55 protein-coding genes and 1 tRNA gene (1 of these 56 running past the window's edge) are annotated in these 55,798 nt (G+C 63.7%); 23 read left to right on the forward strand and 33 right to left on the reverse strand.

Annotation, left to right across the window (positions count from 1 at the left end; translation table 11 throughout):
* From FJW07_RS07825 to FJW07_RS07860, 8 genes are all read right to left on the reverse strand, one after another.
* Window positions 1-750, reverse strand: the 5' portion of a protein-coding gene (locus FJW07_RS07825; protein ID WP_140855577.1) for a tetratricopeptide repeat protein. Its footprint begins 948 nt before the window's first position; 750 of the gene's 1,698 nt are visible here — the first part of the coding sequence; the start codon lies at window positions 748-750; the stop codon falls past the left edge of the window.
* Window positions 751-882: 132 nt separating this feature from the next.
* Window positions 883-2,523, reverse strand: coding sequence for an ABC transporter substrate-binding protein (locus FJW07_RS07830; RefSeq protein ID WP_140855579.1), 1,641 nt, complete (start codon window positions 2,521-2,523; stop codon window positions 883-885).
* A 262-nt stretch (window positions 2,524-2,785) separates the two neighbouring features.
* Window positions 2,786-3,829, reverse strand: coding sequence for an alpha/beta hydrolase (locus FJW07_RS07835; RefSeq protein ID WP_140855581.1), 1,044 nt, complete (start codon window positions 3,827-3,829; stop codon window positions 2,786-2,788).
* 5 nt (window positions 3,830-3,834) lie between these two features.
* Complete coding sequence (locus FJW07_RS07840; protein ID WP_140855583.1) at window positions 3,835-4,512, reverse strand: isochorismatase family protein; 678 nt, start codon at window positions 4,510-4,512, stop codon at window positions 3,835-3,837.
* Window positions 4,513-4,520: 8 nt separating this feature from the next.
* Entirely contained in the window at window positions 4,521-4,784 is a 264-nt protein-coding gene (locus FJW07_RS07845; protein WP_140855584.1) for a hypothetical protein, read from the reverse strand.
* Entirely contained in the window at window positions 4,781-6,085 is a 1,305-nt protein-coding gene (locus tag FJW07_RS07850) for a Xaa-Pro peptidase family protein (RefSeq protein WP_140855585.1), read from the reverse strand. Before FJW07_RS07850 ends, FJW07_RS07845 begins: the two co-directional genes overlap by 4 nt.
* A gap of 122 nt (window positions 6,086-6,207) precedes the next feature.
* A complete protein-coding gene (locus FJW07_RS07855; protein WP_140855587.1) occupies window positions 6,208-7,185 on the reverse strand; it encodes a GlxA family transcriptional regulator in 978 nt (325 codons plus the stop codon).
* Complete coding sequence (locus tag FJW07_RS07860) at window positions 7,182-7,610, reverse strand: NUDIX domain-containing protein (protein ID WP_140855589.1); 429 nt, start codon at window positions 7,608-7,610, stop codon at window positions 7,182-7,184. Before FJW07_RS07860 ends, FJW07_RS07855 begins: the two co-directional genes overlap by 4 nt.
* A 90-nt stretch (window positions 7,611-7,700) precedes the next feature.
* On the opposite strand from FJW07_RS07860, the gene FJW07_RS07865 reads away from it, so the two are divergent.
* Entirely contained in the window at window positions 7,701-8,222 is a 522-nt protein-coding gene (locus tag FJW07_RS07865; RefSeq protein WP_140659758.1) for a GAF domain-containing protein, read from the forward strand.
* 25 nt (window positions 8,223-8,247) lie between these two features.
* Here FJW07_RS07865 and FJW07_RS07870 read toward each other — a convergent pair whose 3' ends face one another.
* Window positions 8,248-9,309 (reverse strand): YeiH family protein, encoded by a 1,062-nt coding sequence (locus tag FJW07_RS07870; protein ID WP_246680704.1) that lies wholly within the window; start codon window positions 9,307-9,309, stop codon window positions 8,248-8,250.
* Window positions 9,310-9,655: 346 nt separating this feature from the next.
* Between FJW07_RS07870 and FJW07_RS07875 the strand changes: the two genes are divergently transcribed.
* The 3 genes from FJW07_RS07875 (at window position 9,656) to FJW07_RS07885 (ending at window position 12,127) form a co-directional block, all read left to right on the forward strand.
* Complete coding sequence (locus FJW07_RS07875) at window positions 9,656-10,120, forward strand: GNAT family N-acetyltransferase (RefSeq protein ID WP_140855593.1); 465 nt, start codon at window positions 9,656-9,658, stop codon at window positions 10,118-10,120.
* A 29-nt stretch (window positions 10,121-10,149) separates the two neighbouring features.
* Window positions 10,150-10,533: an ACT domain-containing protein gene (locus FJW07_RS07880; protein WP_140855761.1), complete on the forward strand. Its 384-nt coding sequence runs from the start codon at window positions 10,150-10,152 to the stop codon at window positions 10,531-10,533.
* Between the two features lie 160 nt (window positions 10,534-10,693).
* Window positions 10,694-12,127, forward strand: coding sequence for an aldehyde dehydrogenase family protein (locus tag FJW07_RS07885; RefSeq protein ID WP_140855595.1), 1,434 nt, complete (start codon window positions 10,694-10,696; stop codon window positions 12,125-12,127).
* Between the two features lie 86 nt (window positions 12,128-12,213).
* Here FJW07_RS07885 and FJW07_RS07890 read toward each other — a convergent pair whose 3' ends face one another.
* Window positions 12,214-12,996, reverse strand: coding sequence for an aspartate/glutamate racemase family protein (locus FJW07_RS07890; RefSeq protein ID WP_140855597.1), 783 nt, complete (start codon window positions 12,994-12,996; stop codon window positions 12,214-12,216).
* 88 nt (window positions 12,997-13,084) lie between these two features.
* Between FJW07_RS07890 and FJW07_RS07895 the strand changes: the two genes are divergently transcribed.
* Window positions 13,085-14,017, forward strand: coding sequence for a LysR family transcriptional regulator (locus FJW07_RS07895; protein WP_181182593.1), 933 nt, complete (start codon window positions 13,085-13,087; stop codon window positions 14,015-14,017).
* A 51-nt stretch (window positions 14,018-14,068) separates the two neighbouring features.
* Here FJW07_RS07895 and FJW07_RS07900 read toward each other — a convergent pair whose 3' ends face one another.
* Together FJW07_RS07900 and FJW07_RS07905 are read right to left on the reverse strand one after the other, a co-directional pair.
* Window positions 14,069-14,512 (reverse strand): hypothetical protein, encoded by a 444-nt coding sequence (locus tag FJW07_RS07900; RefSeq protein ID WP_246680705.1) that lies wholly within the window; start codon window positions 14,510-14,512, stop codon window positions 14,069-14,071.
* A gap of 489 nt (window positions 14,513-15,001) precedes the next feature.
* A complete protein-coding gene (locus FJW07_RS07905) occupies window positions 15,002-15,181 on the reverse strand; it encodes a hypothetical protein (protein ID WP_140641327.1) in 180 nt (59 codons plus the stop codon).
* 307 nt (window positions 15,182-15,488) lie between these two features.
* Between FJW07_RS07905 and FJW07_RS31670 the strand changes: the two genes are divergently transcribed.
* Window positions 15,489-15,662: a hypothetical protein gene (locus tag FJW07_RS31670; RefSeq protein WP_181175269.1), complete on the forward strand. Its 174-nt coding sequence runs from the start codon at window positions 15,489-15,491 to the stop codon at window positions 15,660-15,662.
* Window positions 15,663-15,788: 126 nt separating this feature from the next.
* Here the strand turns inward: FJW07_RS31670 and FJW07_RS07910 are convergent, their stop codons facing one another.
* The 3 genes from FJW07_RS07910 to FJW07_RS07920 all read right to left on the reverse strand — a co-directional run bounded on the left by FJW07_RS07910 (window position 15,789) and on the right by FJW07_RS07920 (window position 17,413).
* A complete protein-coding gene (locus tag FJW07_RS07910) occupies window positions 15,789-16,022 on the reverse strand; it encodes a hypothetical protein (protein ID WP_127306973.1) in 234 nt (77 codons plus the stop codon).
* 188 nt (window positions 16,023-16,210) lie between these two features.
* A tRNA-Gln gene (locus FJW07_RS07915) sits at window positions 16,211-16,284 on the reverse strand.
* Between the two features lie 202 nt (window positions 16,285-16,486).
* Entirely contained in the window at window positions 16,487-17,413 is a 927-nt protein-coding gene (locus tag FJW07_RS07920) for a YbhN family protein (RefSeq protein ID WP_140855603.1), read from the reverse strand.
* Window positions 17,414-17,675: 262 nt separating this feature from the next.
* Between FJW07_RS07920 and FJW07_RS07925 the strand changes: the two genes are divergently transcribed.
* Both FJW07_RS07925 and FJW07_RS07935 read left to right on the forward strand, forming a co-directional pair.
* Entirely contained in the window at window positions 17,676-19,043 is a 1,368-nt protein-coding gene (locus tag FJW07_RS07925; protein ID WP_140784660.1) for a Ppx/GppA phosphatase family protein, read from the forward strand.
* A gap of 337 nt (window positions 19,044-19,380) precedes the next feature.
* Complete coding sequence (locus FJW07_RS07935; protein ID WP_140855605.1) at window positions 19,381-20,094, forward strand: RlmE family RNA methyltransferase; 714 nt, start codon at window positions 19,381-19,383, stop codon at window positions 20,092-20,094.
* 160 nt (window positions 20,095-20,254) lie between these two features.
* Here FJW07_RS07935 and FJW07_RS07940 read toward each other — a convergent pair whose 3' ends face one another.
* Complete coding sequence (locus FJW07_RS07940; RefSeq protein ID WP_140855607.1) at window positions 20,255-21,676, reverse strand: MFS transporter; 1,422 nt, start codon at window positions 21,674-21,676, stop codon at window positions 20,255-20,257.
* Between the two features lie 207 nt (window positions 21,677-21,883).
* On the opposite strand from FJW07_RS07940, the gene FJW07_RS07945 reads away from it, so the two are divergent.
* The 4 genes from FJW07_RS07945 (at window position 21,884) to FJW07_RS07960 (ending at window position 24,819) form a co-directional block, all read left to right on the forward strand.
* On the forward strand, window positions 21,884-22,120 hold the full coding sequence (locus FJW07_RS07945; protein WP_140855609.1) for a type II toxin-antitoxin system prevent-host-death family antitoxin: 237 nt from the start codon (window positions 21,884-21,886) through the stop codon (window positions 22,118-22,120).
* A gap of 164 nt (window positions 22,121-22,284) precedes the next feature.
* Window positions 22,285-23,787, forward strand: coding sequence for an IMP dehydrogenase (gene guaB, locus FJW07_RS07950; protein ID WP_140659747.1), 1,503 nt, complete (start codon window positions 22,285-22,287; stop codon window positions 23,785-23,787).
* Window positions 23,711-24,379 (forward strand): hypothetical protein, encoded by a 669-nt coding sequence (locus FJW07_RS07955; RefSeq protein ID WP_348640178.1) that lies wholly within the window; start codon window positions 23,711-23,713, stop codon window positions 24,377-24,379. Before guaB ends, FJW07_RS07955 begins: the two co-directional genes overlap by 77 nt.
* 20 nt (window positions 24,380-24,399) lie before the next feature.
* The gene (locus tag FJW07_RS07960; RefSeq protein WP_140855610.1) at window positions 24,400-24,819 is read left to right on the forward strand and encodes an MAPEG family protein; all 420 of its coding nucleotides are present in this window, start codon (window positions 24,400-24,402) and stop codon (window positions 24,817-24,819) included.
* 6 nt (window positions 24,820-24,825) lie between these two features.
* Here FJW07_RS07960 and rnd read toward each other — a convergent pair whose 3' ends face one another.
* Both rnd and FJW07_RS07970 read right to left on the reverse strand, forming a co-directional pair.
* Window positions 24,826-25,977 (reverse strand): ribonuclease D, encoded by a 1,152-nt coding sequence (rnd, locus tag FJW07_RS07965; RefSeq protein ID WP_140855612.1) that lies wholly within the window; start codon window positions 25,975-25,977, stop codon window positions 24,826-24,828.
* 319 nt (window positions 25,978-26,296) lie between these two features.
* Window positions 26,297-27,523 (reverse strand): MFS transporter, encoded by a 1,227-nt coding sequence (locus FJW07_RS07970; protein WP_140855614.1) that lies wholly within the window; start codon window positions 27,521-27,523, stop codon window positions 26,297-26,299.
* Window positions 27,524-27,642: 119 nt separating this feature from the next.
* On the opposite strand from FJW07_RS07970, the gene FJW07_RS07975 reads away from it, so the two are divergent.
* A complete protein-coding gene (locus tag FJW07_RS07975) occupies window positions 27,643-28,401 on the forward strand; it encodes a DeoR/GlpR family DNA-binding transcription regulator (RefSeq protein ID WP_140855616.1) in 759 nt (252 codons plus the stop codon).
* 114 nt (window positions 28,402-28,515) lie between these two features.
* Complete coding sequence (gene aspS, locus FJW07_RS07980; protein ID WP_140855618.1) at window positions 28,516-30,309, forward strand: aspartate--tRNA ligase; 1,794 nt, start codon at window positions 28,516-28,518, stop codon at window positions 30,307-30,309.
* A 235-nt stretch (window positions 30,310-30,544) separates the two neighbouring features.
* On the opposite strand, the gene FJW07_RS07985 is transcribed toward aspS, so the two are convergent.
* Window positions 30,545-31,735: a hypothetical protein gene (locus tag FJW07_RS07985; protein ID WP_140855620.1), complete on the reverse strand. Its 1,191-nt coding sequence runs from the start codon at window positions 31,733-31,735 to the stop codon at window positions 30,545-30,547.
* Between the two features lie 415 nt (window positions 31,736-32,150).
* Here FJW07_RS07985 and parC point away from each other — a divergent pair, with 415 nt between their 5' ends.
* Complete coding sequence (gene parC / locus FJW07_RS07990) at window positions 32,151-34,406, forward strand: DNA topoisomerase IV subunit A (protein WP_140855622.1); 2,256 nt, start codon at window positions 32,151-32,153, stop codon at window positions 34,404-34,406.
* Between the two features lie 122 nt (window positions 34,407-34,528).
* Complete coding sequence (locus tag FJW07_RS07995) at window positions 34,529-35,728, forward strand: AI-2E family transporter (protein ID WP_140855624.1); 1,200 nt, start codon at window positions 34,529-34,531, stop codon at window positions 35,726-35,728.
* Here FJW07_RS07995 and FJW07_RS08000 read toward each other — a convergent pair.
* From FJW07_RS08000 to FJW07_RS08015, 4 genes are all read right to left on the reverse strand, one after another.
* Window positions 35,716-36,612, reverse strand: coding sequence for a DMT family transporter (locus FJW07_RS08000; protein ID WP_140659120.1), 897 nt, complete (start codon window positions 36,610-36,612; stop codon window positions 35,716-35,718). The genes FJW07_RS07995 and FJW07_RS08000 overlap by 13 nt on opposite strands.
* Before the next feature lie 123 nt (window positions 36,613-36,735).
* A complete protein-coding gene (locus FJW07_RS08005; RefSeq protein WP_140659119.1) occupies window positions 36,736-37,500 on the reverse strand; it encodes an arginyltransferase in 765 nt (254 codons plus the stop codon).
* Window positions 37,501-37,649: 149 nt separating this feature from the next.
* A complete protein-coding gene (locus tag FJW07_RS08010) occupies window positions 37,650-38,120 on the reverse strand; it encodes an RDD family protein (RefSeq protein ID WP_140855626.1) in 471 nt (156 codons plus the stop codon).
* A gap of 73 nt (window positions 38,121-38,193) precedes the next feature.
* On the reverse strand, window positions 38,194-38,922 hold the full coding sequence (locus tag FJW07_RS08015; RefSeq protein ID WP_246680710.1) for an isoprenylcysteine carboxylmethyltransferase family protein: 729 nt from the start codon (window positions 38,920-38,922) through the stop codon (window positions 38,194-38,196).
* A 173-nt stretch (window positions 38,923-39,095) separates the two neighbouring features.
* Between FJW07_RS08015 and sthA the strand changes: the two genes are divergently transcribed.
* A complete protein-coding gene (gene sthA / locus FJW07_RS08020; RefSeq protein WP_140541258.1) occupies window positions 39,096-40,484 on the forward strand; it encodes a Si-specific NAD(P)(+) transhydrogenase in 1,389 nt (462 codons plus the stop codon).
* 21 nt (window positions 40,485-40,505) lie between these two features.
* Here sthA and FJW07_RS08025 read toward each other — a convergent pair whose 3' ends face one another.
* The 5 genes from FJW07_RS08025 to FJW07_RS08045 all read right to left on the reverse strand — a co-directional run bounded on the left by FJW07_RS08025 (window position 40,506) and on the right by FJW07_RS08045 (window position 45,671).
* Window positions 40,506-41,612, reverse strand: coding sequence for a hypothetical protein (locus FJW07_RS08025; RefSeq protein WP_140855628.1), 1,107 nt, complete (start codon window positions 41,610-41,612; stop codon window positions 40,506-40,508).
* Window positions 41,612-42,229, reverse strand: a complete 618-nt coding sequence (locus FJW07_RS08030; protein WP_140641363.1) for a 5-bromo-4-chloroindolyl phosphate hydrolysis family protein — start codon at window positions 42,227-42,229, stop codon at window positions 41,612-41,614. The genes FJW07_RS08025 and FJW07_RS08030 overlap by 1 nt, the downstream gene beginning before the upstream one ends.
* 8 nt (window positions 42,230-42,237) lie before the next feature.
* Window positions 42,238-43,809, reverse strand: coding sequence for a substrate-binding domain-containing protein (locus tag FJW07_RS08035; RefSeq protein WP_140855630.1), 1,572 nt, complete (start codon window positions 43,807-43,809; stop codon window positions 42,238-42,240).
* Window positions 43,810-43,819: 10 nt separating this feature from the next.
* A complete protein-coding gene (locus tag FJW07_RS08040; RefSeq protein ID WP_140855632.1) occupies window positions 43,820-44,899 on the reverse strand; it encodes a toxic anion resistance protein in 1,080 nt (359 codons plus the stop codon).
* Between the two features lie 106 nt (window positions 44,900-45,005).
* Window positions 45,006-45,671, reverse strand: coding sequence for an alpha/beta hydrolase (locus FJW07_RS08045; protein ID WP_246680706.1), 666 nt, complete (start codon window positions 45,669-45,671; stop codon window positions 45,006-45,008).
* Between the two features lie 203 nt (window positions 45,672-45,874).
* Here FJW07_RS08045 and opgC point away from each other — a divergent pair, with 203 nt between their 5' ends.
* Entirely contained in the window at window positions 45,875-47,071 is a 1,197-nt protein-coding gene (gene opgC / locus FJW07_RS08050) for an OpgC domain-containing protein (RefSeq protein WP_140855634.1), read from the forward strand.
* Between the two features lie 56 nt (window positions 47,072-47,127).
* Here the strand turns inward: opgC and FJW07_RS08055 are convergent, their stop codons facing one another.
* Entirely contained in the window at window positions 47,128-48,210 is a 1,083-nt protein-coding gene (locus FJW07_RS08055; RefSeq protein WP_140855636.1) for a LacI family DNA-binding transcriptional regulator, read from the reverse strand.
* A 176-nt stretch (window positions 48,211-48,386) separates the two neighbouring features.
* On the opposite strand from FJW07_RS08055, the gene FJW07_RS31675 reads away from it, so the two are divergent.
* Together FJW07_RS31675 and FJW07_RS31680 are read left to right on the forward strand one after the other, a co-directional pair.
* Entirely contained in the window at window positions 48,387-48,530 is a 144-nt protein-coding gene (locus FJW07_RS31675; RefSeq protein ID WP_181167102.1) for a hypothetical protein, read from the forward strand.
* 59 nt (window positions 48,531-48,589) lie between these two features.
* Window positions 48,590-48,727: a hypothetical protein gene (locus tag FJW07_RS31680; RefSeq protein WP_181182594.1), complete on the forward strand. Its 138-nt coding sequence runs from the start codon at window positions 48,590-48,592 to the stop codon at window positions 48,725-48,727.
* 14 nt (window positions 48,728-48,741) lie between these two features.
* On the opposite strand, the gene FJW07_RS08060 is transcribed toward FJW07_RS31680, so the two are convergent.
* Both FJW07_RS08060 and FJW07_RS08065 read right to left on the reverse strand, forming a co-directional pair.
* The gene (locus FJW07_RS08060; RefSeq protein ID WP_140855638.1) at window positions 48,742-49,116 is read right to left on the reverse strand and encodes a DUF423 domain-containing protein; all 375 of its coding nucleotides are present in this window, start codon (window positions 49,114-49,116) and stop codon (window positions 48,742-48,744) included.
* 37 nt (window positions 49,117-49,153) lie between these two features.
* Window positions 49,154-50,401 carry an MFS transporter gene (locus FJW07_RS08065; protein WP_140641375.1) on the reverse strand — a complete coding sequence of 416 codons (1,248 nt, stop codon included), beginning with the start codon at window positions 50,399-50,401 and terminating at the stop codon, window positions 49,154-49,156.
* A gap of 130 nt (window positions 50,402-50,531) precedes the next feature.
* On the opposite strand from FJW07_RS08065, the gene FJW07_RS08070 reads away from it, so the two are divergent.
* Window positions 50,532-51,197 carry a GntR family transcriptional regulator gene (locus FJW07_RS08070; RefSeq protein ID WP_140785264.1) on the forward strand — a complete coding sequence of 222 codons (666 nt, stop codon included), beginning with the start codon at window positions 50,532-50,534 and terminating at the stop codon, window positions 51,195-51,197.
* Window positions 51,198-51,312: 115 nt separating this feature from the next.
* Window positions 51,313-52,284, forward strand: coding sequence for a glycosyl transferase family 90 (locus tag FJW07_RS08075; protein WP_140707463.1), 972 nt, complete (start codon window positions 51,313-51,315; stop codon window positions 52,282-52,284).
* 16 nt (window positions 52,285-52,300) lie between these two features.
* Here FJW07_RS08075 and FJW07_RS08080 read toward each other — a convergent pair whose 3' ends face one another.
* Window positions 52,301-53,344: an aldo/keto reductase gene (locus FJW07_RS08080; protein WP_140855639.1), complete on the reverse strand. Its 1,044-nt coding sequence runs from the start codon at window positions 53,342-53,344 to the stop codon at window positions 52,301-52,303.
* Between the two features lie 255 nt (window positions 53,345-53,599).
* Here FJW07_RS08080 and ppk2 point away from each other — a divergent pair, with 255 nt between their 5' ends.
* Window positions 53,600-54,520: a polyphosphate kinase 2 gene (gene ppk2 / locus FJW07_RS08085; RefSeq protein ID WP_140659106.1), complete on the forward strand. Its 921-nt coding sequence runs from the start codon at window positions 53,600-53,602 to the stop codon at window positions 54,518-54,520.
* Window positions 54,521-54,764: 244 nt separating this feature from the next.
* On the opposite strand, the gene FJW07_RS08090 is transcribed toward ppk2, so the two are convergent.
* On the reverse strand, window positions 54,765-55,412 hold the full coding sequence (locus FJW07_RS08090) for a dihydrofolate reductase family protein (protein ID WP_140855641.1): 648 nt from the start codon (window positions 55,410-55,412) through the stop codon (window positions 54,765-54,767).
* Window positions 55,413-55,798 lie beyond the last annotated feature (386 nt).

Below are 55,798 nucleotides of genomic sequence, written 5' to 3' on the forward strand. Positions count from 1 at the left end.
GAGCACGTAAATGTGCCCAGGCATATGGTTCATGTGGCCGGCATCGGGGCACATCGTGCCCAGCCGCTCCGCCGAGCGCGTGCCACGCTCTGGCTGCGTCGACATTTCGAGCAGATGGATGTGAAGATGCAGCGCCGCCGGATGCGGCGCGGCACCTGCCTCGTCCGAGAGCCGGATCGAACGTTCGCAGATCTCCAGCGCTTCGAGCACGTCGGAATTCGGTGCCGGCGCGCCGGTCTTGAGGTTCCACAGGCGCCGCACCGTGCGCATCATCAGCGCCTCGACCGTCAGCGCCATCACGTCATGATCGTCTGGAAAGTCGCGATAGACCTTTCGCATGGCAGTAGCAAAGGCGTCGTCCCATTTTTCGAACTCGGCCGCGCTCACGCCATGCGGCTGCTGGAAGCGGGCGGCCAGCGCCTCGATCAGCCGCTGCTCGACGGGGCTTGCTTGGGCCGCGCTGGCTTGTGCAAGCCGCGCATGCTCGAAGCAGCGCCTGGCGACATGGTCGGCCTCGGCCTTGCCATGTTCCTTCCAGGTCAAATTGTAGAAAGGCCCGGCGGCATAGGCGATGCCCCAATGCACGAAGGCGCAGCCGGGATCGGTCTCCAGCGCCCTCTCGAAGCATTTGATGCCTTCCTCATGGTTGAAGCCGTAGCACCAGTTCAGCCCGATATCGAACCAGCGTTGCGTTTCCGCCGAGGATGTAGAGATGGGGCGGCGATAGGTGCCGAGATCGAAGTGGTCCATGCCTTGCTGCTTCTCGCATTCCCCCGGCGGACAGCCGGTCGGCGCACTCTGTGCCGAAATGCGTTGGCTTGGCAAACAGCAAACGGCCGGCGCGGCCTTGAACGCCGCGCCGGCCGCTCGGTCCTGGGAGGATCAGGACTCCAGCCAGACTTTTTCGAAATGCTGCTCGAGCGCCTGGTGCTGTTCGCAACCCTGCACGCCCTTGCGGTAAGTGCGGTAGACCGAGCGCCAATAGGGCTGGATGATGATGCCGGAATCGCGCAGATTGGTCTCGATCTTGGCCATGATCTCCTTGCGCGCCGCCGCGTCGGGCGTCGCAAGCGCCCTGTCGAGCAGTTCGTCGAACTCCTTGTTCGCATAGGCGCTTTCATTCCAGGCCGCGCCGGACTTGTAGGCTAAAGCCAGCACCTGGACGCCGAGCGGCCGGCCGAGCCATTCGGTGCAGGAATAGGGGAATTTGCTCCAGTCGTTCCAGAAAGTCGCGGCCGGCAATACCGTGCGCTTGACCTTGAGGCCCGCCTCGCGGATTTGCGCCGCGATCGCATCGGCGGTACTCTTTTGCCATTCGATGTCGACCGAGATCAGCTCATATTCGTGGTCGGCCTTGCCGGCTTCGGAAATCAGCTTCTTGGCCTGATCGACATCGCGCACCGCAGGGCCGATATCGGCGAATTCCGGATGCATGGGGCCGACATGGTGGTTGTCGGCGGGTTTTCCGCGACCGTCGATGCCGAGCTTCAGCACGGCCGCATTGTCGACGGCAAGCTGGGCGGCGCGGCGCACCTTGACGTCGTCATAGGGCGCGTTGGAGACATTGAAGCGCGCGACGATGGTCGAGCCGGTGGCGATCTCGGAGTTCTGCAGGCCCATCTGGTCGGTCTGCGACACGGCGTCCGAAGCGGTCTCGTGATCGGTGTCGATCTCGCCGGATTCGAAGGCCGACAGCATGGCGTTGGGGTCCGAGCCGTAGTCGACCCATTTGATGCCGTCGAGATAGAATTCGCCCTTCCACCAGGGTTTGTCCTTGCGCTTCACCTCCGCGCCCGTCTCGGCGTCCCAGCTCACCAGTTCGCATGGGCCGGTGGTGATGGCCAAAGCCTTCTTCGGGTCGGCATCGCCCTCATAGGAGCGGTGCATGATCAGCGCCGGATAATCGGCCATGCCGGCGATCAGCGAGATGTCGGGCTTCGGCAGGTTGATCTTGACGGTATGGTCGTCGATCTTCTGGATGCCGCCGTCGACCGGCTTCTTGGTGTCGGCGTTGACCAGCGCGCCCATGCGCGCGGCAACCGAATTGCCGGCGACCGAGGCGTCGCACCAGCGGTTGAGGTTGTGGATCACATCGTCGGCGTTGAAAGTGTCGCCGTTCGACCAGGTGATGCCCTTGCGCACGTGAAGCGTGATCGTCTTGGCGTCATCGCTGGTTTCCCAGCTTTCCAGCAGCCAGGGCTCGAAAGAAAAGTCGGTGTTCCAGCGCACCAGATATTCGTTGCACTGACGCGCGACATTCGACATCTCGACGCCGTCGAAGGTGCGCGGGTCTTTAAAACCTTTGACGTTCATCGCCACACGCAGCACGCCGCCCTTTTTCGGCTCGGCGGCGCGGGCAGGCGAGGGAGCGATCCCGCCCAGCGCCATCGCGCCGGCGGCGCTGACGCCAAAGCCGGCCATCAGCGCCAGGTATTCGCGCCGGCTGATCGCGCCCTTCCCGAAATCGTCGGCGATCGGCCTGGCGCGCGGGTGCAGTTTTCTGTCGGTCAGCATGAACTTCATCGTCGTTCCCTCTGTTGTTGAGCGCCCCGGGGACGCCATGCGCGGGGGCGGATGCGACCGCCGGAGCGCCATTGCCTGCGAAGGATGATAGGTCCGCTTTCCGTAGGGAAATGTTTGGTTTTCCGCAGTTCTTGTGCGCTGTTCCGCAGGGGACAGCTGATCTCCCCCCTTGTGGGGGAGATGTCCGGTAGGACAGAGGGGGGCGCTGTCCCGCCATACGTCTCAGCGGATTGGAGATGTCTTCTCAGGCAGATGTCGGACGTTAGGAAACCGAAGGGTCGCGATCCTTCGCGCCCCCCTCTGGCCTGCCGGCCATCTCCCCCACGAGTGGGGAGATTAGCGCTCCGCCACCGGCACCCAGCCTTGCAATGTCGCTGATAATCCTTCGAAACGCCGCCGCCGCGCGCGGCACCGTCGGGCGCGCCCGCAGAAAGCTGTGCACCAGCCGCGGCTCCTCGCGCCACATCGCCTGCCCACCGGCGGCGAGGATGCGGTCGCGATAGGCCTCGCCGTCCGACGACAGCGGATCGCATTCGGCGGTGACGATCACCGTCGCCGGCAGACCGGAGAAATCACGAACCATGAGTGGAGAAAGGGTCGGGTCCTCAGGCGATTGCCCAGGCGCCGAGCGGACGCGGCGGTAGAACTCGATGTCGGCGAGCGTCAGCAGCGGCGCCTCGGCGTGCTCGACATAGGAACGCCCGCTCCCGTCGCCGCCCAGGCCGGGATAGATCAACATCTGGCCGATGGCATGCCGCGCATGATGTCGCGTCGCTTGCGCCACCGCGGCGGCGAGGTTGCCGCCGGCGCTCTCGCCACAAAGCAAGATCGGCAGCGTGCTGGTCGCGGCGACCCATTCGAACACAGCAAGAGCATCGTCGAAGGAAGCTGGATGAAGATGCTCCGGCGCCAGCCGATAGTCGGCCGAGACCACCTCGAAACCGGTGCCGGCGCAGATTTCGGCACAGATGTCGTCATGGCTGGCGAGATCGCCGAGCACGAAGCCGCCGCCATGATAATAGACGACGATCGCCGCTGCCGCCTTGCCCGCCATGCGGTAGCGCCGGACTGGGATGGCATGCGCCGCCGTGGCGACAAGACCGTCGCTGGTCGTCACGCCTTCGGGATGTCCTTGATGGAAAGCCACGCACATTTTGTCGTACACGGCGCGCTGCTCGGCGATCGGCGCGGCCACGATCTCCGGCGGGTACCAGCTGTCGACCTTGTCGATATAGTCCCACAGCTCAGGGTCGAGCCGATCGGCATATTTGCCGCGCCTCGCCGAATTGCTTGGGTTGCTGGCCACTGTCGTCAGAGCTCGGCGTAGAGCCGCGCCGCGTTCTCGAAGGTGAAGCGCAGCGGCACCGAACCCTCGACCTGCCAGACATTGACCGTGTCGCCTGCCATCAGCCGGCAGGCGTCGAGCGTGTTGGCGACGGCGCCGCCATAGAGCCGGTTGGCGAGGTTGAGGACGCCGGTCTGATGCATGGCCGCACTTGCGCTGCCGCAGGCGTCCTTGACCAGCAGCACGCGAAAGCCTCGCGCCACCGCGTCCTTCACCGTGGCGTCGATGCAGGCCTCGGTCCAGACGCCGGCGATCACCAGCCATTCGATGCCGGCTGCCTTGAGCTTGTCCCCGAAATCGTTCTTGCCAAAGGCGCTGGCTTCCTGCTTGACCAGAGTGGCTTCGCCGTTTTGCGGCGCCACCTCATGGCAGATCGCCGTCAGCGGATCGTCCTTGTCGGAGAAGGCCGACTTGCCGCTTTCGTCCACCGGGTGGAAAGGCCGCGCCTCGGCAAGATCCACGATATAGGCCCAGTGGTGGAGCGGCACGAAATTGCGCCGCGCCGCCTCTTGCAGGCGCTGCACATTGGCGAGGATATCGGCAAACCCCTCGACCAGATAGCGTCTGTCCTTGCGATGCTCCTCCTGGAGATCGATGAACACCGCGGCCACCGTGCCGCGTCGAATGGAAATGGGCGTTTTCATGCGTATGCTCAAACTTCATCATTCCAGGGCGAAGCAGCCGCGCAGCGGCGTCGCGAAGACCCTGGAATCCATGCCGTTACCTTGATCGTCAATTGCTGCCTAACAGAATTCCGCACCGCGGCGAAGCGGAGACGGAACGGCATGGCTTCCAGGGTCTGCGCCACGTCGTTTCGCTCCTTGCTTCGCCCTGGAATGACGACGGCACAGGTGTTGCGGCCAATCGCCAAGGCTTGCGATGCCGGACCGGCGCTCATCGTGCTTGCCTGCATCAAAGCTGCGGCTCCAGAAACTCATCCTCATAAGGAAAGCGCGAGAGCAGTTCGGTGCCGGTCTCGGTGATCAGGATCTCGTCCTCGAGCTTGACGCCTTCGCGGCCGCCTTTCTCGCCGATATAGCTTTCCACGCTCACCACCATGCCAGGCACGATGATGCCGTCGCGGCCATAGGTCTCGTAGTCCATCGAGTGCGCGATGAAAGGCGTTTCGCCATGCATGCCGACGCCGTGCATGACCGAGGTGTAGCGCTGGTCGACGAAGCGATCGGGGATTTTCCACGCCTTCTCGGCAATCTCGCGGAACGCCATGCCGGGCTTCACGATTGCGATATTGTGCTGCACCTGGTCGTGCGCCATGCGGTAGAGCGATTTCTGATAGGGCGTCGGCTTGCCCGGGCCGCAGCGGAAGGTGCGCGAGAAGTCGGAATAATAGCCGTAGCAGCCGATCGTGTCGGTATCGAGCGCCAACAACTCGCCCGGCCTGATCTTGCGGCCGCTCGCCTCGTTGAACCATGGATTGGTGCGCTGTCCCGAGGTGAGCAACCGGGTCTCGATGAACTCGCCGCCTTGCCGGATCACCTCGCCATACATGATGGCGAACAGCTCGTTCTCCGAAACGCCGGGCTTGATCGCCTCGCGCACTGCCGCCACCGCGGCCTCGGCGCCGGCCATCGAGGCCAGCAGGCACTTCACTTCCTCTGGCGTCTTCACCGCGCGCACCGCCAGGATCTCGCCCTGGCAGTCCTTGACCTCGCAGCCGCGCCTTTCCAGGGCCAGCGCCTGGAGATGGCTGCAGCGGTCGAGGCCGAGCTTCATCGATTCGCCGCCATGCTTCTTCAACAGCTCGGTGATCTCGTCGGCGAACGGTCCGGCGGTCTCGTCATCGCGACCCGAGACCGACGACCAGACCAGCTTGGAAGGCCGCGCCTCGTCGATCGTGTCGAGCACCATGGAGACGTGGTAGCTCTGCGGATATTCGAACAGCACGATCGGCCCTTCGGTCGGGATGAAGAAGTACCGCGTCGAGTTGCGCAGGAAATAGCCGAACATGTTGCGCGAGCCGGTGGCATAGCGCTGGTTGTAAGGGTCGAACAGCACGATGCCGCCATAGCCCGCCTCGCGCATCCAGCCGCGCAGCTTGGCGAGCCGTCCCTTGCGTAGCGCGTCGGCATCGATGAAGGACGGCTCGGTGTCGGAGAGCCACATGCCGCCGGCCGGATCGGCCGCGGCCGGATGGCGCATGCGGTCCTTGAAGTCCACATCCTCGGTGCTGTCGGGGTCGAAAACGACGATGCTCATGCGGGGTCTCCTGATGCGGAGAACATGAGCTATGCGTCACGCAAAGTGTGTGCGGATTCCCGCAGATGTCGTGCCGAATGCCGCACCAACGACGAAGGAAACGTAGAGCCGCACCATTCCAACTAATGCCGCCGCATCGCCTTCGGCGCGTGTCCATGCTCCTCGCGAAACGCCCTCGCAAAGCTCGACATCGACGCAAACCCGCACGCCAGCGCGACATCGCGCACCATCAGCGTCGAATGCGCCAACAGGTCGGCCGCGCGCTTCAGCCGCAGCCGCCGGTAGTATCCGTTGGGCGACACATCCAGTTCGGCGCGGAAATTGCGCTCGAGCTTGTCGGACGACACGCCGAGCCTTGCCGCCAGCTCCGCCATGCCGAGCCGCTCTTCCACAGCGTCCTCCATGATGGCGATGGCCGATAGCACCAGCTCGTTCTGGACGCCGGTGCGCAGCCTGAGCGGCATCAGCTTGCGGTCGACGCTGGAGCGCAAGGGCGAGTGCACGAACCATTCGGCGACGCCCGCCGCAATCTCGGCGCCACAGTCGCGCGTGATGATCTCCAGCATCATGTCGAGGCTGCCGACGCCGCCGGCCGAGGTGAAGCGCTTGCGGTCGATGACGAAGAGATCGCGCCGAAGCTCGATATCCGGAAAAGCCTCGCTGAAGGCGGCCTGGCTGGTCCAGTGCAAGGTGCAGGCATGGCCGTCGAGCAGGCCGGCGCGGGCGAGGAAGAAGGCGGCGTCGGCAACAGCGCCGATATGCGCGCCGCCGCGCAGGCTTTTGCGGATCCAGCTCATCGCCTCGTCGGCCACGACATGGTCGGCATCGCCGCCCGAGCAGACGACGATGCGGTCGACCTTCGGCGCGTCGGAGGCGCAGAAGCCCGGCTGGATGACGACGCCGTTGGAGGCCTCGACCGTGCCCCAGTCTGCGCCGACGATCACCCAGCGGTAGCATTCGCGCCTGGCAAGCACGTTGGCCGCGCGCAGCGGCTCGATGACGGAAGAAAACGCCATCATTGGAAAGCCGGGAAAGACCAGCACCGCGAAGGTCAAAGGCGCTCCGCCCGCCGCCTGTTTTGGCTGGTTGCGTGAACTCATGGCTGACGGCCGTAGCGCGGCAGCACGATATGGGCTGTGAGCGGCGCGAGTTCCATGCCGCTCGCCAGCTCCGGGTTCAGCCAGATCATCTCCTCGATCTCTGCCGCCGGGACTGGCTCGCCGGTGAAGGAGAGTTCGAACAGCTCGGCCTCGACGCGGGCGTCAGGCTCATTGGCGGCGGGCGCCGAGAAGGAACCGAGATGGAAGGCCTCGGCCGGATCGACGGCAACGCCCAGCTCCTCGCGCAATTCGCGCGCAAGGGCGGCGGCCGGCAACTCGCCCGGCTCGATCTTGCCGCCGGCCTGCATGAAGGCGCTGGTACCGCGCTTGCGCACCAGAAGCAGCCTGCCGCCGTCGTCGCGGATGACAGCGGCGGCGATGCGGATCGTCCTGGCCCTCGCTGATCTGGAATGACTGGAGGTCACGATAGGCTGTTTCCCGACGGCGGTTTTGGTGGCACAGAGAGGTGAACTGTAGCCGGCCGCGCGGCCGGCTTGCAACGGAGAGATCAAACGATGTTCGCGGCAACGGCAATCGACACAAGCAACAAGCCGGCCTTCTACAAGGAGTTGGCCACGCAATTGAAAGCGCTGCTGGAAGGCGAGGGCGATTCCGTCGCCAATGCCGCCAACACGGCGGCGCTGATCTATCAGATGGTGCCCGGTCTCAACTGGGCCGGCTTCTATTTCCTCGCCTCCGAGGACGAGCTGGTGCTCGGGCCCTTCCAGGGCAAACCCGCTTGCGTTCGCATCGCCGTCGGCAAGGGCGTCTGCGGCAAGGCCATCGAGCTCGACATGTCGATGCTGGTCAAGGACGTCAACGAATTTCCCGGCCACATCGCCTGCGATGCCGATTCGCGTTCCGAGCTGGTGGTGCTTTTGCGCGACGCTGAAGGCGCGTTCGGCGTGCTCGACCTCGACAGCCCGCTGCCCGGCCGCTTCGACAAGGAAGACCAGGCCGGCATCGAGAAACTCGCCGCGATCTATGTCGCGGCATGTGAGTTCGAGGACAATGACGAAGACGAAGACGAAGACTGAGAGGTGAGGCCGGCCCCGGCCTGCCTCAGGCGAACCTCACCAGCACCAGGCTGAAGCCCGCGATGAAGATGAACGCCGAGAAGGCCAGCATCAGTGGCCGCAGGCCGCGCGAGCGCAGCTCGGAAATATCGGCCTGAAGGCCCATGGCGGCGAGCCCCATGGTCAGCATGATCTGCGCGGCTAAAGCGATCACCGAGTGGAACTGGGCCGGGATCGCGACCAGGCTGTTCAACGCCACGATCGCGACGAAAGCGGCCACGAACCAGGGCATCGGCGGCTTTGCGCCGGATGCGTCGGTGCTGCCGCGGCGCGCCATCAGGCCGAGCGCGATCACCATCGGCGCCAGCATGGCGACCCGCGTCAGCTTGGCGACGGTCGCGGTCTCGCCGGAGAGCGTGCCGTTCTGGAAGCCGGCGCCGATCACCTGCGCCACCTCGTGGATCGAGGCTCCCGCCCACAGACCGAATGCGTGCTGATCGAGCCCAAGAACCGGCGCCAGCAGCGGAAAGCCGAGCATGGCGACGGTTCCGAACAGCGTGATCGCGGCAACGGCGTAGGTGACGTCCTCGTCGCGCGCATCGGTGACGATGTTGGTGGCGACGATCGCCGAGGCGCCGCAGATCGAGGTGCCGGCGGCGATGAGTTGCGCGAGCTTCCGGTCGACGCCGATCAGCCGGCCGAGCGTGATGGTGAAGAGGAAGGTGGCGCCGAGCGTGGCGGCGACGATGCCGACGCCGCCAAGGCCGATGCCCGCTACCTGGCCGAGCGTGAGCTGGAAACCCAGCAGCACGATGGCGAAGCGCAGCAGGCGCTTTTGCGAAAAGGCGATGCCGGCCTTGGCATGGGCGGGAAGGCCGAGCACGTTGGAATAGACCATGCCGGCGACGACCGCCAGGATCATCGGGCTGAATAAGGTGAGGCCGGAGAAACCGCGCGCAGAGTAGGCGACACTGGTGATCATCGCCACCAGCACCAGTCCCGGCACGACGCCGATTGAGATCGAGGTTGGGGCAGGGCGCTTGCGCTCGGCGTTGGCCGAGTTCAGGCGATTTGGAAGATCGTTCGCGGTGGCGGGGAGGAAGGACAATTCAATTCTCCAGGCGCTTCGCAGCCGGAATGCCATTCCAGAACCAATCTTTCCAACGAATTATTCGGGTTATAATGATCGATTTTTACGAACGATGCGGGAGAGGTTCGCCGGATCGGGCGAGGTGCCTGCCGTGTCGACGCTGCCGGCTTGACAGCGTCTCGGCTCCCGGTCCAATTTCCGGTCATGATCGCCTTTTTCGCAAATCCGCAGCGACGCCGCCGTTCGAAGGAGCGGCAAGCTGATTGCGTGAAGACAAAGGCCGGCTAGCAAGTCACCCGGTTCGTCCGTCCCAGCCCCGCCCATCGCAACGATCGGCGGGTTTTTTGCATTTTGGAGTGTCTGAATGAGCGTCGTCTCTTCCCTGGAGTTTCGGCCGGCCGAGCCGGCGGACGCCGCGGCAGTCAAGGCCGTCGTGCGCGAAGCCTACGCCAAATGGGTGCCGGTGATCGGCCGCGAGCCCTTGCCGATGCGCGCCGATTACGACAAGGCCATCCGCGAGCATCGGTTCGAGCTCGCCATCGAGAACGGCCGCATCATCGGCCTGATCGAAACCATTGCGCGTGACGATCATATCTGGATCGAGAATGTCGCCGTGGCTCCCGAGGCGCAGGGCAGGAGCATCGGGCGCAAGCTGCTCGACAGCGCCGAGCGCAAAGCCGTTGAAGCAGGCCTTCGCGAGCTTCGCCTGCTGACCAACAGTGCCTTCGTGACAAATGTGTCGCTGTACAAAAGGCTCGGCTATGCCATCGATCGTGAGGAGCCGTTCATGGACGGCACGACGGTCTATATGAGCAAGAGCCTTCCATGACCACGGCAACCAGAGACGGAATTCGACGAATGCCTGCCCGGATCAGATTGAAGCAACTTCCCGGTCTTTATGCGATTGCACGGCTTGAAGCTGGAGAAACTATTCCTGACTGGGCAGACGGACCAGGCTTCGTCAGCATCAGCAGGACGGATGACGAACTGTCGATCGCCTGTTTGCAGGAGCGTGTCCCGGCTGCCGTCAGGCAGGACAACAACTGGGTCGCCTTCAAATTCGAAGGCCCATTTGCCTTCGGCGAAACCGGCATCGTGCTGTCGGTAATCAGACCGCTGTCGGAAAATGCTCTGGGCATCTTCGTCGTCTCTACCTTCGACGGCGACCACCTGTTGGTGAAGGCCTCGGACGGGGCCGCGGCGATCCGGTTGCTGGGCGAAGCAGGACACACACTGTTCTAACTCTGTGACGGCGGCATTCGCTCTGGCGCAACGCCTGACGCGCTGGCTCAAACACTTCAAGCTTGCGTTTGACAGAGCACATGTCGCATCGTTATTTCTGGCGATATACGACGACCACCTCACCACAATCGACCAAAAGCGGCCCGCAGGGAGCGAAACCATGTCACACGATCTGCAATTCTATATCGACGGCGCCTGGGTCGATCCCGTGGTGCCGAACACTCTCGACGTCATCGACCCCTCGAACGAAGACACTTTCGCCCAGATTTCACTCGGCTCCAGGGCCGATGTCGACAAGGCGGTGGCCGCCGCCAAGCGCGCTTTCGCCACTTTCGGCTTCACCTCGGTCGAGGAACGGCTCGATATCCTCCACCGCGTCATCGAAGTCTACAAGAAGCGCAGCAAGGACCTTGCCCTCGCCGTTTCGCGCGAGATGGGCGCGCCGCGTCAGATGGCGCTGGACAGCCAGGTCGGGGTCGGCCAGGCGCATCTGGAAAAGATGGCCGAGGTGCTGAAGAGCTTCCAGTTCCGCCACGTCAAGGGCTCGGCGCTCATCGTCAAGGAGCCGATCGGCGTCGTCGGCCTGATCACACCGTGGAACTGGCCGCTGAACCAGATCACCTGCAAGGTCGGTCCCGCGCTTGCCGCCGGCTGCACAATGGTGCTCAAGCCGTCGGAGATCGCGCCGCTCGACGCCATCATCTTCGCCGAGATCATCGACGAGGCCGGCGTGCCGAAGGGCGTCTTCAACCTCGTCAACGGTGACGGTCCGGGCGTCGGCCAGGCGTTGGCCAGCCATCCGGATGTCGACATGATGTCCTTCACCGGTTCGACCCGCGCCGGCATCCTGGTCGCCAAGGCGGCGGCCGACACGGTCAAGCGCGTGCATCAGGAACTCGGCGGCAAGTCGGCCAACATCCTGTTCCCCGATGTCGATCTGGAGCGGGCCGTCACCAAGGGCGTCGCCGGCTGCTTCGGCAACAGCGGCCAGTCCTGCAACGCGCCGACCCGCATGTTTGTGCCGCGCGACCGCCACGACGAGGCGGCCGGCTATGCGAAGAAGGCGGCGGAGAAATTCACCGTCGGTCCGGCCGACGCTCCCGCGTCCAAACTCGGCCCGGTGGTCAGCCAGATACAGTTCGACAAGATTCAAGCTTTGATCCAGAGCGGCATCGACGAGGGCGCCACGCTGGTGGCCGGCGGCCCCGGCCGCCCGGCCGAGCTCAACCGCGGCTACTATGTCCGCCCGACCGTCTTCGCCAATGTCACGCACGACATGCGCATCGCCAGCGAGGAAATCTTCGGGCCGGTTCTGTCGATCATGCCTTACGACACGGTGGAGCAGGCGGTCGAGCAGGCCAACGACACCGTCTACGGCCTTGCCTCCTACATCCAGGCCAAGGACATCGAGAAGGCGCGCGACGTGGCTGCCCGCATGCGCTCCGGCAATGTCTACATCAACTACCCGACCTGGGATGCGGGCCTGCCTTTCGGCGGCTACAAGCAGTCCGGCAATGGCCGCGAATATGCCGAATACGGCCTGGAGGATTTCCTCGAGATCAAGGGCATCGCCGGTTACGAGGCGGCGGAGTAGGCATCACGGGTCGAACCAGGCCTCCGAAGAAGCTTATGAAGGGCGCGGCCTCGGCCGCGCCTTTTCATTCGGGCTGACCGCGCAGGTCAGACGTGGCCGTAGAAATCCCGGTGCACGGCGACGGAATAGGCATAGTCCAGCAAGGTCGACCAGCTGAACATGGGCATGTCGATTTCGCGCTGTATCGCCCGGCCAAAGGGCTGAAACCCGGTGCATTCCAGGACCATGGCTCCCATGTCCGAATGGGCGGCGGCGAAATCCTTCGCGACCTTGACGATGTCGCGCTCGGCCAGGTTATAATCCGCGGTAGGGATTTCGGGCCGGATGTCCTTTGTCCAGAGATTGTCGAATTGTGGGGTCTTGCCGTCATCCTTGGCGCCGTGGACGATATAGTTCGTTCCGAGCGTCACGCCGACCGAAGTCAGGTGCCGGTCACTGAGCCGGTCGCCCTCGGCGACGAGAATGCCGACGACCCTTTCGGGACCGATGATCATCTGGGCGAGGGGTACCTGCAGCAGGCTCGACGCGAAAACCGGCACATCGACGCTGGCCGCGATCTCCTTCTGGAACCAGGCGAAGTAGCCGCATTCGGCGGCGATCGCGCGACATCCCATGCGTTCCAGCTTCCGCGCGGCCCTGACAATCGGCTCGAGCAGGGCTTTCTTGTCGTCGCCGCGGACGAGGTGCTGGATGTCGACGCCTTCGGCGATTTCATACTGGATCGGAAAGGGATAGGCGCTGGCGTTGCGCACGTCGCCGGGGAACCCGGGATAGACCTCGTCCAGGATGATGATGCCCAGGCCCATTCCGTAGCAGGAATGATTTTTGCGGGCGTGAATTCGTTGAACCCCTGAATCGCGAGCCGTCATCCAAGTCTCCGCACATCGTTGCGGCGAAGCTAGTTGCTTATGAATGCCCCAGGAAATAGCGTTTCGTTATGATCATCCAAAGACGCTTATGAAGGTGCCCGTCATGCTTTCCCGACGCGGTGAGATATCCGTGCGCCGTGTGCGCAGCCTGCTGACGGTGCTGGAACTGAACTCGTTCACCCAGGCCGCGGAAGAGCTGGGCCTTACCCAGCCGGCCATCTCGCAGCACGTCACGCAGCTGGAAAAGCAATTGGGCTTCACGCTCCTGGTCCGCGACCGCGAAGGGCTTCGGCTCAGCCCCGCCGGCAGTTCGCTGCTGCCCGGGCTGCGGCGGCTTGTTGCGGGCAACGAGGCGATCGTCGATCAGCTCGCTTCGCTCAGCCTGGGCACCGAGCAGATCCTGCGGGTTGCAAGTGTGGCGTCCTTCGCCGCGATGTTCATTGGCCCCGCCTTCCATGCGCTGCGGCCCCGGTTCCCGAACCATGTGCTCGATATCGTGGAGATCGACAGCGAGGAAACGTTTCAGCTCGTGAGGTCGAACGAGATCGATTTCGGCATCAGCAGCGTGTTCGTTCCGTCGCCCGGTCTGCTGTTCGAGCTGCTCTGCCAGGACGGCGCCTGCGTGGTCCTGTCGACATCGCATCCTCTCGCCGCCAGATCCGAGCTTGCCGATGAAGAGGTGCTTGCCGAACCTTTCATCCGCTTTCCCTCGGGAACGACATCGGGCAATTGGCTGGCCATGATGTCGGAGCGGTCCGGCCTGCAGCCGAGAACCGTCGTCGAGGTGCGCCAGCTGATGACCGGCTGCCAGCTCGCGCAGCAGAACATCGGCCTGACCGTCGTCCCCGAGATCGCCGCCAGATCGTGCCCGCTGCCCGGCCTGGCCGTTGTTCCCTTGCGGGATGGCCTGCCGCCGAGAAAGCTGGGCGTGGTCACCAGCGAGTTTCACCAGCCGTCGCAATTCGAGAATGCGGTTCTCGCGGAGCTGCGTGAAATGACCTGGCCGCTTCGAAGCATTTAGGCCGGAAAATACCCCTCCGGTAGCGAGAGGTAACTGAAATCACCGGCTAGCTTACGGATTCGCCCGCCGCGCGAAATGCTCATGCGTCACACGCCAGGGATCGCCATCGGCGGCTCTTTCCTCCCCGATCCAATGAAAGCTGTCGGCCGTGATCTCGGTGAAGCGCCATCTCGCTTGCAGGCCCCGCCAGTCTTCCCCGATCTGGACGATGTCCTTGCCCTCGGCCCGTCCGATCTGGCGCGAATAATCCTGGTTGAGCGGATCGCTCCAGATGATGTGCCAGCCGCCGATCCCGGGATCGAAGACGCGCAGGGTCGTTCCATACATGGTGGACGGGGCAGGGCGCCTGGGCCTGATCCAGAGGTCCTGAATGGCGCGGCCTTCGAGCACCCAGCCGAAATGGCATTCGCCAGTCGATTTCTGGATGGCGCCGTCATCGAGGTGATGGATCGTGTCCATGTCCCAGCTCCCGACCAGCCATCCGTAGAGACTCATCTCCTTCCGCCGCTCGGTTGGAGGACCTTCGGACGCAAGGGCAGTGAAAAACGAGGACATTGGCGTGATCTTTCTCCAACGGAACGGCAGGGCAGCAGCCATGCGCTGACAACCCTCGCAGCGTTGCCGGTTCCGGGCTTGGGAAAATTGCTGTAATGCGGCGATGGATCAAACTGCCGGCAAGGCGACTGGCGTCCACGCACCATGCTTTGAATGCGAGACGTCAGCGGGACGCTGGTGGGAAATATGCCCCCTCTATTCCCCGTCAATCCGGCACCATCTCGCGATCCGGGCAAGCTCATTTGCTGCTGCTCCGCATCCATGTGGAGGCGTTGCCCATCGGATAGCCGCGCAGGTCGTGCCCAGATATCGATGCCGACCGGTAGGTTGGCCTTGCTGACTGAGGGCGGCGAGCGGCCCGGCAGCACTTCGAACAGAAAGAGCCCCGCCGGCGAGATGCCTGCGGGGCTCTTTCAGCGGACGTGTCGATTACCGACGATCGCTTCCGCGGCCATCATGGTGGCTGCCATGCGCACCGTTCAGGCACTGGGTCCAGTAATCGTCGTGATTGCTGCAGGAGTTGATAGTCGCCTGCTGAGCATAAGCCGAGCCAACGAGCCCAGAAGCAGCAACAATTGCAAGAACTGCATTACGAAGGAACTTGGTCATTTCATTTTCCTTTGTTTTTAAATCCGGTCGCGCCGGTCGATGACGGTTTTGCCGCGCATTCGTTTCGGTCCGATGGCGCCTGGGCGCGTATTTGTTTCGAAAAGGAAACTGCGCGATGGCGGCAGATCGATTCGGCCGGGGGCCTTGAACTCATTTGCACGCAAATGTTTCAGGGCGAACTGTTCCTGTTACGGGCCTCCTGTTTCCGTGCAATGCGACGGAAACATTCATCGATCATTTAGCTCGCCATAACGAAGGCAGCAGGGATCGACCCCCTCCCTGCCACGGCGGACCAGGGATGAGATCTATGTCGATACTGAAGACGTTGAACCGCATGGGCGCGGCCCTGAAATATGCGCAGGATGCCCGCAACCCGACGCGGATGCGGAACGGGCTGCCGTCCGACAATCAGTCGGATGTTTGCTGGCCGGTAATGCCGACAACCAAACATTTGTCGTCGAACATTTGGGGCGCGATCTGAAATAGCGATCGCTCCCAAGCCGGATCATTGATGTGCAGATGGCACGATCACGTTGCAAGCTTCGGGTAACGGGCCGCAACCGCGCCTCTCGGCACCTCCCGAGCTCGTCGCGAGTGTGTTTGCGGCTTACCCACGTCCCGCCTCGATGATACCGACCATTGCCCGGGTAAATTCGACCATGCTGTTTGCCGTCATGGCTGCATTGTCGGGAGACTGCCCGATATGCTCGGCCGCTCCGCAGCATGACCGGCGGATGCTGTCGTAGTATGGATCTCTCTCATCGTCCGGCATCGTCGCCAAATTCAGCGCGCGACGATGGATCATGCGCAACAGCTGCGCCAATGCCGTTTCGACACTCATGCGTTTGCTCCGCATCGGTCGGGCGTCTCGGCATACTGGGTGCCGGATCGTCGATCGGGGACCTCCCGATTCGAACAGGCTGCGCTTCAGCCGTTAACATATCGTTTATTGCTAATATAACCGCAGATCGGGCGGAGCTCAGCCCATGGCGAAGCCCACTGTGATGTTTGGCAATTCGCGGAAACTTGTGGCTGGGGAACCTGGATTCGAACCAGGACTAACGGAGTCAGAGTCCGTGGGTCTACCGTTAACCTATTCCCCAGCAGGCGCGATTGGTATCGCGCGAAGCGGGCGGCTCATGCGCCGCGAGCGCTGCCTTGTAGCCGCCATCGAAAAATAGTCAAGCCCGCAGCAGAGATCAACCGCAGGCTTTTTGAGCCTTTGTCCGATGCATGTCGTTCGCCCAAAACCGCTCCGCGCTTTTGGGCGACATGCATTGGCTCCGCCGCTAGGCGCCGAAGGCTTCAGTTCTTCTCGCGGCTATATTGCGAATGCTCGAAATAGAGCACCACACTAAGGCCGATCAGCAGCGGAATGATGAGATAGAACAGGCGGAACACCAGAAGGGCGGCGAGCACGCCGACTGGGTCCATGTCCGAAAGGCCGGTGAGGAAGACGAACTCGAACACGCCGAGCGCGCCCGGCGCGTGCGACAACAGCCCGATCGAGAACGACACCATGAACACGCCGAGCACGACGAAATAGCCGGGATTGCCAACCTCGGGCAGGGCAAAATAGATGATCGCGGCGGCCCCAAGCAGTTCGACCGGCCCGATCAGCAATTGCCGCGCCACGATCGGCAGTGCCGGATAGTGCAGCTGGAAGCTGCCTATCTTCAGCGGTCTGAGCCGCAACCAGCTGCCGAAGGCGTAGGCGCCGACAAGGATGAGCATGGCGAGCCCCGCGGCGAAGGTCGCGCCGTGATGCGGCGCGCCCGTGAAACGATCGATGATCTGGGGTTCGAGCAACAGCACGAGGCCGCCGAGGAAAACGCTGGACAGGATGAAGGTGAACCAGCAGATCGCCACCAGCACGCCGACCTCCTGGCCGGTCAGCCCTCTCGTGGCGTAGGCGCGGTAGCGGATGACCGCGCCGGAAAACACCGAGCCGCCGATATTGTGCGACACCGCGTAAGTGGTGAAGGAGCACAGCGTGACGAACAGCCACGATACCTTCTTGCCGATATGCAGCAGCGCGATGTGGTCGTAGCCGGCGAGCGCGGCATAGGCGACGATCGAGCTCAGCGCCGCGAGCAGCCAGCCGCGCGGCGGGATGGCGGAGATGCCGATCCAGACATCGTTGAGCGAAATGCCGCGCAGTTCGTGAATGAGCAGCCACAGCGAGAATGCGACGGCCGCGATGCCTATGACCGGCCAGAAATAGCGCCTCACGTCGTCATCATGCGTTGCAGCTCATTGATAGATGTGCCCAAAACCCTTTCGAACCCTCATTTGAGACATGCCCGATTGAAGCCGGCTATTCAACCGGCAAGACATTGCCCCAACGTGACGCTGGCAAAATGCGACGTTAGCGAAATTCGGCCATGCGCTCTTGGTGATTGCGAACGGCGCTGCTACTCTGCCCTCAACTTGAAACAAATCGAGGTGCCTGCTGCGTCCGTTCCCGGTTCGCGCGGCGCCGGAAGGAACTGAAGTGGAAGACCACGATACCGGCGCGGGCGCGTCGGCAGTGGGCATGTCCGGGGCATCGCCGACGCAGTCGGCGGGCCCGCACACGGCGCGATTCAGCCGCCACGCGGGTGCGCACCAAAGACACGCCGACCCCAGACATGCCAACCAGAGGCAGACTGGCGCAAGTCAGGCCGACCAGCAGGGCGATCAGCCGAAAGGCAAGACGCGCAAGCGCCGCAAGCGCAGGCGTGGCCGCAAGGTGTTCGCGCGCGACGACAGCGGCGCCCTGCCGCATGCCGCGCCTGCCAGCCCGGCGGCAAACCAACCTCGGACCGCGCCGCCACAGGTTGAGCCAAGGCTGTCGGTCCCGCCACGTCCGCCGCAGCAGGAATTGCCGGTTTTCGCCGCGCTCGACCTCGGCACCAACAATTGCCGGCTGCTGGTCGCGGTGCCCGGCCGTCACGGCCAATTCCGCGTCATCGACGCTTTCTCGCGCATCGTCAGACTGGGCGAGGGGCTCACCGCCAGCGGCCGGCTAAGCCAGGCCGCGATGGACCGCGCCGTCGAGGCGCTGAAGATCTGCGGCGAGAAACTGCGCAACCGCAAGATCAGGAAAGCCAGGCTGATCGCCACCGAAGCCTGCCGTTCGGCCGCCAACGGCGTCGAATTCCTGGACCGCGTCGAGCGCGAGGCCGGGCTGAAGCTCGAAATCATCGACCGCCAGACCGAGGCCCGCCTTGCCGTCTCCGGTTGCGGCTCGCTGGTCGAGCGCGACACGCAGGGCGTGGTGCTGTTCGATATTGGCGGCGGCTCGTCAGAAATCGCCCTGATCGACCTGACTGGGCGGCGCTCTCCGCGGCTCGCCAATCACATCGTGTCGTGGACCTCGCTGCCTGTCGGCGTGGTGTCGCTCGCCGAGCGCTTCGGCGGACGCACGGTGACGCGCGAGACCTTTGCCGCCATGGTCGACGACGTGGCTACGCGGCTGAAGGTCTTCGACGGCCGCGACCGGCTCGCGCATGTGCTGGCCAGCCCGAACTTCCATCTGCTCGGCACCTCCGGCACGGTGACGACGCTGGCCGGCGTGCATCTCGATCTCGAGCGCTACGACCGCCGCCGTGTCGATGGCCTCTGGATGGATCGCGACAGCGTCGATCGTATGATCGAGCGGCTGATCGGCTGGGATTTCCAGCAGCGCTGCGCCAATCCCTGCATCGGCGCCGACCGCGCCGACCTGGTGCTCGCCGGCTGCGCCATACTGGAAGCGATCCGCGGTGTCTGGCCGTCCGAGCGGCTGCGCGTCGCCGACCGCGGCCTGCGCGAGGGAATCCTGAGCGAACTGATGGCCGATGACGGCGTCTGGCGTGGCGATGGTGGGCGCCGCGCATGATCCCAAAAGGTGGCCGCGTTGTTTTGATCAGCAGTCGACCCCCACTCCGTCGAGCTTCGCTCGACACCTCTCCCCCGATCGACGGGGGAGAGGAAAGGCGCGAGGTCGCCAGCCTTGGCTCCCTTCCTCTCCCTCCGAAGGGGGAAGAGGTGGCGCTGCGAAGCGGCGACGGAGTGGGGGAAGCCTTCCGTGAAACGCGAAGCCGTCGCAAAACCGGCACGATGAAGCGAGCGAGAAAAAGCCGACCAGAAATCCTGATGCCGAATCTCAGGACCGGGCCAGCGAAAAGTGGCGATCGGTTTTCTCACAGGATCATGCTCGGGCAAGAAATCAGGCAATGACCAAGAAACCCGAAAAGCCAGGATCTGCCGGCATTCGCGTCCTCAAGACCAGGATCAAGAAGAAGAGCGGCTTGAAGGAGTCTTCGCGCCGCTGGCTCGAGCGCCACATGAACGATCCTTATGTGCAGCGCTCCAAGGCCGATGGCTACCGCTCCCGCGCCGCCTACAAGCTGATCGAGATCGACGACAAGCATCGTCTGCTGAGGCCCGGCATGAAAGTGATCGACCTCGGCGCCGCGCCCGGCGGCTGGTGCCAGGTGGCGGCGGCGCGGACGAAGTCCACGGCGGACAATCCGCATGTCGTCGGCATCGACTATCTCGAAATGGACGCGGTCCCGGGCGCCGTCATCCTGCGGATGGATTTCCTCGATCCCGACGCGCCGCAAAAACTTGCCGAGGCGCTGGGCAGCCAGCCGGATGTGGTGCTGTCCGATATGGCGGCACCCACGACCGGGCACCGCCGCACCGATCATCTGCGAACCATGCATCTGTGCGAAGTCGCGGCCGATTTCGCCCTGCACGTGCTCAAGCCCGGCGGGCATTTCCTCGCCAAGACATTTCAAGGCGGCGCCGAGAACGAGCTTTTGTCACTGCTAAAGCAAAATTTCCGCTCGGTCCATCACGTCAAGCCACCGGCCTCGCGGGACGAGTCGGTGGAGCTTTACCTGCTGGCGAAGGAGTTCAAAGGTCCTGGAACTTCGTCATTCTAGGGCGGAGCGAAGTGTAGACCCTGGAATCCCATGCCGTGATGTTTCGGTGCCGCTGCAGTGCGGAACTTGGAGCGGCTCCGGCGAATGGCGGCTACGAATTCTGGACCGCGGTGTTTCTCGGCCAAGCTAACGGCATGGATTCCAGGGGCGGCGCCGTGAGCTACTTCCCCGCTGTCCCCACCGTTTCCAACGTCTTTGGCGTGGTCAGGTGGCCGTGGCCCGAGACGGCGTTGCCGGCGTCCGGCGCCAGCCGCATGAAGGTGATCGATGCCGCCGCCGAAACGGCCGCCACGATGAAGAAGGCGATGTGGAAGTCGCTGAGCGTCAGCGGCCCGCCGTGGATGGACGTCGATACTTCGAGGATGCCGCCGGCCAGCGCAACGCCGAGCGCGATCGACAATTGCTGGAAAACCGCCGTGATCGGCGTCGCCTTGCTGGTGTCGGCGGGCGCGATCTCGGCATAGGAGAGCGCATTGACGCCGGTGAAGAACATCGAGCGGATGAAGCCCCCGACCAGAAGTATCGCCAGCATCAGCGCATAAGGCGTCTGCGGCGTGAACAAGCCGTAGATCGCGATCGAGGCGGCCGCGACAAGCGAGCCCCAGATCAGCACCCGACGGAAGCCGGCGAGGCGGAAAAGCAGTGCCGTGACGAACTTCATGCCGATGGCGCCGATCGCCGAGACGAAAGTGATCATGCCCGACTGGAAGGGCGTGAGCCCGAAGCCGATCTGGAACATCAGCGGCAAGAGGAACGGCACCGCGCCGATGCCGATGCGAAACAGCGAGCCGCCGAGCACGGAGGATCGGAACACCTGGTTGCGGAACAGCTCCAGCGCCAAGAGCGGGTTCCTGGCGCGCCGGGCATGGAGGAGATAGAGCACGCCTGAGACCACGCCGACGGCGACAGTGATGAAGCCCCCCATCGGCGGCAGCGCCGGCAGGCTGACGACGGAAAGGCCGAACACGACGCCGGAAGCGGCAAGCCCCGAGAGCACGAAGCCGGGGAAATCGAGCGGCGGCGTCTGGGCAGGCTCCGTTTCCGGCAGATAACGCGTGGCGAGCCACATGCCGATCAGGCCGATCGGCACATTGATGAGAAAGATCCAGTGCCAGGTGAAATAGGTGGTGATGAAACCGCCGATCGGTGGGCCGACCAGCGGGCCGACCAGCGCTGGCACGGTCAGCCAGGACATTGCCGCGACGAGCTCGTTCTTCGGCGTGGCGCGCACCAGCACCAGCCGGCCGACCGGCGTCATCATCGCGCCGCCCATGCCTTGCAGGAAGCGCGACACAACGAAAGCCGGCAGCGAATTGGCGAAGGCGCAGGCGACCGAGCCGGCGATGAAGACGCCGATCGCGGCGCGAAACACGTTCTTGGCGCCGAACCGGTCCGCCATCCAGCCGCTGATCGGAATGAAGATCGCCAGCGACACCAGATAGGCGGTCAGCGCCAGCTTCAGCGCGATCGGGCTAGTGTGGATGTCGACGGCGATCGCCGGCAGCGACGTCGCGATCACGGTCGAATCCATGTTCTCCATGAAAAGTGCGACCGCCAGGATGAGCGGAATGATGCGGTTCAAGGGAAACGCCCTGATTTGTCTTCGCGATTCTAGGCCCGGCTTGGGGGCGAACCGGTGCGACCGGGCGGTTATCACGCCTCGGCCCGGATGTCGCATTAAATTGCTGTCACTTTTGCGGGATCGCAACCACTGGTAGGGCAAATTTTTCGGCGGAATGTCGTTCTACCGGGCGTATTGTCATACTACCGATCTGCATGGAGTGCTGACATGGACGACATCGTCTCCATAGCTGACGTCGAACGCAAACTCTCCTTCATCCTGCGTGGAGGCAGTGAAGGACAGAGCTATGTCGTGGTCAGCAATGGGCGGCCTGTGGCGCGGATCGTTCCCGCCGACACGCAGGAACTATTGCCCTACTCGCGCGCAGCGTTGTTGTCGCGGCTCGAGCAACAGCCGGTCGTCGCAGTCGAAAACTGGACACGCGACGATACTTACGAACGCTAGCGATGAAGGCTTTGGTTCGAAACGGGTGCCGTCACCTCGCGCAACGATTGGCTTTTCAACCGCTACAGGACGTGTTACCAGCCAGCGCCAATCCTGAAAGGGAAGATGAGAGTCGGCGCTGGCCAATCGGCCCAGCGCCTTTTCCGCATTCAAAAGGACTGGCCATGGCAAAAATCATCGAAACGTCCACCGGCGCGCTGGCGCTGACCTTCGACGACGTGCTCTTGCAGCCCGGCCATTCCGAAGTCATGCCGGGCGAGACCGACATCCGCACCCGCATTGCCGGCGACATCGATCTCAACGTGCCGATCCTGTCGGCGGCGATGGACACCGTCACCGAGGCGCGGCTGGCGATCGCCATGGCGCAGGCCGGTGGCATCGGCGTCATCCACCGCAATTTCTCGCCGGCCGAGCAGGCCGAGCAGGTCAGGCAGGTGAAGAAATTCGAGTCCGGCATGGTGGTGAACCCGGTCACCATCGGCCCGGACGCCACGCTGGCCGACGCGCTGGCGCTGATGCGCACCTATTCGATTTCGGGCATTCCAGTGGTCGAGAATGGCGGCACCGGCGGCCACACGGTCGGCCGGCTCGTCGGCATCCTCACCAACCGCGACGTGCGCTTCGCTTCCGATCCGGCGCAGAAGGTCTACGAGCTGATGACGCGTGAGAACCTGATCACGGTCAAGGAGAATGTCGACCAGGACGAAGCCAAGCGTCTCCTCCACAAACACCGCATCGAGAAGCTGGTGGTGGTCGACAGGAATGGCAATTGCGTGGGCCTGATCACCGTCAAGGACATCGAGAAGTCGCAACTCAACCCGCATGCCACCAAGGATGCCCAAGGGCGCCTGCGCGCGGCGGCCGCCACAAGTGTCGGCGACGACGGTTTCGAGCGCGCCGAGCGCCTGATCGACGCCGGCGTCGACTTGCTCGTCATCGACACCGCGCACGGCCATTCGCAGCGCGTGCTGGACGCGGTGGCGCGGGCGAAGAAGCTCTCCAATTCCGTGCGCATCCTGGCTGGCAATGTCGCCACCGCCGACGGCACGCAGGCGCTGATCGACGCCGGCGCCGACGCCGTCAAGGTCGGCATCGGCCCGGGCTCGATCTGCACAACCAGAATCGTGGCCGGCGTCGGCGTGCCGCAGCTTTCGGCAATCATGTCGGCGGTGGAGACCGCGCATAAGTCTGGCGTGAGCGTCATTGCCGACGGCGGCATCAAATATTCGGGCGATCTGGCCAAGGCGCTTGCCGCGGGCGCTAGCGCAGCAATGATCGGCTCGCTGCTTGCCGGCACCGACGAGAGCCCGGGCGAGGTCTATCTGCACCAGGGCCGCTCCTTCAAGGCTTACCGCGGCATGGGCTCGGTCGGCGCCATGGCGCGCGGCTCGGCCGATCGCTACTTCCAGGCCGAGGTCCGCGATACGCTGAAACTGGTTCCGGAAGGCATTGAAGGGCAGGTTCCCTACAAAGGACCTGTGGCTGGCGTGCTGCACCAGCTTGCAGGCGGCCTGAAAGCCGCTATGGGTTATGTGGGTGGACGTGACCTTGCAGATTTCCGCGAGCGCGCCACTTTTGTGCGCATATCCAATGCCGGACTTCGTGAAAGCCACGCCCATGACGTCACGATCACCCGCGAAAGCCCCAATTACCCGGGCGGACTTTGATCGAGAGGCCGATCGGCCCGACCGCCAGGGGCTGCGGCGTGGCTTGAGCGTGGCGGTGCTGCGGCTGTCGCGGCACGCGGCGGCGCTGTCCATTGCCTCGATCGCGCTTTTCCTCGTCATGACGGCGCTGGAGTTTCTTTATTTCCAGCGCTTGAGCGGCGGCTTGGCCGCGCTCGATATGCGCGTCGCCGGCTTCACGCCCGACGAAGGCATGGCGTGGCTCACAGCACTCGGCCGTCGCGGCGGCGAGATCATCATCGTCTGGCACTATTTGACCTTCGACCTTTTGTTCCCGGCGCTGCTGTCGCTGACGCTGGTCAGCCTCATCCTTGCCTTCGGGCGGCGGCTCAGCACCTTCCGTGCCATGCCGGCGCAGCTGCAGGCCCTGTTCGCGCTCGTGCTGGTGCTGCCCTATACGGTCGCCGACTATGCTCAGAATTTTGCCCTGGCGCGGCTGCTCTCCGATTTCCAGCTGGCCAACCCCGATTCGCTGGCCTTCGCCTCTTTGCTGACCGTCACCAAATTCGCGCTGCTGGCCATTCCATTCTTTGTCGTCGCATTCTTCGCGCTGGCCGGGCAGCGGCGGCGCTGACGGGAGGAGAGGGCAGACAAATGCACCAGACCGCCATCTTCTGGCCGATGCTGGCGCATGTGCTCCTGGTCTACATCGTCTATCTGGTGATGCTGAAGCGGCGCTATCTCGCCGTGAAGTCCGGCGAAGCGAAGGTCGGCCAATACAAGGTCCGCTCCACCGAACCGGCCTCGAGCGTCACAGTCGCCAACAATCTGATCAACCAGTTCGAGCTGCCGGTTCTCTTCCACGTGCTCTGCCTGGCGCTGTTCGTCACCAATGGCGTGAACTACCTGACGCTGGCGTTGATGTGGCTGTTCATAGTCACGCGCTATGTGCACGCCTGGGTGCATCTCGACAGAAACTATGTGCTGCACCGCAGCCGCGCCTTCTTCCTTGGCGCGGGTATACTTCTTATCGCCTGGTTCTGGTTCGCGCTGCGCCTGCTCGCGGTGGTGTGACGCTAGCTAAAGGTCGAACACCGCGATCCGGCGCTTGTCGAACTTGATGCCGATCTCGCCGCGCACCAGCCTCAGCGCCTGCTCGCCGAAAACGGCGCGCCGCCAGCCCTGCAGCGCCGCCACGTCGGCTTCGTCGCCCTCGGCGGCTATGCGGTCGATATCGTCGCTGGAGGCAAGCACCTTGGTGGCGACGCCTTCCTTCTCCGCGACGATCCTGAGCAACACCTTGAGCAGCTCCGACGCCGCGCTCGATCCTTCCTGCGGCTGGACGCTTTTCGGCAGTTTCGGCATCGCATCCTTGGGCAGGGCAAGGGCGGTATTGACCGCGCCAAGCAGCGCGGCTGCCGTCGCGGAGCGCTCCCAGCCTTTCGGCGTGGTGCGCAGCTTGCCGAGCGCCGCCGCGTCGCGCGGCGCCTGCTGCGCGATCTCGTAGATCGCATCATCCTTGAGCACGCGGCCGCGCGGCACGTCGCGCTCGCGCGCCTCCCGCTCGCGCCAGGCGGCCACCGCCTGCACGATCGCCAGCTCCTGCGGCTTGCGCAGCCGCATCTTCAGCCGCTTCCAGGCATCCTCGGGATGCGGATCGTAGGTCTCGCGCGAGGTGAGGACATCCATCTCCTCGTTCAGCCAATGGGCGCGGTCCTCGCGCTTCAGCTCGGCGCTGAGATGCTGGTAGACCTTGATCAGGTGGGTGACATCGGCGAGCGCGTATTCGAGCTGCTTGTCGGAGAGCGGCCGGTGCCGCCAGTCGGTGAAGCGCGAGGATTTGTCGAGCCGGGCTCCGGTGACCTTCTGGACAAGCTGGTCATAGGAAACGCTGTCGCCGAAGCCGCAGACCATCGCCGCCACCTGCGTGTCGAACACCGGATGCGGCACCAGATCGCCGAGATGGACGATGATTTCGATGTCCTGCCGCGCCGCGTGGAAGACCTTCAGCACCGCTTCGTTGGCCATGAGCCGGAAAAACGGTTTCAGGTCGATGCCGGGCGACAACGGATCGATAAGCGCCTCAATCCCAGGCGCGGCGATCTGGATCAGGCAGAGGATCGGCCAGAAGGTCGTCTCGCGGATGAATTCGGTATCGACGGTAACGAATTCCGACTTTTCGAACGCCGCGACAACGCTCTCGAGTTCTTCTTGTGTGGTGATGACCTGCATCAAATCGCTTTTGGCACAATATTAGGCCTCTTTCAATTTCAGCCGCGCGCCCTTTCGTCAAGCCGCCGCAGCGTAGCGGTGGCCCGATCGCCGGATTCTCCCATGCGAAATCGCGCCGCGTTCCGGCGCGCCAACCCGCGATGTCCCTCAAGCCGTCGCGGTCCGCTCCACGGCGCTTTCAGAATCGGCAGCGTGCCGCCCCAGTGGAGGCTGGCATGCGGGCGACATCCAGCCCTGCATCATGTCGGTTCGGTCACGCTGCGCCAGACGTCGGACAATGGTGCCGCGATCGTGATCGACTTGACGATGGGCGAGCGGTTCATGCCTCGTAGGCCCGCGCCGGTACTCTCTCTCCCGTCGTGTCGGGTCCTGTTCCGTCCGTTACGGCGTTCGGCGACGGTCGCCGGCCAAGCGCGCCCGCTGCCGCCAGGCTGAGCACGATGAACGGTATGCCGATGCCATAGGCCGAGCGGATGCCCCAGTGGTCCGAGACGAAGCCGAGCAGCGGCGGACCGAGCAGGAAGGCGACGAAGGAGATCTGCGACAATGCGGCAACGTTGATCGCGGCGGAGCGGTCCGTCATCTGGGCGGCCGCCGAAATCGCCAACGGAAAGATCGCGCTGCAGCCAATGCCCATGAGCGCGAAGCCCAGCATCGAGACGAAGGGCAGGGGCGAGAAGAAGACGATGAATACGCCGGCAGCCATCGTTGCCAACAATACGCGCGCCACGCCGCTCGGCGAGTGGCGGTCGATGATGCTGTCGGCGAAGAAGCGTGTCGTCGCCTGCGAGAAGGCGAACAGCGCCACCGTGATCCCGGCAATGAAGGGCCCTGAGTCGAACACAGTGCGCATATAGATCGCCGACCAGTCCATGCTGGCGCCTTCCATCAGCATTGCCGACAGCGTCACCGCGACGAGGATGAGGATCGGCAACGTCGGCCGGGCGAACATCGGCGCTTTGTCGCCTGACGTGACGAAGCGGGCGGGCGCCGGTTGGAAGCCGCCGAGCAACAGCGCCACCGCAACAGCCACCATCGGCACCACCAGCGCCAGATGCAGTTGCGGCGACAGGCCGAGATGCGCCAGCGCGCCGCCGAACAGCCCGGCGCCGAAGAAGCCGATGCTCCAGAACGAATGCGCCCTGTTCATGATGCGGCGCTTGAGCAGGAACTCGGTCCTGTCGGCCTCGACATTCAAGATGATCTCGATGCTGCCGATCATCAGTCCGACCGGGAGCAGCATCAGGAACAACGCGGCCGGGCCCGGCGCGTGCACCGCGACGGAATAGGCAAGCGCCAGCAGCGGCACCAGCCACAGCAGCGCGCGGCGAAAGCCGACGCGCTCCAGGATCGGCGTCGCCAGCGTCAGCGCGATCAGCGTGCCGATCGGCGTCCCGATCAGGGCGAGTCCGAGCGTGCCGTCCTCGATCTGCATGGCATGCTTGATGTCGGGCAGGCGCGGGAAGATGTTGCCCATGGCGAAGGAATAGATCGCGAAGCCGGCATAGACGCGGTGCTGCGGAGCGAGTTTCAGGCCAAGGGTCATCACGGGCAATCCAACAAGGAGATTTTGGCGAGCGAGCTCTTCGGGGTCCGCCAGCAGCTCTGTTTCTTGCATGAACAGGCAAAACATGCAATAACGTGCACAAATAAATAGGATCGTGCATGCTCACCGAAGAACGCCACCAACTCATTCGCGACCGGCTTGCGGCGGACGGAAAGGTGCTGGCCGGAGAGCTCGCCAGCCGTTTCGGCGTGTCGGAAGACACGGTGCGCCGCGATCTCAGGGAATTGGCGAAGGCCGGGCAACTGCGCCGCGTCTATGGCGGCGCGGTCGCTTCCGCGCCCTTTGCCGCCGCGACGCTCAGCCAACGCAGCCGTCATGCGATCGAGGAAAAAACGCGGCTCGCCAAGGCGGCGGTCGGGCTGCTGAGCGCGGGGCAGTCGCTGTTCATCGACGGCGGCACGACCAATGAGGCGATCGCCAGGGCGATCCCGCGCGGCATCCAACTGACCGTCGCCACCAATTCGCTGGGCGTCGCCTCGGCTCTGACGGACCTTCCCCTGGTCGAGCTGATCGTGCTCGGCGGCCGCTATGTGCCCGATCTCGGCACCTGCGTCGGCGCCGACACGCTCGCCGCCGTCGCGCAACTCGGCGCCGATCTGTTCTTTCTGGGCTCCTGCGGGCTGGATGTCGCGCGGGGGGTCACCGCCTTCGATTCGGCCGAAGCCGAGGTGAAGCGCGCCATGGCGAAAAACAGCGCTGGTATCGTCATTGCCGTCACCAACGACAAGCTTGCCACCGCCGCGCCCTATCGCGTGGCGAAGGCGGATGCGATCCGCCATCTCGTGGTGGAAAAGAGCGCGCCTCCCGCCACGCTCGCCGCTTTCCAAAGCCAGGGTGCGCAGATCCACTTTGCTTGAACGGCTGCGGTAGTGCGCCTGTGCGACCGCTTGCCTTGACAAAGCCGGCCTCTCATGCGCTTTTCGCGCCAATTTTCGAGCCGGGCCGACGCCCGCAATTTCCGGACTTTACCCATGACCACGCATCGTTACCGCAGCCACACCTGTGCCCAGTTGAGAAAGAGCGACGTCGGCAATTCCGTCCGCCTGTCGGGCTGGGTGCATCGCGTGCGCGACCATGGCGGCCTGCTTTTCATCGACCTGCGCGACCATTACGGCCTGACCCAGATGGTCGCCGATCCGGATTCGCCGGCCTTCAAGGTGGCCGAGACACTGCGCGGCGAATGGGTGATCCGCGTCGACGGCGAGGTCAAGGCGCGCCTGCCGGAAACCGTCAATCCAAACCTGCCGACCGGCGAGATCGAGATTTTCGCGCGCGAGATCGAAGTGCTGTCGGCCGCCAAGGAGCTGCCGCTGCCGGTGTTCGGCGAACCTGAATATCCCGAAGACATCCGCCTGAAATACCGCTTCCTCGACCTGCGCCGCGAGACGCTGCACCGGAATATCGTGGCGCGCACGAAGATCATCGCCGAGATGCGCAAGCGCATGGGGGAGGTCGGTTTCACCGAATTTTCGACGCCGATCCTCACCGCCTCGTCGCCGGAAGGCGCGCGCGACTTCCTGGTGCCGTCGCGCATCCATCCCGGCACCTTCTACGCGCTGCCGCAGGCGCCGCAGCAGTACAAGCAGCTGATCATGGTCTCCGGCTTTGACCGCTATTTCCAGATCGCGCCCTGCTTCCGCGACGAGGATCCGCGCGCCGATCGCCTGCCGGGCGAGTTCTACCAGCTCGACCTCGAAATGAGCTTCGTCGAGCAGGACGACGTCCTCAGCACGATGGAGCCTGTCCTCCGCGTGGTCTTCGAGACGTTCGCCGCCGGCAAGCCGGTGACGCAGAAATTCCGCCGCATTCCCTATGACGAGGCGATGCGCACCTATGGCACCGACAAGCCGGACCTGCGCAATCCGATCGAGATGCAGGCCGTCTCGGATCATTTTCGCGACTCCGGCTTCAAGGTGTTCGCCAACATCCTCGCCAACGATCCGAAGGCCGAGGTGTGGGCCATTCCGGCCAAGACCGGCGGCAGCCGCGCCTTCTGCGACCGCATGAATTCCTGGGCGCAGGGCGAGGGCCAGCCGGGGCTCGGCTACATCTTCTGGCGCAAGGAAGGTGAAAAACTCGAAGGCGCCGGCCCGATCGCCAAGAACATCGGCGAGGAGCGCACCGAGGCGATCCGCCAGCAGCTCGGCCTCGCCGATGGCGACGCCGCTTTCTTCGTCGCCGGCGACCCGAAGAAGTTCGTCACTTTCGCGGGCGCGGCGCGTACGCGCGCTGGCGAGGAGCTGAACCTCGTCGATCGCGAGCGCTTCGAGCTGTGCTGGATTATAGACTTCCCCTTCTATGAATGGGATGAAGAGGCGAAGGCGATCGATTTCGCCCATAACCCGTTCTCGATGCCGCAAGGAGGCATCGAAGCCCTGACGACCAAGGATCCGCTCGAAATCAAGGCGTTCCAATACGACATGGTCTGCAATGGCTTCGAGATCGCATCCGGTGGCATCCGCAACCATCTGCCCGAAACCATGGTCAAGGCTTTTGAGATTCGCGGCCTGGACCGCGCGACGGTGGAAGAGCGCTTCGGCGGCCTTTACCGCGCCTTCCAGTATGGCGCCCCGCCGCATGGCGGCATGGCGGCCGGCGTCGACCGCATCGTCATGCTGCTCGTGGGCGCCAAGAACCTGCGCGAAATCACCATGTTCCCGATGAACCAGCAGGCCTACGACCTGCTGATGAGCGCGCCGTCCGAAGCCACCCCGCAACAGCTGCGCGAGCTGTCGCTACGCGTCGCGGTGGCGAAGAAGGACTAAAGGCAGCCTAGCAACTGCCCTTTCTCCCCGTCACTATACGGGGAGAAATGTCCGGCAGGACAATGAGGGGCAGCGCGGATGCTGGCGATTTGCACGCGGTCGTAACAGCTGGGGCCTTCTGACAGGCAGTCGGTTCAGCACCGAATTACATATTCGCAAGCGTCGGCGCTGCCCCTCATCCGCCTGCCGGCACCTTCTCCCCGTATAGAGACGGGGAGAAGGGAACTGACTTCGATCAGTCCTGGTTCGCCTTGACCTTGACGCCCAGCGTCTTCGGCAGGTCGAGCGGGTTGGACATGGCGCCGGCCATGATCAGCGCGAACGGCACCGACGACGGCGGCTCGGCCGAGATTTCCAGGCTCTTCGGGTCGTCGAGGAAGGTGTTGACGGCAGCCGACACCTCGGCCGTCAGCTCGGGATTGTTGAGCTGCGCCATGCCGAACGGCACGATCGCCTTGGCCTGGTTGGCGACGTCCTTGGCCGACATGCCCTGCTGCTTGCCGACATAGTCGAGCACCTTGCCGGTGAGCGAATCGTCCTCGAAGCGCACCGAGGCGCCGTTGAAGGAAAGCTGCTGCATCAGGCCGAGCATGGCCATCCCTTGCGCGGAATTGTCGGCGCCTTCCGGCTGGGCGGCGAGCTTCTTCTGCATCTCCTGCATCGACTTGATGAAGTCGACCGTGTAGCCGCCGAGGTCGAAGGTCATGCCGAGCGTTCCGGCATTTTCGACCGAGACGTCATATTTCGACAGCTCCATCTTGCCGTCGCTCGGCTGCCAGGTTCCGGCCATCGCGATGTTGCCCGAGATGTTCTGGTAGCCCAGCGCCTCGATGGCTTCCTTCGACTTCGGATCGTCGACCAGCGACAGGTCGGCGGTAAATTTTTCGGTGTTGGCGGTGAAGTCCATCGCCTTGCCGTCGGCCGGCGGGGTGATCTGGACGGCAAGCCCGTCCATCGCGAAAGCCGTCTTGTCGCCGACCTTGACCGTCATGTTGGAGAGTTCCGCCGACTTGTACATCATCAGCGAGCCGAGCGGATCGGTGCCGCCTTCGGCGGGAACCTTCATGTCGTGGATGACCACCGGGCTGAGGTTGAGTGTCACGCCATCCTTGCTGTGTTCGAAAGGCGAGGTCGAGACGGTGGCGATCTCATAGCCGCCGTTGGCTTCGCTGACCCCTTCCAGCTTCACGTCGCCGATCGGCAGCGCTTCCTTCTCGGCCGCCGGTTTGATGGAAACGCCCTGCAGCACGGCGTTCGAATCGTCGCCGGAGACGCCTGTCCAGGAAATGTCGACGCCCTGGGCGGCAAGGGCTGCCTTGATGCGCTCGGCCACCGCCGGATCGGCGGCGAAGGCCGCATTGAGCGGCAGCGTCAGCAGAAAGGTCGAAAAAGCCAGTTTCTTGAGCGTTGAGCGTTGGATTGTCATGGCGAGTTCCCTGTCCTGATTGGCTATGTGAAATTGTTTTGAAATCTGCTCCATCACCATTCCGTGACGAACGGGACGGGAAAAAGGCATTTCCGGCCCCATTTGTCGAAAACGGCGATGAAAAGCAAACGCCGGTCGGCAGCCATTGCCCGATGCGGTGAATTTGTCATGAAGACCGCGGCTTTCCTTCGCCAGCGCGTTGCATTGCCAGATAGCGGCCGCATGTAACGGATTGATGTTGGCCGGCGTTGTGTTGCCGACTAAGCCTGTTGCAGATCGGCGGCAAATTGCAGCCGCCGCGGCGCCGCTTCCGTGAAATCCTTCACACCGCCGGCTGCGTGTCTATAGCCGCGGCGAATGCGCCGACGTTCACGCGGCGCTTGCCGCGAATCACCCGCTCGGCTAGTCCAAATCCATGGGAAAAAGGCTTTTGCCGCCTGATGACAATGGCGGCGGCGATAAAATCGAACCGGTCGATCTGAAGGAAGCGCTCGAGCGGCGCTATCTGGCTTACGCGCTGTCGACCATCATGCACCGGGCGCTGCCGGATGTGCGCGACGGACTGAAGCCGGTCCATCGCCGCATCATGCACGCCATGCGGCTGCTCCGGCTCAACCCCGGCCAGGGCTTTGCCAAATGCGCCCGCATCGTCGGTGACGTGATGGGCAAGTTCCATCCGCATGGCGACCAGTCGATCTACGACGCCCTGGTGCGCCTCGCGCAGGATTTCTCGATGCGCTACCCGCTGGTCGACGGGCAGGGCAATTTTGGCAACATCGACGGCGATAACGCCGCCGCCATGCGTTACACCGAAGCGCGCATGACAGAGGTGGCGAGCGAGCTGCTTGCCGGCATCACCGAGGACGCAGTCGATTTCCGGCCGACCTACAATGAAGAGGACGAGGAGCCGTCCGTCCTGCCGGGCGCCTTCCCGAACCTGCTCGCCAACGGTTCCTCCGGCATTGCCGTCGGCATGGCGACTTCCATCCCGCCGCACAACGCGGCCGAGCTTTGCGATGCAGCACTTCACCTGATCGAGCATCCGGACGCGCCGGTGGCCAAGCTGATGGATTTCGTTCAGGGTCCGGATTTCCCGACCGGCGGCATCATTGTCGACAGCCGCGCCTCGATCCTCGAAGCCTATGAAACGGGCCGTGGCGGTTTTCGCGTGCGCTCGAAATGGGGTCAGGAAGACCAGGGCAGGGGCACCTGGAGCATCGTCGTCACCGAAATCCCCTACGGCGTCCAGAAGGCCAGGCTGATCGAGAAGATCGCCGAGCTTTTGATGGCGCGCAAGCTGCCGCTGCTCGAGGACATCCGCGACGAGAGTGCGGAAGACATCCGCGTCGTCCTGGTGCCGAAGAGCCGCACCGTCGATCCCGGCATCCTGATGGAATCGCTGTTCAAGCTCACCGAGCTCGAAAGCCGCTTCCCGCTCAACATGAACGTGCTGTCGCGCGGCAAGGTGCCGAACGTCCTGTCGCTGAAGGGCGTGCTGAAGGAGTGGCTCGACCACCGCCGCGAGGTTTTGATCCGCCGCTCGAAATACCGGCTCGGCGAGATCGAGAAGCGGCTGGAAATCCTCGCCGGCTATCTGATCGCCTATCTCAACATCGACGAGGTCATCCGGATCATCCGCGAGGAGGATGAGCCCAAGCAGGTGATGATGGCCCGCTGGTCGCTCACCGACAACCAGGCCGAAGCGATCCTCAACATGCGCCTGCGCGCTTTGCGCAAGCTCGAAGAGATCGAGATCCGCAAGGAATTCGACGGCCTCACCGCCGAGAAGAAGCAGATCGAGGCCCTGCTGGCTTCCGACGCCAAGCAATGGTCGACGATCAAGTGGGAAGTCACCAAGATCCGCGACACGTTCGGTCCGGAGACCGAACTCGGCAAGCGCCGCACCCAGTTCGCCGATGCGCCCGAGCATGACCTGACCGACATCGCGCACGCCATGATCGAGCGCGAGCCGGTCACCGTCGTTGTATCGGAAAAGGGCTGGCTGCGCGCCATGAAGGGCCACCTGACCGACCATTCGCAGCTCGCCTTCAAGGAAGGCGACAGCCTGAAGCTCGCCTTCCATGCCCAGACCACGGACAAGATCCTGGTCTTCACCACCGGCGGCAAGTTCTACACCATCGGCGCCGACCGGCTGCCGGGCGGGCGCGGCCATGGCGAGCCGATCCGCATCATCGTCGACATGGAGAACGATCAGGACATCGTCACCGCCTTTGTTCATGATCCCAAACGCAAGCTGCTGCTCGTCTCCTACGACGCCAACGGTTTCGTCGTTTCGGAGGAAGAGGTCGTCGCCAACACCCGCAAGGGCAAGCAGGTGATGAACGTCAAGGCGCCGGACGAGGCCAAGCGCTGCATCCCGGTGTCGGGCGACCATCTCGCCATTGTCGGCGAGAACCGCAAGATGCTGGTCTTCCCGCTGGCCGAAATCCCGGAAATGGCGCGCGGCAAGGGCGTGCGCCTGCAGAAATACAAGGATGGCGGCGTGCTGGACCTGAAGACCTTCGCCCTCGAGACGGGGCTCTCCTGGCAGGATTCGGCCGATCGCACCTTCACCAAGTCGCGCGAGGAGCTTGCCGAGTGGATCGGCGCGCGTGCCGCCGCCGGCCGCATGGTGCCGAAGGGTTTCCCCAGGACGGGCAAGTTCGGGTGAAGTTAGCTGATCTCCCCCACGAGAGGGGAGATCAGTCAATCATTTGGACTATCGTCACGATTGCTGCACTATGATGGTGCATAAGCATCCATTGAATCATCGGGCAGGGGAGAAACGCACGCTTGAAGCGGGCTGAGATCCAGAAACCGGGGCAGCGCCTGTTCGGCCTGTCGACGCCGCTCAGGGCGGCCGTCATCCCGCCGCTGTCGGCGGCGCGCTGGCTCCTGGTGCTGATCGCCGCCGCCGGCGTCTATTTCTTCCACGGTTTCCTGTTCCCGGTGCTGGCGGCGCTCGTCATCGCCTTTGCCAGCTGGCCGCTCTACCGCCGACTGCTCGTTGGCGTCGGCGGCAACCGCACCGTCGGCGCGACTTTGGCGATCCTTTTCATCCTCACCTTCCTAGTAGTGCCGATCGCGCTTGCCGGCACTTATGCCATCAACGAGCTGCGCGAGTGGGTCACCTGGGCGATCGAGACCAATCGCCACGGCGCGGTGACACCGGGTTGGATCGCCGCCATACCGGTCGTCGGCCAGTGGCTGAACGAGCAGTGGACGGCCTATCTCGGCCACCCCGGCGGCATCGGCGAGTTGATCCAGCTGATCAGCGGCTCCAATATCGGCAGCATCTACCGCGGCGCCTTGGCTGCCGGCGGCAGCGCCTTCAGCCTGATGCTGACGCTTCTGTTCATGATGATCGCGCTGTTCTTCGCCTATCGCGACGGCGAGGCTTTCGCGGCCCAGATCGATCGCCTCGGCGAACGCATCCTGCCGACGCGCTGGGAGCGTATCTCGCGCGTCGTGCCGGCAACCATTTCCTCGACGGTCACCGGCATGACCATCATCGCCATCGGCGAGGGCCTGGTGCTCGGCATCGCCTATTGGCTCGCCGGCGTGCCGTCGCCGGTGACGCTCGGCGCGCTCACCGGCATCATGGCGCTGGTCCCGGGCGGCGCGCCGCTCTCCTTCACCCTGGTGTCGATCTACCTCGCCGCCAGCGGCAAGCTTTTCGCCGGCGCGGCCCTGTTCATCTGGGGTGCGGTCGAGCTCTTCATCGTCGACAAGACCTTGCGGCCCAAGCTCGTCGGCGGCCCGATCAAGCTGCCTTTCCTGCCGACCTTTTTCGGCCTGATCGGCGGCGTCAAGACGATGGGTTTCCTCGGCCTGTTCATCGGCCCGGTGTTGATGGCGCTGCTCGTCGCCATTTGGCGCGAATGGCTGCGCGAGGTCGAGATCATGGACGAGCTTCCGCCTGTCGCCGACGAGGCCGGCGCGCCGCCCCGGATCGAGGCTGCCGCCGAGCCCAGGAAGATTCAGGCCGGGTGATGCACCGCGAGGTCCGCACGGCGCTTGCGGCCCTCATGCAATTGCCAGAGCGAATGCGCGACCAGCGTTACGATCATGATGCCGCCGCCGATCAGGCTGTTGCGTGACGGTGTCTCGGCGAAGATCATCCACACCCAGACCGGCGCCAGGATCGTTTCCAAGAGATAGAACATCGCGACTTCCGCGCCCGAGATGTATTTCGGTCCGTTGGCGAGGCAGAAGAACGCGATCGGCATGACGACGCCGCCGTTCAGGATGATCCACCACGGCGCTTCGACTTGAAAGCCGGTCCTGGAGACCATGAACGCCGCCACCCCAAAAGGCAGGATCACGCCGATAAGCGCGGTAAAGCCCATGTCCTTGCCGCTGGCGCGCGAGATGGTGATGGCGCAGGCAATCAGGAAGGCCGAACACAATGCCATCAGGTCGCCGAACAAATATCCGGTGCCGACGGAATCGCCGACGATGATGGCGACGCCGACGATCATCAGCGCCATCGCGGCGAGGGTCAGCGGTCGCGGCCGCTCCTTCAGGAACAGCCACGACAGCAGCGCCGCGAAGACGGTGTTGAAGGCCAGGATGAAGACCAGATCGGCTGTCGATGTATGATAGACGGCTGTCATGAAGGCGACCGCGCCGAGCCCGTAAATCACGGCCACGACCAGCCCCGACCAGCCGGGTATGAGCTGCGGCGCATTCTTGCTGTACAAGCGCCAGACCGCCCACATGATCAGCGCCGCCGCCAAGGTGCAGCTGGTGCGCAGCAAAAGGATGGTCCAAGCTTCGCCATCCGCGAGCCGGATCAGCGGAATATCTATGCTCAGCACCAGCCCGCCGATGGCGGTGACGAGGAGGCCTTTCTGGTGATCGGTGTGGGAAGACATGTGATCGTTCTCGAAACAAAGCGAGAGCAAGCGCCGGCGCGATTGCACACTTCTCGCGCGAGGGCGCGCAAGACCGGCGTCTTCTCCCTTGAAACACAATAAGAGCGGGTTCGGGAAAACTGTTTAGCGACTGACCGCTTCGTGGTCGTAGCGTTCCCAGCCTTTCGGGCCGAGATGCTCCTGCGGCATGAAGCGCATCTTATAATTCATCTTGCGCGAGCCGTTGACCCAGTAGCCGAGATAGACGTGGGGCAGTCCCATCGCCTTGGCGCGGGCGATGTGATCGAGGATCATGAAGGTGCCGAGCGAGCGGTCCTCGAAGTCGGGATTGAAATAGGAATAGACCATCGACAGGCCATCGGCCATCTTGTCGGTGAGCGCGACCGCGATCAGCTCGCCATGGCCTTTGCCAGTGATGAACGTGTCGGGGCCGCGACGCCGGTATTCGATGATCTTGGTGTCGACATGCGTGTCTTCCACCATCATCGCATAGTCGAGCACGGTCATGTCCGACATGCCGCCACGGCGATGGCGGGCGTCGAGATAGCCGCGGAAGAGCGAGTATTGCTCGGTCGAGGGCTGCGCGTCATGCATGGCGCCGACGAGGTCGGCATTGTGCTGGATGACGCGGCGCATGTTGCGGCTGGGGCTGAATTCCTGTGCCAAGATGCGAACCGAGACACAGGCGCGGCACGACTCGCAGGCCGGACGGTAGGCGATGTTCTGCGAGCGCCGGAAGCCGCCTTGCGTCAGCAGGTCGTTCATCTCCGGCGCCTTGTCGCCGACAAGGTGCGTGAACACCTTGCGCTCGAACTGTCCCTCCAGATAAGGGCACGGCGACGGCGCGGTCAGGAAGAACTGCGGCGACTGGGTCGGATGCTGCGTCATCTAATCTTGGAAACGCTCCTGCGAATCGCTCTACCTTTGGCCCGGTCGGCGAAAAATTCAACAGGATTGTGCGGACGCGACGGGCTTGACCTGTTCATATTTAAGCATAGGCGGCGCGGCGGTCTGATCGACACGGCCGTGGAACGCCGTCAGATATCGGTGCGGGTGACCACCGTGCCGAGCAGCAGGTCGTGCAGCGTGCGCTTGCGGTCGGAGAACAACGTGACCAGGAGCACCAGCGGCGTCAGGATGACGTTGCCAGCCCAGAACAGCACCGAGTGAACCACGGCCGTCATGCCGTCGATGCGGCTGCCGTCGAGCTTCTCCAGGCGGATACCCATGATCTTCATGCCGGTCGTCGCCTGGCCGCGGCTGCCCAGCGTGTTCCAGATGTAGAGAATGGCGACCATCGGCACCAGCACCGAAAACAGCGCCCAGCCGAGGCCGAAAGTCAAAAGCCCGAGAATGGCTACCAGGATGGCGAAGGGAATGGTCAGCAGCGCGACGAAGAAATAGTCGAGCAGGAAGGCGAAGATGCGCCTTGTCCGCACCCCGCGATAGGCGCGGGTGTCCTCGAACCTGGTCGTGATGATCTCGCCATCCAATACGCGTGCGTTCATATCCGTTCCTCGATCGCGGCATCCGCTTGAGGATGCCTGCCGCCCTTTTCAAATGGTGAGGGTGGCCCGGAATTCAAGGAAGGTGCCCGCCGGCGGACCGGCGCGATATCAGAAGATGCCCGGGGCAGAGCCTGTAGCGAACCCGCCCGAGATAGTCGCGATATTCCTCGGTGAGCGCCAGGATGCGCTCCTCGCGCAGGATGCGATGGATCTGGAACAGGGTGATGATCGCGTAGACCGTGAAATTGTAGATCGAGAAGCTCGACAGCAGGAAAAGGATGTGCCCCGCCAGGTAGCCGGCATAGATCGGGTGCCGCACGAAGCGGTAGGCGCCGCCGGTGACGACGCCGCGATTGGCGGGCAGGATGGCGAAGGAGCGGCCAAGCGATATCTTGCCCCAGATCACCAGCCACAGCGCCAGGAATTGCAGCGGCGCCGCGATATAGAGCGGGATGATGGCGATTCCGTCCTGGAGCGATACGAAACCCGAGCCGAAACCGGCCGTCAGCGAGATGAATCCCGTGAAAGGGCTCCAGTCGCGGACAATCGGTCGGCGCGCCAGCAGCAGCCAGATGAAAGTCAGCGCATCTGAGATCATGAGCAGCAGGACGTTCAGCCTGCCCGGATCGATAACCATCTGGTACGCGCCGCGATAGACGAAGACCGCGGCGACCGCCAACGCGATAAAACGGAACAGGCCCTCGCGAAGGTCGGTGAGGATATCGCTGCTTCGCAGCCCGGACCAAAAACCGGTCTCTGCGCCAGGCAGCGCGTCGCTTTTGGAAATCGTCAACCCTGCCACCCCGGTGGTCCCCTCGACATGGACCATTGCACCCAAGCCTTGCCGTCCGGTTAAGGTTTCGCATGCTTTTGGTTGCATTGGCGGATTCGCCTGCCGAGGGAATGGTGTGTTGCCTGTTGAACATGACATTCTTCCCGGTCTAGCTTGCTGCGGCGCACAAAGGGGACGGGGACATGGACTACGACATGCTGGTCATCGGCAGCGGCCCTTCCGGGCGCCGCGCCGCGGTGCAATCGGCCAAGCTCGGCAAGTCGGTGCTGGTGGTCGACCGGGGCCGGCGCCTGGGCGGCGTCTCGGTGCACACCGGCACCATCCCGTCGAAGACGCTGCGCGAGACGGTGCTCAACCTCTCGGGCTGGCGCGAACGCGGCTTCTACGGGCGTGGCTACCGGGTCAAGCAGGACATTTCGATCTCAGATCTGGTCGACCGGCTGCACAAGACGCTCGACCATGAGGTCGAGGTGCTGCAGCATCAGTTCATGCGCAACACGGTGAAGAGCGCGCGCGCCGCCGTGAAGTTCCTCACGCCGAACAAGGTCAGCCTGACCGCCGACAATGGCGACTACAGCGAGGTTGGCTTCGCCAACGCGCTGATCGCCGTCGGCACCAGGCCGCACCGGCCGGCCGACGTGCCCTTCGACAAAAAGCGCGTCTTCGACAGCGACGAGATGCTGGAACTCCACCATCTGCCGCGCACGCTGACGGTGATCGGCGCCGGCGTCATCGGCGTCGAATACGCCACCATCTTTTCCGCCCTCGACGTGCCGGTGACACTGGTCGAGCCGCGCAACACCATCCTCGACTTCATCGACCGCGAGATCGTCGACGACTTCATTCACCAGATGCGTGACCGCGGCATGACCATCCGCCTCGGCAGCACGGTGAAGGAGATCGCCTCGAAACCCGACCACGCCGAAGTGACGCTGGCCGATGGCCGCACCATCCGCTCCGAGATGGTGCTCTACGCAGCCGGCCGCACCGGCAATGTTGCCAGCCTCGGCCTCGACACGGTCGGCATCGAGGCCGACGCCCGCGGCCGCATCAAGGTCGATCCGCATACCTTCCAGACCACGGTTTCAAACATCTACGCGTCCGGCGACGTCATCGGCTTCCCGAGCCTCGCTTCGACGTCAATGGAGCAGGGAAGGGTAGCCGCCTGCCATGCCTTCGGGGTCCACCTGCCGCCGCCGCCGGAGAGCTTTCCCTATGGCATCTACGCCGTGCCGGAAATTTCCACGGTCGGCCTGTCGGAAGAACAGGTGCGCGACAGCGGCGCAGCCTACGAGGTCGGCCTGGCGCGCTTCCGCGAGACCTCGCGCGGCCACATCATGGGCGTCTCAAGCGGCTTCCTGAAGCTGTTGTTCTCTGTCGAGACGCGCCGCCTGCTCGGCGCCCATATCGTCGGCGAAGGCGCGACCGAACTCATCCATATCGGCCAGGCGGTGATCAACCTCGGCGGCACGGTCGACTTCTTCGTCAACAACACCTTCAATTACCCGACGCTGGCCGAGGCTTACAAGATTGCGGGTTTGGATGCCTGGAACAGGATGGGGCAGGGGTGAGGGATCGGCCAAGCTGGCCGGTCAGCCTTCCATCTGCGACAGCAGAGAAAGCATGACGTCGGCCGAAGGCATCGGCAGCACCGCCTCGATCTCGGCCGGCCGCACGCCGGCGATGGCGTCTGCATCGCCCGCCACGGTACCGAGCGGCCCGCGGAACCCGTGCTTCGACCAGGCGAGTTGCTGCAGCTTCGGGCTGGTCAGCGCTTCGAGCAGCGGATCGACCGCCGGATCGATGACGATCAGCGGATGCGCCGAATAGACGGTGGGGCGCGGATAGAGAATCTCCGGCTTGGCGCCGGCGCCGGCCTGCACGCGCTGCCAGCGCTCCGGATCGGCAAGCGCCCATTCCACGAGCTGGTTTTCGTAGCCCACCACCATCGGCTCGGCGCCGAGCCCTCCGGCGATATACTGGTCGAACAGCTTGCCCGACGAGGACGATTTCAGGCCCATGCTGCGGAAGATCGACTTCGCCTCCTCGCCATGCCGGGCAAGCAGTTCCTGCGTCGCCACGTCGCCGCTCATCAGGCTGAGCACGAGCCCTGCGAACATGAAGCCGGAATTGGAGCGGTTGGGGTCGGTGGAGACGATGCGTGCGCGGCCATAGAGTTCGGAAATGCCGAGATCCGACCAGTTCTTGCCGGCCAGGATGGCATCGAGCAGCGCCTTGAGATCGAGCTGGTTGTAGCCGCCCTTGGCGGCGACGGTGACCAAGCCGCTCTTCTTCAGGCCTTCGATCACCGGGCCCCAGGTGTAGACGACGATCGGCGAATTGAGCACCACCTGGTCGTTGCGGATCGAGACGCCGCTCTTACGCGCGAGATCGACCATGATCGACGAGGATGGCCACAGGAATTGCGGCTTCTGCGTCAGGAGTGCCGGCTCGCGCACCATCTCGACCGAACCGGCGACACGCGCGTCGAGCTCCAGCCCGTAGCCGCCAAGCGCGCCGATCACATCGGGGTCGGCCAGGAAAGCCTGCTTCTCGCCGCCGACGAAGCCGAACAGATGCGCGCGGTTGCCGAGATAACCGCGGAACTCCGGCCGGTCCTTGAGCGTCAGATAGCCGCCCGTTCCGGCCGCGGCGGCGGCAAGCAGTCCCAGTCCGAAAGCGCGGCGAGAAAGGGCCATCAGCGACCGATATCCTCTTTCAGCGACTCCTGGATGAGTCGAAGGTCAACGTCGAGCGTGCCAAGCTCGGAGTCCGCCTGGCTGTCGGCATAGTGGACGAAGGCGTCCTGCAGCTTGGTGATCACCGCGCCGACAGTGGCAAGCCGCTGCTGGCTTGGCGCGCGGCGATCGGCAAGCGTGGCATAGCCTTCCGCGACTTCCGCCGCCTGCGGCACGTAATAGGTCAGGAAGCGCCGCACGGAAGCAGCGCTTGCCGGTTTCGCCTCGACTTTGGAGATGACGTCGGCGGCGATATCGGAAAGGTTCTTCACCTTGGCTTTTATGTCCTTGTCGGCGATAGAGCCGGCCGCAGCCGCCAGCCGGTCGGCCGCCGGCTGCGCCTGCGCCAGCAATTCGCGCGCGAACGCCACCTGGCCGCCGCCGATCGAGCGCAGGTCGAGCCCTTCGAACAGCTGGCGTGGCGCCAGCACGAAGATCAATCCGGCAAAGACCAGAACCGAGATCACCGCCGAGACCAGGAAGGGGAAGTGGGTGAGTGTGCCGAGACCAATCAGCAGCGCGGCCGACACCAGCCCCGCCGCGATCCAGTTCCAGTCATTGCCGAACAAGCCGCGCATGGTTGGCCTTAGTTGTAGCCGCGCGCCGCGCGGAAGGCACCAGCAAGGTCGCCGCCGCCGTCGAAGACACGCGCCGAGGTCGCTTTGGCGAGACTGTCGAGCTGGCTCTTGTCGGCATCGCCGAAGGTGATCCCGAACACCGGCACCCGCAGCGGCGCCTGGCGCCACTCAGCCAAGAACGGCTCGGCGCTGCCATCGGTGCGGCCGTCCGTCATGATGACGATGGCCGGCAGGTATTTCGGCAGGTCGGGCGTCGTCAGGATCTTCTGCAGCGCCTGCGAGGCGCAGGCATACATGTCGGTACCGCCGCCGGCGCGCTGCTGCGCCACGTCGCCAAGCAGCTGGTTCTGGCCCGCAGGATCACCGGTCGCGTCGAAAATGTCGCGCACTTTGCTGTCGAAAGGCAGCACGAAAATGTGGTCGGACGGCGTCCATTGCACCAGCACTTCGCTCGACTTTTCCGGCGTGAACAGGAACTGCGCGGCCTGCTGCAACTGCGTTTCGCCCTCGTTCTCCATCGAACCCGAGAAGTCGAAGCAGAGCGCCGTCAATGACGGTTTGCGCAGCGCCTGCTGGTAGAGGTCAAGCGCCTTGCGGATCACTGCGGGTTCCGGCATGCGGATCGACGTCACCAGCTTGCCCGGATCGAAATTCCAGTTGGGCTCGGCCGTCGCCTGGACCGCGGCGCCGCCGAGCGGCAGTCGCCGGCCAGTGTCGGCGATGCGCTTGCGCACCGTGTCCGAGTGCAGATAGGCGAGCAGGTCGGCGAAGAACTTTTCGACATCGGCGCCGCGCCCGTGATCGATGAAGCCGAGCGGGGAATCGCCGACCGCGACGCCATCGGCCGGATATACCGCGTAGAGCGGCTCGTCGCCCATTTGCTTCAGCCTGTCGTTGGTCTCTTTCAGCGTCGCCTCGTAATTCCACATCGCGTCATAGAGCGTGCCCTTGCGCGCGGAATCGACATAGAGGTCGGCCAGCCAGCCTGAAGATCCGGAAGAGCGCTCGACACCCTGCAACAGGGCGCCGACCGTGTCGTGCACGGAGAGGTTGTCGAGGTCGCCGGGCTGGATCACCTCCTTGCCGCCGAGCGCGCTGGAGAGCATCGCCAGATAGGCGCTGGCGCCGGAGTTGGACTGCGTGGCCGAGGTCATCAGGAATTTGAGCTTGCCGTCCTTCACCGCGGCAAGGATGTCTTTCATGTAGACTTGCCTGCCGATCCAGCCGAGTTCGGCGGCCTTGGATTTGCGCACGCCGAGGATGACCGGCATCTGCGCGATCGAGGTGAGGTTGCGTACCTTGCGGCCGGTATCGAACAGGTCGACCCAGACGCTCGACGCCGGCCAGACCGCGTCCTGATCGAGCCCGCTGGCCTTCTGCAGGCCGAGACCGATATCGAGCGAGCCTTGGTAGGAGATGGTGCAGGTCGCGCCCTGCTTGGCGCAGAACTCCTGCACGATCGGCTCCAGCACCGTGTTCTCCGAACCGGAGACGATCGAGAATTTGACGTTGCCCGAATTGCAGGCCGCCAGCAGCAGCGCGGCCGCCAACGCCAGAACGGACGAAAGCTTCATTGGCATCGAGGCCCCGTCAGCCCTGGGTGAGCGCTTTCTTGAGGTCGGCGGTCATCTGGTCCATCTGCTTTTCGGCGTCGGCCCGCTTTTGCCGGCCTTGCTCCTGGACCTTGAGCACACCTTGCACCGTGTCGATCAGGTCGCGGTTGGCCTGCGCCAGCGTCTCGACATCGACGATGCCGCGCTGCGCCTGCTCCTCGATTGAAATGGCCTGATCCTTCATCATCTTCGATGTCTGGCGGATCATCTCGTTGGTGGCGTCCGTCACCGTCTTTTGCAGCTCCAGCGCCGACTTCTGGTTGGTCAACCCAAGCAGGATGACCATCTTCTGTTTCCAAGCCGGCACGGTCAGCACCGAGGTGGCCTGCAGGTTCTCGATCAGCGTCTCGTCGCCCGACTGCACAATGCGGATCTGCGGCAATTGCTGGATGCCGAGCTGGCGCGCCTGCACCAGGTAGAAGATGCGCTTTTCCAGCCGGTCGAGCGCCTGCACGGCGTCCTGGTAGGTTTGCGCCTCCAGGGAGCCGGCGGTGTCGGCGCTCTTCGCCTCCGCCGCGGCCTTCAGCTTCGGCAGTTCGTCGGCGCGGTAGTTGTCGACGAATTTCTTGCCGGCCTGCACATAGGCGTCGAGGTTGAGGATGGAGTCCTTGGTCTGCTCGTGCAGGTCGTCGAGCACGGCGATGTCGCGCCTGAGCGTGTCCTTATGACGGTCGAGCTCAAGGCCGATACGGTCGATCTGACCGGCGACGTCCTCGTACTTTTCCTTGAAGCGCTCGAGCCGTGCCTTGAACGAGGAGAACAAATTGCTCAAGAACCCTTCGTCCTTCAGCGAAGCCGGATCGAGGTTCTTGGCCTTCATGATGATGTCGGTAAGCAATGTGCCGGTGTCGCCGAGATCGCGGTTGCGGATCTGCGACAGAATCTTGTCGGCATAGTCGCTGACCGCTTGCTGGGCGCGGTCGCCGAAGATCGAAATCGCCGCTCGGTCGCGAATATCGATGCCGCCTTCGATCCTGGCGACCTCGCCCGGGCTGGCGGCAATGGCGGGCAACTTCGAAGTGTCGTCGAGCAGAGTGATGCTGTTCTCGTCGGCCATTGAGACCTCCCCCTCGGTGAACAGTATCTCGATAGACAGTGTGTGACAGACATATGACATGGCCGGGCGTGGCGCTTGGGCCGTGAAATAGATTACATTTCAGCGCCTATGCGGAGGCTTCTGCAGCCGGCGCCGCCCGCCATTGCCGCACGATCGCGGCGTCCGCATTGCCGAATTCATGGCCCGAGGCGACGATGCGCGCGTCGACCTCGGCGCGGCGCTCGCTGAACAGCGTCACTAGTGCGAGCGCGAACGGTCCGTAGATCTGGTCGGCGGCGCCGGCGACGATTAGCACCCGTGTGCCGCTAAGATCTGACGTTGGAGGATTGTCGAGCACCGGCATCGCCCTCAACAGCGCCGCCTGCTTGACCAGGCCGGGATGGAGCAGCATCAGGCTGGAGACGACATTGGCGCCGTTCGAATAGCCAAGGAAGGTCGCCCGTTGCAGGTCGAGCCCATGCTCCCGCCCGGCTTCCGTCGCGAATTGGGCATAGGCGGCCGTCTCGGCACGGATGGAGGTTTGCTCGAAACTGGTCGGCGTGATTCGCTCGAACCAGCGAAATCCGTCCTCCTGCCGAATGCGGCCGCGCGCCGCGACGATCACCGAACGCGGCGCGATCTGCATCGCCAGCGGTAGCATCGTCGTCTCGTCTACGCCTGACCCGTGCAGCATGAAGAGGCAGTCGCCGCTGGCGTTTGCCGGCTTCAGCAGACGGTAGGGAAATGTCAGATCCTCGCGCAGGATGCTGTTTTCGTCGCTATATTCGAACACGCTCACATCCATTTGATTCCATGAGAGATTCGTTGATTTGCCGGCTTCAAAACGGAATATTTTCGCGCTCCGCGAAAGTTGATTGAACCAGGCGCAATTCAGGCCGTTTTTCCGCCGATACACTCCCCTGGGAGGAATCGAAGCGGTGCGCCCCGGGGGTCGCATTGCTGGCTATGAACAACCAGCTTTGAGGCCTTTTGTCGATGACCACCCCTGTTTCCAACGATCGCGACAAGCGTGTCGTCGAGCGCGATACGCGGATCGACGTGCTGCGCGCGCTCGCGTTGCTCACCATTTTCGTCGACCATGTGCCTGGTACGGTCTTCGAGAATTGGACCTATAAGAATTTCGGTTTTTCCGATGCGGCGGAGGCCTTCGTGCTGATTTCCGGCATCTCGGTGGCGCTGGCCTATGGCACGAAGTTCAAGCCGGGCGGCCGATTGCTCGCGACCTTGAAGATGTGGCGGCGCGCTGGCGTGCTCTACATCTCCCACATCGTCATCACGATGGTGGTGGTCGCGCTGTTTTGCGCCGCCGCGCTGTTCGCGCACCGGCCGGAAATCCTGACGATGATCAACATCGAACCCTTGATGCGCAACACGCCGCAGGTGCTGCTCGGCATCGTCACGCTCGGCCACCAACTCGGCTATAACAACATCCTGCCCGTCTATGCGGCGCTGCTTCTGGCGGCGCCTGCTTTCGTGCTGTTCGTCAGCTATCGGCCCGTGCCGGCGCTGATCGCGTCCGGCCTGCTGTGGCTCGTCGCCGGCATCTGGCAGATCGCGCCGCCGAACTATCCGGAGCCAGGCCTTTGGTTCCTCAACCCGCTGTCCTGGCAGTTCCTTTTCAACATCGGCCTTGCCGCCATGCTGCATGTGAAGCGCGGCGGGCGGATCCCGGTCAATCCGTGGCTGCTTGGTGCCGCCGGCATCTATGTGATCGGAGCGGCGATCTGGGTGCACAGCCCGCTCTGGGGGCAGATCACCTGGTTCGACCTGCCGGTGGTGATCGGCGGCTTCGATAAGACCTTCCTGTCGCTGCCTCGGCTGCTGCACATCCTGTCGGTCAGCTATCTGATCGTGGCGCTGCCGGCTGTCTCGAACCTCTTCCGCGTCCGGCCCGACAATCCGCTGGCGATCCTGGGCAAGCGCTCGCTGCCGGTGTTCATCGCCGGCACGCTGCTTGCCATGGCGGCGCAGGTGCTGAAGCTGATCAATCCGGGCGGCCCGGCCTACGACACGCTTCTGATCGCTGCAGGCATCGCCATGCAACTCGCGCTTGCACTCTACCTCGAATGGCTTGCGAGCCTCGGCCCCTCCCGCGCCAAGCCGGTACGCGAGGAGCCTGCGCGTGCGACGTTCGGCGTGCAGCCGCTGCCGGCGCGGGCGGGCGGCTACTGACCGCAGCGCAAGGAAAGTGCCGGGTGGCCTATCCGCGCGGAATTACCTGAGCCCGCTCAGGCTTTCGGCGCCGGACCGGTCGAGCCTCTGACGACGAACTCGACGCCCATCGTCTCGCGCCGCACCGCGCCGTCATGGTCGAGGATCATGCGCGCGGCGCGGCGGCCGATCTCGATGATCGGCTGGGCGATCGTCGTCAGCGGCGGCGTGGCCAGCGCGCCGTCCGGCACGCCGTCAAAGCCGACAATGGAGACATCGCCGGGAACATTGAGGCCGCGTGCCCTCAGCCAGTCGATGGCGATCAGGGCCATGCGATCCGACATAGCCAGGATGGCGGTCGGCGGCGGCTCCCCCTTGGTAAAGATCGCCTCGAGGCCGGCCCTGGTGCTTTTTTCTTCGTTCTCGGTCTCATAGACCGGGATTTTCGCCGTATCGATGCCGAAGCGGGAAAGCTCCTCGAAGTAGCCGGCAAGGCGATCGCGCGTTCCGGTGTAGACCGCGCTGCGCACCGCTTCCGGCGTCGCGAAGCCGGTGCGATTGTCGGCAAAGCCGAGCGACAGGACGGCGAAGCGGCGATGGCCAAGCTCGGCGAGATGGCGGGCGGCAAGCTTTGCGCCTGCGACATTGTCGACTCCGATGGCCGACACGGTCTCGTCCTGGAAGCCGAGCTCCAGCGCAACGAAGGGCAGCCTGCGCTCGCGCGTCAGATCGACAAGGCGCGAGCCGCCTTCGATGCAGAACAGCACAAAACCGTCGACAAGCGCACTCTGGATGTTCCAGGCGAGCTTTTCCTGGTTGGCGGCCGAAACCAGCGCGATGCCTGCGCCGGTGGCGTCGCAGGCTTCGGAAATGCCGGCCATCATGACGCGGGCGAAGGGATCGTCGAAGAAGTACGAAAGGGGCTCGGTGGTGGCGACGCCGATGGCGTTGACCTTGCCGGCGCGCAGCAGGCGGCCTTTCGGGTCCGGGCCGGCATAGCCCATCTGCTCCGCGACCGCCTTCACCCGTTCCCGCACTTCGGCGCGCACGATCTCGGGGCGGCTGAAAACATTCGAGGCCGTGCCATGCGAGACGCCGGCGGCCTTGGCGATGTCGGCCAACCTGATCGGTCTTGCCTGGCCTTCGAGGAGTGATGCCATGTCGTTCCTCCGAATCCGGTCAACGCGACGAACATGACCGCTGAATTGTCGCCGGTCATCTAACATTTTTGTTGGATCGATTCAATTTCAGTTGACGTCGGGCAAATAAGGCCTATGATTTGAATCGATCCAAATTTCCGCTTCATGGTGGAGCGGATTTCGACAGGAGGGGTGCCATGCATCCGGTGAGCTATTTGTTCGAGGATATCTACCGCAACGATTGGGGCATCGCCTCGGTCATCGTCAGCGAGAAGCGGCGCGGCAGGTCGAGTCCATGGAGGCGCGCCCCGCGCTTTCTCGTGGAGCGCAAGCGCGGCTGAGCCGCAGCGATTTTCAGCGCCGATAGATTGGATCGGTTCAATCCTAAGGAGAAATCGTCATGCATCCGATTGGTCATCTGTTTCAGGATATCTACCGCAACTATTGGGGCATCACGCCCGGAACCGAGCAGCCCGAGCGGCGCCGCGTCGGCGAGCTGCCTGCGCGCCAGCGCAAGCGGCGGATCGGCCGAAAATAGCCGTTGAAAATAGCCTAAGGGCGAGGGCGCCAGAGCGCCGAGACGGCGATCGCCACCCAGCCGGCGATCAGAAGGGTGCCGCCGATGGGCGCCGACATCGGGAACAGCCGCGAGCCGAGAAAGTCGCGGGCGAGCAGATCGCCGCAGAATAGGAGCAGGCCCGCGAGCAGGACGAGGCTGGCGATCCTGAGACAGCGGTTGCCGCCCCCAAGGCCGATGGCCAGGAACACCGGCGCATGCATCAGCAGGAAATTGGCCGCGGTGCCGGTGAAGGCGCCGCCGCGATGCGCGGCGGCAGCCGACAGCGCCACGCCGGCCGCGCCGACGAGGCCGGCTGCCAGCACGAGGACGCGGCTCCCGCCGCCTGATGCTTGGCCCGTAAGGCTCATCTTGGATGCTCCATGCTGCGCTTGGGCGGTGCGCCGATCAGGATTCGCCAGCTTCAAGCAGCATATGCCGTGCGCGGCGCGACTGGACAATCCAGTTGTAGGCAGCACCCAGCGCCATCAGCACCGATGTGCCCAAAAACACCGAGCGCATGCCGAAATGCCCACCGACGAAACCGCCCGACAGCGGTCCCGCGACCTGGCCGACATATTGCGCCGAGATCGCCAGGCCAAGCACATTGCCGCCGATCCCGTCGGGGATGTTGTGGCGGATGACGCTTGTGATGCAGGGCAACAGGCCGCCCAGCGCCAGGCCCATCAGGAAGCGCAGACCGATCAACTGCCAGCCATTGGTGACGAAGGCCTGCGGAATGAGCAGCAAGGCCGAAACGGCAAGCGCGCCGACCACGACGTTCCAGTGGCCGACGCGGTCGGCGAGCTTGCCGAGCCAAGACGAAGACAGGATGGTGCCGAGCGCCGCCGCCGACATGACGACGCCGGCGACCATGGTAACCTTGCTCTGGTCTTCGACGAGCTGCTGCACATAGACGGTGATGATCGGCTCGATCGACATGGTGGCGAAGGCGAGCAGCATGCCGGTGGTCAGCATGGCGACGATCGGCCGCTTGTCGGGGATCTGCGACCAGCCGCTTTTCGGCTTCGCCGTCGAGGCGCGCTTGGGCGCCGGCGGATTCTCCTTGATCAGGAAAGTCGTCGCCAGGAACGCCAGGAAGATCACGGCGCCGGAAAGCAGGAAGGTCGCGCGGATGCCGATCAGCGGCGGCAGCAAGCCGCCGAGCAGCGGGCCGACCAGCGAACCGGCGGTGATACCCGCCGCGAGCACACCCAGCGCCCAGCCCGAGCGCTCCTTCGGCGTCTGCATCGCGACTAGGATCGTGGAGCCCGACGAATAACCGCCGGCAAAACCGATCAGCAGCCGAAGCAGCACCAGTTGCCACACACTCTCAACCATCCCGGTCAGCGACATGCAGATCGCCATGCCGAACGAAGCGCGCACCAGCATCAGCTTGCGGCCGTAGCGGTCGCCCAGCCGTCCCCACAAGGGCGCGACCAGCGCGGCCGCGAAGAAGGTCGCGCCATAGGCGATGCCCGACCACTGCACGATCGCCGCGTGGCCTTCGGCGCCGAGCTGCTCGACGTAAAGCGGCAGGAACGGCAGCAGCAGCGTCATGGCGATAAGCGTGCTGAACGAGCCGGCGAAGCAGACGGCGAGGTTGCGTCGCCAATGGATGTTGAAGTCGCTCTGTTCGGATTCGTTGGGCGTCATGTCATGCGTGCCGATGCTGGGGTTGTTACGGATACCAATTTGGGATACCAAGCCGGTATTCGTCATGGACCCGACACTCACCACTGTCAATGCGGGCGCTGTCGATGCGGCTTTGGAAAGCGAGACGACAATGTCGCAGATGCAAAATGTCGAAAGACAGCTTCGCGAAATGATCCTCGGCCTGGAGATCGGCCCTGGCGAGCGGCTGACCGAGCGCTGGATCGAGAGCCGGTTCGGCGCCTCGCGCACGCCGGTGCGGGCGGCATTGCTGCGCCTGGAAACGGAAGGGCTGATCGGCCGCGACGGCCGCGGCTGGACGGTGGCGCCGATCAACCTGGCGGAACTCGGGCAGATCGCCGTCTACCGCGAGGCGGTCGAGGTCGCCGCGGTTCGCCTGACGGCGGCGCTCGAAGACCGTGGCGGCACCGAGGTGATCGCGGCAATGCTCGATTCCTGCGATGCCGAGACGCCGCGCGAGGAATGGCACCGCGTCGGCATGGATTTCCACATCGAACTGGCCAGGCTTTCCGGCAACGAGTTTCTGCTCAGGGCCGTTCGCGACGCGATGACCAGGCTGTCGCGGGCGCGCTGGCTGGAGGTGCGCGATGAAAAGGCGCTCGGCCGTGCCTGGGCCGAACATCATGCCATCCTCGCCGCCGTCAAGGCCGGCCACGCGGACGAAGCGGCGGGTCTGCTCTCCGCTCACATCGCCGGCAGCCGCGATCGGCTTGTCAGCTCCTTGCATGACGATCGGCGCGGCCTGCGCGCCAGAGGATTCGCCGTGGTCGCGGCGTAAGATGTCGTGTGGCCATTCGCATTAGCAGGCTTGCAACATGGCCGGGAGAATGCTGTAGGAGACGAGGGGGATGAAGGCAGACTACCGTTGACCATCTTGCTGAATTCGCGGACGCATGGCCACACTCTCACGAACCGCCGCAAAGCTGTTCTATTACGCGCGCAATTTCGCGCGTGACCGCGCACCGCAATCCCTGTTCCGCGACCGCCTGGCCAGCCGGCTCGAGCAGGCGAGGCTCTCGGGCAAGACGGTTCGCGAGCGACTGAATTACTACAACAAGCTGGAACACCCGTTCGTGCCAAGTCCCGACGCCGTGGCCGTCGGCAAGCTGCCGTCCGCGTCCAGCATGTATTATTACGATCTCAAGGAATTCGCCCGCTATTTCGATCCTGGCCTGCTGATCGATTTCGAATATGGCGATGTCGTCGGCATTCCGGAGGTGCCGAGGATCGTCAAGGACCGCCCCATTGGCGACGACAACGCCAACGGCGTGCTGATGAAGCTGAACAAGTTCCGCCACTTCTACATGCCGCCCGACAAGCTGTCTTTCGCCGACAAGCGGCCGATGGTGGTCTGGCGGGGGCATCTCAATAATCCGCTTCGCACCCGCTTCGTGGAAAAGGCCGCTGACCTGCCGTTTTGCGACGCGGGTTCCCACAAGCCCGACGCGCCGGACGGATACCGCAAGCCGTTCCTGAACATCGAGCAGCAGCGACAGTATCGCTACATCGTCTCGCTCGAAGGCAATGATGTCGCGACAAACCTGAAATGGATCATGAGCTCCAATTCGCTCTGCCTGATGCCGGAGCCGACCTATGAAACCTGGTTCGCGGAAGCCCAGGTCGAGCCCAATGTCCACTACGTGCCGCTGCGGCAGGATTTTTCCGATCTGGTCGACAAGGTGGCCTATTTCGAAAAACACCCCGCCGAGGCGGGGCGGATAACCGCCGCCGCCAACGCCTATTGCCGCAAATTCGGCAATGAACAGGACGAGCAGGCGATCTCGCTGCTCGTCCTCTACAAATATTTCGTGCTGAGCGGGCAGATAAAGCCCGACGCGGAAGTCTGGCGCTTCATCGCCGGCTGAACGTCCAGCCGCAGCCCTAAGCGTGAGAGCGGTCGAACACCTTATCGGCCGCCCCGAAACGGTCCCTGGCGGTGAACTGCTGGTGCCAGTAGGGATAAAGCACCGGCGGCCGGCTGACGACGTCGAGGCGCTGCCGCTCCTCCTCGGTGAGCGAAAGGCTGGCCGCGGCGAGATTGTCCTTGAGCTGCGCCTCGTTGCGGGCGCCGATCACCAGCGAACTCACGGCCGGGCGGCCAAGCAGCCAGGCAAGCGCGACCTGCGCCCCTGAGACGCCGCGTGCCTTGCCGATCTCGTTGAGCACGTCGACGATGCGCCACAGGCGATCCTCGTCGCGGATCGGCGGTTCCTTCCAGCCGCCGACCTGGCGCGCGGTCGGGCTGTCGCGATGGTATTTGCCGGAGAGCAGGCCGCCCGCCAACGGGCTCCAGACCAGCACGCCCAGGCCCTGGTCGACCGAGATCGGCAGCAATTCATATTCGGCCTCGCGCGCTTCCAGCGTGTAGTGGATTTGCTGGGTGACGAAACGGGCCTGATGGCGGCTGTCGCTGACGGCAAGAGCCTTCATCACCTGCCAGCCCGAATAATTGGAGCAGCCGATATAGCGGATCTTGCCCTGGTTGACCAAGGTGTCGAGCGCCGCGATCGTCTCCTCCAGCGGCGTGAGCCCATCCCACTGGTGGACGAAATAGATGTCGATGACGTCGGTCCTGAGCCGCTTCAGGCTCTTCTCGCATTCGCGGATCAGATGGTGGCGCGACAGGCCTTCGTCATTGGGGCCGGTGCCGATGCGCATGCGCGCCTTCGAGGCGATCAGCACGTCGTTCTTGCGCTTGCCGCCAAGCGTCTCGCCGATGATCTCTTCCGACAATCCGTTGGAATAGACATTGGCGGTGTCGATGAGGTTGATGCCGGCATCGATGCAGGTGTCGATGATGCGTTTGGCTTCCGAAAGATCCGAATTGCCGACGGCGGCGAACGGACCGGCGCCGCCGAAGGTCATGGTGCCAAGCGTCAATGTCGAGATTTTCAAGCCCGATCGGCCCAGCGTGCGGTATTCCATGTCAGTCCTCGCAATTTGTTTGAAGAGGCGCCGTGGCGAGCGCCGGGAAGAGGCGAGGGGATTTGTAGGACAATTCCCGCCGCTTGTCGCCCCGCTATCGATACGGACCGATCACATATCTTCGAGGCCTGCTGCCGGGCGATTGCAATAAAACCGTCATTGCGCCTCTGTATCTCAGTCGACTTACGGAGTGTCCACCCGGAGCCGGAGCGGATTCCGAAGCGATGATGGCCGACAGGCAGACGGAGCTGCGCGATGAATGAAGTGAAACCGAATTCCGGGGCGAAGGACTGGCTGGAAGCCGAGCTCGAGGATACGCTCGACGAGGACTATGAGCTGGAGCTTTCCGAGCCGGCGCTCTCGCTCGAGATCGCCAAGATCTACAAGAAGTCGCATCCGCCCTCCATGGAGCGCATGACCTATTTCCGCGAGCTGCTCAGGCTGCAGTCGGAATTGATCAAGCTGCAGTCCTGGGTCGCCTACCACAAGAAGAAGCTGGTGGTGGTCTTCGAAGGCCGCGATTCCGCCGGCAAGGGCGGCGTCATCAAGCGCATCACGCAGCGGCTCAATCCGCGCATCGCCCGCGTCGTGGCGCTGCCGGCGCCGACCGAGCGCGAGAAATCGCAATGGTATTTCCAGCGCTACGTGCCGCATCTCCCCGCGGGCGGCGAGATCGTGCTGTTCGACCGCTCCTGGTACAACCGCTCCGGCGTCGAGCGGGTGATGGGCTTTGCCAATGGGGACCAAGTCGAGGAGTTCTTCAACGACGTGCCGGAATTCGAGCGTATGCTGGTCCGTTCCGGCATCACGCTCGTCAAGTACTGGTTCTCGATCACCGACGAGGAACAGCAGATGCGCTTCCTGATGCGCATCCACGATCCGATGAAGCAGTGGAAGCTGTCGCCAATGGACCTGCAGTCGCGCGTGCGCTGGGAGCAGTACACCAAGGCCAAGGAAGAGACCTTCGCCCGCACCAACATTCCGGAAGCGCCCTGGTTCATCGTCGAGGGCAACGACAAGAAGCGGGCGCGGCTGAACTGCATCGACCACCTATTGCAGCAGATGCCGTATGAAGAGGTTCCGCACGAGGACATCTCGCTGCCCGACCGCGTCTTCAACCCGTCCTACGAGCGCCAAGTGCTGCCGCGCGAGCTCTACGTGCCGGAGAAGTATTGAGGCCTTTTCCTTCTCCCCGTTTCACGGGGAGGTGAGGAGTGGTCCGCGCAGCGGGCGAAAAGCCAATTGCTTGGCTTTTCGAACGACGAACGCCCGAAGGGCGGATGAGGGGCTGCGCCGGCGTCGGCGATTGAGCCCCAATTCGCTGCCATTGCGGGCTTGCCGCTAATCTCAAAGGCCGCGCCGCCCTCATTGCCCTGCCGGGCATTTCTCCCCGTATAGTGACGGGAAGAAAGAGCTGTACTCACGCTCGCCCGATCATCACATGCAAAGCGTTCGCCGTCGCCACTTGCTCGTTGCAGCGATAGCCGAGCTTCACCATGTCGAGGCCGGCGAAAAGATGCTCGCCCGAGCCGAGCAGCACCGGCGAAATCGCCAGATGCATCTCGTCGATCAGCCGTTCCTGGAGATATTGGCGGAAAGTCGAAACACCGCCGCCGATCCGCACATCCTTGCTCCCGGCCGCGGCCTTAGCCTGTTCGAGCGCCGAGTGGATGCCGTCGGTGACGAAGTAGAACGTCGTGCCGCCTTCCATCGTGATTGGCGCGCGTTTGTAGCGGGTCAGCACGAAAGTCGGAACATGATAGGGCGGGTTGTCGCCCCACCAGCCTTTCCAGTTGTCGTCCGGCCATTCGCCGCGGATCGGCCCGAACATGTTGCGGCCGAGAATGTAGGCGCCGACATTCTCGAAACTGCGGATTGCGAAGTCGTCGTCGACACCGGTCGCGCCGCCATCCTTGCCAATCACCATCTGGTGGAATGTCCGGGTGGTGACCAACCATTTGTGCAGGGTCTCGCCACCGACACCGAGCGGATGTTCAAGCGTCTGATCGGGACCGGCGCCGTAGCCGTCGAGCGACAGGGTAAAACCGTTGACACGCAGCTTGGACATGATTGCCTCCTAGACCAGTTGTAATTTGCAATCGGTTGTTTGAGTAGCTTGGCCGATTGCGAAATGCAAGCGGTATTTTCCGGCGCGATCGAGTCGGGCAGCGTCGGGATAGTCGCCGGAAAGGTAGCTGCCCGGGATATCGGGGCGAAGCGGGTAAGGGATGCCGTCGCAATTTTTCGTCGAGAAAAGCGATTAGCTGGGCAACTCTGGGCCGGCAGCATCAAGGATGCGTTCAATGGCAACGCGTAGCGCCGGCAAAACTGTCTGTCACGACAGCCCAGACGATGGCTTCGGAAGTCTTGTGATATTCATGACGCAGGATGTTGCCTATTGCCACTTCTGCAACCGTTCGATCACATCGTTCCTGCTCATAGATCCATTCTAAT

The organism is Mesorhizobium sp. B3-1-9 (assembly GCF_006439595.1).
Classification (GTDB): Bacteria; Pseudomonadota; Alphaproteobacteria; order Rhizobiales; family Rhizobiaceae; genus Mesorhizobium.

What these genes read in the sequence shown, in the direction of transcription:
- FJW07_RS08065 (WP_140641375.1), bottom strand. Translation starts at nt 50,401, where the DNA reads ATGACGCCCAACGAATCCGAACAGAGCGACTTCAACATCCATTGGCGA.
- FJW07_RS08010 (WP_140855626.1), bottom strand. Translation starts at nt 38,120, where the DNA reads ATGAACGCACGCGTATTGGATGGCGAGATCATCACGACCAGGTTCGAG.
- aspS (WP_140855618.1), top strand. Translation starts at nt 28,516, where the DNA reads ATGACCACGCATCGTTACCGCAGCCACACCTGTGCCCAGTTGAGAAAG.
- FJW07_RS08080 (WP_140855639.1), bottom strand. Translation starts at nt 53,344, where the DNA reads ATGGAATACCGCACGCTGGGCCGATCGGGCTTGAAAATCTCGACATTG.
- FJW07_RS08005 (WP_140659119.1), bottom strand. Translation starts at nt 37,500, where the DNA reads ATGACGCAGCATCCGACCCAGTCGCCGCAGTTCTTCCTGACCGCGCCG.
- FJW07_RS07830 (WP_140855579.1), bottom strand. Translation starts at nt 2,523, where the DNA reads ATGAAGTTCATGCTGACCGACAGAAAACTGCACCCGCGCGCCAGGCCG.
- parC (WP_140855622.1), top strand. Translation starts at nt 32,151, where the DNA reads ATGGGAAAAAGGCTTTTGCCGCCTGATGACAATGGCGGCGGCGATAAA.
- FJW07_RS08070 (WP_140785264.1), top strand. Translation starts at nt 50,532, where the DNA reads ATGTCGCAGATGCAAAATGTCGAAAGACAGCTTCGCGAAATGATCCTC.
- FJW07_RS08035 (WP_140855630.1), bottom strand. Translation starts at nt 43,809, where the DNA reads ATGCCAATGAAGCTTTCGTCCGTTCTGGCGTTGGCGGCCGCGCTGCTG.
- FJW07_RS07960 (WP_140855610.1), top strand. Translation starts at nt 24,400, where the DNA reads ATGCACCAGACCGCCATCTTCTGGCCGATGCTGGCGCATGTGCTCCTG.
- FJW07_RS31675 (WP_181167102.1), top strand. Translation starts at nt 48,387, where the DNA reads ATGCATCCGGTGAGCTATTTGTTCGAGGATATCTACCGCAACGATTGG.
- FJW07_RS07865 (WP_140659758.1), top strand. Translation starts at nt 7,701, where the DNA reads ATGTTCGCGGCAACGGCAATCGACACAAGCAACAAGCCGGCCTTCTAC.
- FJW07_RS07970 (WP_140855614.1), bottom strand. Translation starts at nt 27,523, where the DNA reads ATGACCCTTGGCCTGAAACTCGCTCCGCAGCACCGCGTCTATGCCGGC.
- rnd (WP_140855612.1), bottom strand. Translation starts at nt 25,977, where the DNA reads ATGCAGGTCATCACCACACAAGAAGAACTCGAGAGCGTTGTCGCGGCG.
- FJW07_RS08040 (WP_140855632.1), bottom strand. Translation starts at nt 44,899, where the DNA reads ATGGCCGACGAGAACAGCATCACTCTGCTCGACGACACTTCGAAGTTG.
- FJW07_RS31680 (WP_181182594.1), top strand. Translation starts at nt 48,590, where the DNA reads ATGCATCCGATTGGTCATCTGTTTCAGGATATCTACCGCAACTATTGG.
- FJW07_RS07850 (WP_140855585.1), bottom strand. Translation starts at nt 6,085, where the DNA reads ATGAGCATCGTCGTTTTCGACCCCGACAGCACCGAGGATGTGGACTTC.
- sthA (WP_140541258.1), top strand. Translation starts at nt 39,096, where the DNA reads ATGGACTACGACATGCTGGTCATCGGCAGCGGCCCTTCCGGGCGCCGC.
- FJW07_RS07855 (WP_140855587.1), bottom strand. Translation starts at nt 7,185, where the DNA reads ATGAGTTCACGCAACCAGCCAAAACAGGCGGCGGGCGGAGCGCCTTTG.
- FJW07_RS07840 (WP_140855583.1), bottom strand. Translation starts at nt 4,512, where the DNA reads ATGAAAACGCCCATTTCCATTCGACGCGGCACGGTGGCCGCGGTGTTC.
- FJW07_RS07935 (WP_140855605.1), top strand. Translation starts at nt 19,381, where the DNA reads ATGACCAAGAAACCCGAAAAGCCAGGATCTGCCGGCATTCGCGTCCTC.
- FJW07_RS07955 (WP_348640178.1), top strand. Translation starts at nt 23,711, where the DNA reads ATGCCGGACTTCGTGAAAGCCACGCCCATGACGTCACGATCACCCGCG.
- FJW07_RS08090 (WP_140855641.1), bottom strand. Translation starts at nt 55,412, where the DNA reads ATGTCCAAGCTGCGTGTCAACGGTTTTACCCTGTCGCTCGACGGCTAC.
- FJW07_RS07895 (WP_181182593.1), top strand. Translation starts at nt 13,085, where the DNA reads ATGAAGGTGCCCGTCATGCTTTCCCGACGCGGTGAGATATCCGTGCGC.
- FJW07_RS07900 (WP_246680705.1), bottom strand. Translation starts at nt 14,512, where the DNA reads ATGAGTCTCTACGGATGGCTGGTCGGGAGCTGGGACATGGACACGATC.
- FJW07_RS08055 (WP_140855636.1), bottom strand. Translation starts at nt 48,210, where the DNA reads ATGGCATCACTCCTCGAAGGCCAGGCAAGACCGATCAGGTTGGCCGAC.
- FJW07_RS08030 (WP_140641363.1), bottom strand. Translation starts at nt 42,229, where the DNA reads ATGCGCGGCTTGTTCGGCAATGACTGGAACTGGATCGCGGCGGGGCTG.
- FJW07_RS08000 (WP_140659120.1), bottom strand. Translation starts at nt 36,612, where the DNA reads ATGTCTTCCCACACCGATCACCAGAAAGGCCTCCTCGTCACCGCCATC.
- FJW07_RS07985 (WP_140855620.1), bottom strand. Translation starts at nt 31,735, where the DNA reads ATGACAATCCAACGCTCAACGCTCAAGAAACTGGCTTTTTCGACCTTT.
- FJW07_RS07885 (WP_140855595.1), top strand. Translation starts at nt 10,694, where the DNA reads ATGTCACACGATCTGCAATTCTATATCGACGGCGCCTGGGTCGATCCC.
- FJW07_RS07945 (WP_140855609.1), top strand. Translation starts at nt 21,884, where the DNA reads ATGGACGACATCGTCTCCATAGCTGACGTCGAACGCAAACTCTCCTTC.
- opgC (WP_140855634.1), top strand. Translation starts at nt 45,875, where the DNA reads ATGACCACCCCTGTTTCCAACGATCGCGACAAGCGTGTCGTCGAGCGC.
- FJW07_RS07910 (WP_127306973.1), bottom strand. Translation starts at nt 16,022, where the DNA reads ATGAGTGTCGAAACGGCATTGGCGCAGCTGTTGCGCATGATCCATCGT.
- FJW07_RS07975 (WP_140855616.1), top strand. Translation starts at nt 27,643, where the DNA reads ATGCTCACCGAAGAACGCCACCAACTCATTCGCGACCGGCTTGCGGCG.
- FJW07_RS31670 (WP_181175269.1), top strand. Translation starts at nt 15,489, where the DNA reads ATGTCGATACTGAAGACGTTGAACCGCATGGGCGCGGCCCTGAAATAT.
- FJW07_RS07905 (WP_140641327.1), bottom strand. Translation starts at nt 15,181, where the DNA reads ATGACCAAGTTCCTTCGTAATGCAGTTCTTGCAATTGTTGCTGCTTCT.
- FJW07_RS07890 (WP_140855597.1), bottom strand. Translation starts at nt 12,996, where the DNA reads ATGACGGCTCGCGATTCAGGGGTTCAACGAATTCACGCCCGCAAAAAT.
- FJW07_RS08025 (WP_140855628.1), bottom strand. Translation starts at nt 41,612, where the DNA reads ATGGCCCTTTCTCGCCGCGCTTTCGGACTGGGACTGCTTGCCGCCGCC.
- ppk2 (WP_140659106.1), top strand. Translation starts at nt 53,600, where the DNA reads ATGAATGAAGTGAAACCGAATTCCGGGGCGAAGGACTGGCTGGAAGCC.
- FJW07_RS08060 (WP_140855638.1), bottom strand. Translation starts at nt 49,116, where the DNA reads ATGAGCCTTACGGGCCAAGCATCAGGCGGCGGGAGCCGCGTCCTCGTG.
- guaB (WP_140659747.1), top strand. Translation starts at nt 22,285, where the DNA reads ATGGCAAAAATCATCGAAACGTCCACCGGCGCGCTGGCGCTGACCTTC.
- FJW07_RS07880 (WP_140855761.1), top strand. Translation starts at nt 10,150, where the DNA reads ATGCCTGCCCGGATCAGATTGAAGCAACTTCCCGGTCTTTATGCGATT.
- FJW07_RS07875 (WP_140855593.1), top strand. Translation starts at nt 9,656, where the DNA reads ATGAGCGTCGTCTCTTCCCTGGAGTTTCGGCCGGCCGAGCCGGCGGAC.
- FJW07_RS08075 (WP_140707463.1), top strand. Translation starts at nt 51,313, where the DNA reads ATGGCCACACTCTCACGAACCGCCGCAAAGCTGTTCTATTACGCGCGC.